The organism is Streptomyces sp. NBRC 109706 (assembly GCF_000974485.1).
Taxonomy (GTDB): domain Bacteria; phylum Actinomycetota; class Actinomycetes; order Streptomycetales; family Streptomycetaceae; genus Streptomyces.
Map to the genome: position 1 here is coordinate 170,957 of NZ_BBOM01000014.1, position 50,980 is coordinate 221,936.

Sequence of the window (50,980 nt, forward strand, 5' to 3'; positions counted from 1 at the left end):
GTCCCGGGGTTGGGCGACCGGGGTCGGTCACGGCGGGTCAGTGGCGGGAACGCGGATGATCCGGTCGTCCCCTTCGGTAGGATCGCCCCGTCCGTCGGTGTTGTTCGTAATGACCCACAGCGCCCCGTCGCGGGCGACCACAACATCACGCAAGCGCCCGTACTCGTGAACCAACTTCTCGGTAGAAACAGCTAGGTCATCCAGCGGCACCTCACGGAGCCGTTCGCCACGCAGGTTCGCGACGGCGATAACGTCGCCCACGACAGCGATGCCGCTGGGACTGGCGTCGGCCGGGGGCCACTGCTGCACCGGGTCCGAGAACCCGTCCTGCCCAGCGATGCCCTCCACTACGGGCCACCCGTAGTTCCCGCCCGGTTCGATGACGTTCAGCTCGTCCCAAGTGTCCTGCCCGAACTCGCTGGCGTACAGGGTGCCCTCCTCATCCCATGCGATGCCCTGCGGATTGCGATGCCCGTAGCTGTACACGAGCGATCCATCGAACGGATTGTCAGCCGGGATGCCGCCGTTGGGGGTCAGGCGCAGGATCTTCCCCGAGAGGGAGTCGAGGTCCTGGGCGCTGGACTGGTCACCGGCGTCGCCAACAGTGGCGTAGAGCATCCCGTCGGGGCCGAACGCGATCCGACCACCGTTGTGATAGCTCGCCGCGGGAAGCCCGTCGAGGACGGTCTCAGACTCGCCGAGGGCCAGCGCTCCCGGCTCGCCGGTCAACTCGTACCGGTCGATCCGGTTCTTCCCCGCCCCCGTGAAGTAGGCATAGAGGTAGGTGTCGTGTACGGCGATGCCGAGGAGTCCTCCTTCACCCGCCGGCACAACGTCGTCGATGACGCCCACCTCGCGGGTGGTGTCGCCCTCGACCTCGAGGATTCGAGCCGTGTCCCGCTCGCTGATTAGAGCCGTGTCGTCGCGGAACGCGACCGACCACGGTGCGTCCAAGCCTTCCACGACGACGCTGTCTTCCAGGGACGAGGGCGGGGTGGAGGGCGGCGTCCGTGTCGTCGCCGGAGACGCAGGAGTGGCGGGCGGCTCGGTCGTGCACGCGGCTATGAAGACCAGCACCGCAGCCACCGCGGCGGTGCCGCCGACGGGTCGCGCCGCCCTCATCCGCCGACGGTGGTGCGGTAGGAGCCGCGCTCGGCGTGAATGCGCCACAGCCGCTCGGCGAGCGCCTCCGGAGCGAAGACCGGGTCGCCACCGCCGATGGCGCCGGGGACGACGAGCTGCCCCACGTGGATGTTCTCCGGCGCCAAGGCGTCATGGAGCATCGCCCCGTACGCCGACTCGCCGGCGAACGCGGTCGAGGTGCCCGCGACAGCACCGTTGGGCGTCACAGCACTGGCACCGTTCACCAGCAGGATGCTCCCGCGCCGGGACTCGCGCAGCCCGGGCAGTACCCGGGCGACCGCCGTGGCGAGGCCGAGGACGGAGAACTCCACCGCCGCGGCCAGATCCTCCACGGTCGTCTCCAACACCGGGCGCAGAAACTCAGAGCTGGGCACCGGACTGTACTGGAGCACCTCAACCGCCCCCAGCCCAGCGGCGGCCGAGTCCAGCGCGTCAGCCAGCGCCGCCCGGTCGCGCACATCCGCCGCGTAGCCACGGGCCCGAACACCGACAGCCTCCAGGCCAGAGACGAGCCGGTCGAGCCGGTCCCGACCGCGCGAGACCAGCGCGACGGAGAAGCCCTCGCGGCCGAACCGCCGGGCAACTGCGGCACCGAGCCCGGGACCGGCCCCAATGATCGCGATCGACGTCATGACGTTCCTTCCTCAGCCGCGCGCGCCGAACCAACCAGGATATCCGGTCACCACAGGCAGCGAACAGGTCAGACCTCGACCCTAGATGAATGAGTCCGATGTCTTCAGTGATCGAAGGCAATCAGCGATCTGGTGATGGGTGCGTCGGTTTGGTGGTTGTGCCAGATTGCGGCGGCCATCGCCAGGACTCGCTACGCGACGCGGACAGCGACTCCTTCGAAGGTCCGGCGCCGTGCTGTTCCAGGCCGAGTTGTCCGTTGAGGGGGTCGTTCACGGGCTCGATGAGCCGGCGGACCGACTCGGCAGGCCTTCGCCCAGCCGGGCCTTCTCCCGGTTGAACGAGGGCCGCAGCAGGGTGACACCCTGCCTGGCCAGGTCCGCCTCGAACTCCTTGGAGGTGAAGACCTTGTCCGCGATCAGCAGTAGCCCGGGCCGGTCGTGGGCCAGGTAATGGGCATGCCGGCCGGGGTGCAGACCAGGAAGAGGTGCGGGCCCCAGCAGAAGCGGCTGTGCGAGCGGCAGAAGCCGTAGCCCGCCCAGCCGGCCAGGTCTGAGCGTTTGACGGGAGGTCCGGACCGACCGCATTCCACCGGGGTGGAGTCGGTGATCCATACGTCGTCGACCCAGAAGGCCGTGTCGGCGGCCAGTTCCCGGATGACGCGTTTGATCAGCGGTAACGCCATACGTAGCCGCTTGCTGTAGCCCGACTGCTGAGGGAGGTAGGGGAACATGCCGGGCAGGTTCTCGCGGGCGAACCGCAGTCAGCGGGCCTCGGAGTGGAAGCCGAGCACAGCCTGCGCGACCGCCAGGCAGACGAGTTCGGAGTCGCTCAGCCTGGGCGGTCTGCCCATTCACCGGGTGCCTCCAATCTGGTCATCGATCTTCACGTACAGTGCGGTCAAGAGGGTGTTCAGATCCTGCGTCACAACATGATCATGAGCACCCTCTCCTCATGCCTGACGACTGGCCCCAGACATCGGACTTACTCGACCAGGCCAACACCCACGTCCCCTACCAGCCGATCTGACCGGAGGGAAAGCGCTCCACTCCGGGGCCTCGTCGACGGCACGCAGCGGCGCGACCAACGTCGTTTTCCGGGACCACTTGGGGACCACACGCCAGTCACGACACACGTCAGGTCGCACGCAACACACGCCATGTCGTTCGCCAGCATTCCTCTGAACCGCACATACACCTCCCGCAATGATCTGGGGGTCAAGGGGTCGTGGGTTCAATTCCCGCCGTCCCGACGGCGCTGAAGGCCGCCCCCGCGTTCCGGCCTTGGGGACCACCTGGGGACCACCTGGGGACCAGCGCGGCCCGGCCTCCGTGATCGCCCGGCGATCGGGGATGCGGATGCCGCTGAGTGGTGGTCAGCGAACCATGTCCGGCGATCAGGCGGAGCACGTGCGCCTTGACCCGAGCGTCGGCCATCCTGGTCGCCCACACCGGCCTCGACGGCACCCCCACCTCACCGCTACCACAACGGCGAAGCACGCCTCGTCCTCCACGAGATCGGCCACCTCCACGGCATCCTCTACCGCGAACGCATGCGCCCCGGCACCAACCCCTTCCCCGTCGAGGAATACCGCGGCACCGGCCGGTCTCGGAATCTCACGGCGAGCCGAAGAGGACGACTGGACAGGTGGAACAGGAGTCGCTGAAGCGGGCTCGTGCCGGAACCGCCGTTGCTCGGGGGCCGCCGCTGGCTTCCCCGCGCGGCGCGCGGGCTTCACAGAGGCGGTAACCGGCCCCTCTCTCCCCCACACAGCGCCGAGCCGATCGGGTCCCTGCGGGCACGGGGACGATCTCCGACGGCCGCCCACCGGTATCTGTCCATCTCGGTGAGACGTCAGGCTGCGCCTGGTCTGGTCGATCATGTCGAGGTGGAGTCGCCGCTTCTCGACATGGCCCACCTCGTCGGGGCGGTGAGCCCCGGAGGCAGTCTCCGCCCTACCGCCGGTGTCCGCCCGCGCGCTGGGTTGCTACTTCCTTGTCGCAGCGCGGGTGCAATGGACGGCGAGGGCCAGGGCGATGGTTGCGGTCAAGGTGATGGCGGCTTCGGGGAGGGGGCCGAGGCGGGTGGCGGTGGTGGTGTCGGTGTTGAGCGGGACGGACGCGGTGAGGACGTCGCGGGTCCAGAGCCCGGTGGCGGCGGTCACCGTCCCGTCCGGGGCGACGATGGCGCTGATGCCGGTGGTGGAGGCGACGAGGGTGGCGCGTCCGTGCTCGACGGCGCGCAGGCGGGACATGGCGAGCTGCTGCTCGGGTTCGGCGACGCTGCCGTTGCGCATGTAGGTGGCGTTGTTGGTGGGCACGGCCAGCAGGTTGGCGCCGGTGCGCACCGCGTCGCGCACCTGGCCGTCGTAGGCGACCTCGTAGCAGATGGAGGTCGCAAGCCGGACCGGGCCGGCGTCCAGGCGGACGGGGCCGTCGCCGGGCACGAAGTCACGGGGGACGAGTTGGAGGTCGCCGAAGCTGCCGAGGAGCCAGCGGGCGGGGATGTACTCGCCGAAGGGCACCAGTTGTTGTTTGGCGGAGTAGGGGCCGGGGCCGTTCTCCGGTGTCCACAGCAGGCTGGTGTTGCGGATGCGATTGTCCGGGGCGTCCAGAATGGCACCGACCACGATGGGTGCGCCGACCTCGGCGGCGGCCCGGTTGATGCCTTCGCGCAGGTCGGGATCGGTGCGGGGGTCGCGGTCGGTGGCGTTCTCCGGCCAGAGCACGAGGTCGGGTTGGGGTGCGTCGCCGGTCCGGATGGCGTCGGCGAGTTCGCGGGTGGCGGCGATGTGGTTGTCGGCGACCTGCCGGACACGGGCCTGCTCCTCGACCGAGCGTCCCCGCGGCACATTGCCCTGGACGACGGCGACCGTGGCCCGCTCCTGTCCGTCTCCCGAGGCGGACGGCACGAACAGCGTGCCGGCGGTGGTCGCCGCCACCGCCGCGAGCAGTGCGACGGCCGGGGCACGCACGGCGCGCGCGCCCGTGGACGGCGGACGGTGCTGTTGGCGCAGACGCAGCAGCAGGGCGGCCAGGCAGGCGGCGGTGAGCGCGACCAGCGCGCTCACGGCGGGGGCGCCGCCGACGGCCGCCCAGCCGAGGGTGGGCGCGTCGGCCTGGCTGAAGGCGAGCCGTCCCCAGGGGAAGCCGCCCAGTGGGACGCGGGAACGGACCGCCTCGACGGCCACCCACCAGGCGGCCGTCCACAGCGGCCATCCCCGCAGCCGGGTCAGCGGCGGCACCGCGCAACTCGACGCGCCCAGCAGCAGGGCCTGGACGAGGACCAGCGCCGCCCAGGGCAGCACGCCCAGGTTGGTCAGCCACAGCAGGAGAGGGCCGAAGAAGGCCAGGCCGAAGACCGTCCCCAGCCCGAAGGCGGCCCGGGGCCGCCGGTCACGCAGCACGAGCAGGAGCATCGCCGGCCCGACGAACGCCAGGGGCCACCAGCCCAGTGGTGGGAACGCGGCGGCCAGGACGAGCCCGCCCCCCGCCGCCAGGGCGGCGGGGCGGGCACGCCCGGCCGAGCGGGAAGCGCCGGGGAGATCGGGCGACGCGGTATCAGTCGGAACGTGGTCAGTCGTGGTCACAGGCGCAGGAGTCTCCACAGCAGCCACCGGCGGACGCGCTTGAGCGACGCTGACCGGACGTAGCAACGGACAGGGGAATCAAGCCTCGCCCGGCACCCGGCGGAGAGCTTGGCACGGGGATCAGCCGGCTGACGGCGGGGGTCGGGGCGCGCAGCGGCGGGTGGTGGGGAAGGCGGGTGCGGCGGCCGGCGCGGATGCCGTTGGCGATGACCAGGACTTCGGCCAACTCGTGGGCGGCGACCACGGCGGTAAGGCCCAACACGCCGGTCGCGGCCAGGGGGACGAGGGCGACGAGGATCGCGCCGGAGAGCAGCAGGTTCTGGGTGAGGATCCGGCGGGCGGCGTGGGTGTGGGCGATGGCGTCGGGCAGGCGGCGCAGGTCCTCGCCGAGCAGCGCGATATCGGCGGCCTCGATGGCGACGTCGCTGCCCATGGCGCCCATCGCCACGCCCGCGTGGGCGGTGGCCAGCGCCGGGGCGTCGTTGATGCCGTCGCCGGCCATGGCCACCGGGCCCTGGGCGGACAGCTCCCCGACGATGCGCGCCTTGTCCTCGGGAAGCAGCTCGGCATGGACGTCGGCGATGCCGGCCTCGGCGGCGACGGCCTCGGCGGTGCGGACGTTGTCCCCGGTGAGCATCACCACCCGAATACCGCGCTGCCGCAGGGAGTTGACCGCCTCGGCGGCCTCCGAGCGGATCTCGTCCCGGACGGCGACGGCGCCGATCAGCGTCGAGTCCCACTCGACGAGGACCACGCTTGAGCCAGCAGCCTGGAGCCGGTCGACCTCGCCGGCCAGCGGTCCCGGGGCGATGAAGCCCGGTTTCCCCAACCGGGCCGGGCGCCCCGCCACCATGCCACGCAGCCCGTGGCCAGGAACGGCCTCGACATCGACCGCCGGTACCCCAGACGGCGCGGCGGTCAGGATCGCGGCGGCCAAGGGATGTTCGCTGCGGGACTCCAACGCGGCGGCCACCTCCAACACGCGCCCCTGCTCCTGCCCGGGAGCCGCCAGAGTATCGATGACGGTCGGCTCGTTGCCGGTGAGGGTGCCCGTCTTGTCCAGGGCGACGACCCTGACCGCACCCAGCGCCTCCACGGCGGCGCCACCCTTGATCAGCACGCCGGCCCTGGAGCCGGCGCCGATCGCGGCGACCACCGCGATGGGCACGGAGAGCGCGAACGCACAGGGCGCCGCGGCCACCAGCACCACCAGCGCCCGTTCGATCCACACCTCCGGATCGCCCAGCAGGCTGCCCAGGCCGGCCACCAGCGCGGCCAGCACCAGCACCCCCGGCACCAGCGGGCGCGCGAACCGCTCGGCCAGCCGCTGGCCGGCGCCCTTGCGCTCCTGCGCCTCGTGCACGATATGGACCAGGCGGGCCAGGGAGTTGTCCTCGGCGGTGGCGGTGACGGACAACTCCAACGCCCCGGCGCCGTTGACCGTGCCGGCGAACACCTCCGCACCCGGACCGACCTCGACCGGCAGCGACTCGCCGGTGACCACGGAGACATCCAGCGCACCGCGCCCGGAGACAACCAGTCCGTCGGTGGCGATCCGCTCCCCCGGACGCACCAACAGCACGTCACCGACGCGAAGTTCGTCGGGGCTGACCTCGGTCTCGACGCCGTCACGCAGCACCCGCGCGGAGGGCGGCACCAGATCGAGCAGCGCGCCCAGCCCGTGCCGGGTGCGGGCCAGGGCGTAGCCCTCCAGGCCCTCGGCTACGGAGAACAGAAAGGCGAGCATCGCGGCCTCGCCGTACTCCCCCAACGCCACGGCCCCGGCGGCGGCGACGGTCATCAACAGCCCGACACCGAGCCGCCCGCGCAACAGGGCCCGCAGCGCTCCGGGTACGAACGTGGCCGCACCGACCAGCAACGCGGCCAGCACCAGCCCGATGGACCAGCCGCCAGGCGCCGGCCAGGAGGCCAGCAACAGCACACCGGAGGCGGTCGCGGCACGCAGCTCGATGACCTGCCAGAGCGCCGCCGGGGCAGCCGAGGACGTTGGGCCGCGTTCGGCGGGCGGCGCGGGGGAATCCGTGCCGCAGCAGGCGTCAGCCATGGCGGGCCGCCCCCTGGCCGGCTATCTCCGTGTCCTCGGCCCCGTTGTCGTCCCCGGAGCAGGCGTAGTCCTCCGGGCCGCATGCCTCGCCGGACGCGTCCTGGCGGTCGACCAGCAGCACCAGATCGGCCAGGGCGGCCAGCGCATGGGCCAGCTTGGGGTCGGCCAGCTCGTACCGCACCCGCCGGCCCACCGGCACGCCCCGCACCAGACCGCAACCCCGCAGACAGGACAGGTGGTTGGAGACGTTGCCCCGCGTCATGCCCAGCCGCTCCGCCAGATCCGACGGGTAGGCCGACTCCTCCAGCAACATCAGCAGCAACCGGCGGCGGCTCTCGTCCGCCAATGCCGTCCCGACCCGGGCCAGCGCCGCCGCGTCCACGGCCACAGCGGGGCCGCCCTTCTGTGTGCTCATCACACCCACAACGATACAGTCAGCAGTGAATTCAGCAATGGGTGTAACGACGTGGGAGGAGTCACGGAGGCGGACTCGACGCCGAAGACGTGACGTGGGGGCGCAGGAGCGTGGACACCAGCGCATACCCACGCGCCGTCAGCGCGTAGATCACCAGGCGGCCCTCTCGACGAGATACGGCCAGGCCGGCGGTGCGAAGCTGCCGCAGGTGGTGGGAGACGAGGTTCTGCGCCTGGCCCACGACCCAAGCGAGGTCGCAGACGCAGAGTTCACCACCCTTGGCGAGCGCCTTGGCGTCCGCGGCTGCTCGTTCCAAGGCGGGCGACGGCGGCATCGTCGCCCGGATCTCCTCGGCGACCGGCAGATCCAGCAGAGCAGGTCGCAGGAATCCCGTCAGGGCCTACAAGCACCCGGGGCGCCGGGTGAGGACATGGCTGAGGTTGTTGACCAGGCCGGCCCGATCGACCGGCGCCACGGAGCGAACGGTGACGCCAAAGGGGTGCGGCGAAGGCCGCCACCAACCTGCTGGCCTCCGCTGAGGACAGCCTCGGAGTCCTCGGGCGCCCAGCAAGTCCTCGACCCGTTACGGGACATTCCACGCCGACCCATGGCCGCAGCTCCGAACCGACCGGGCGCTGTGGTCGACGCGCGGATCACAAAAAACCTCAGTCGTTCGGGAGGTGCGGTTGTTCGTGCGTGCGGAATTCAAGGGAGGACCTTCCTTGACACGGCACGCATCAAGGAACTCTCGCAGCGGAAAATCGGCGCGGGGAATCACGGGAAGGGGCCGAACAGAATGTTGTACGGGTACGGTCGGTGCATTGTCGTCACATCGTCGGGACGTTCACCAAAGGGCGTCGACGAGTGTGGATACGGGGATTTCCGCATTCCTGGAGAATGGTCGGCGGGCGCGTGCTCGCCCGGCCGAAACATCGGGGAATTCCCATGGCTGTGCCCGCACCCGGAGGGATGCGGCCTCCGACTACGAGGTACGCGTCAGCGTCAGACGGGAACGATGTTCTCGGCCATCGGACCCTTCGGGCCTGACGCGATGTCGAAGGTGACCTTCTGCCCTTCGAACAGCTCGCGCAGGCCTTGGGCGGCGATGTTGGAGAAGTGGGCGAACACATCGGCGCCGCCGCCGTCCTGCTCGATGAAACCGAAGCCCCTGGCCGCGTTGAACCACTTCACAGTGCCGGACGCCATGTCATATCTCCTTTGGGGCAGTACGCCGGTATCCGCGGTCCGCGGATACCGGGTCGCCGCGATGATGCCCCGCCCGGAGGGTGACCGGAAACACAGAACGCTCCCGGTGACGGAAAAGACCGAGGGGGCGTCCAATTTTCGGGAACCACAACTGCAACTGACATTGACAGTAGCAGGCGGGAAGGACGCGGGTCCGGTCGATTCCGGCACCCTGCTCAGGAGGGTAGGAACACTTTCCACGCGGCACAGCAAATCCTCGTCCGGCGGCCACAGGTATTGGTATGTCCGGGGCGCCGCGTTTCTGGAGCGGTCGGTCGCCTCCCCCGGAACGCCCGGACGCGCGCGTCACAGCAGACCGCCGCCCCGGGGTGGGCGAAGAGAACCGCCTGCCAGCGTCAGCTGGTTCCCAGGAGGATGGCCGCGTAGTGGGAGGCGAAGGCGGCGATGGTGAGCGCGTGGAAGACCTCGTGGAAGCCGAACCAACTCGGTGAGGGATCGGGGCGCCCGAGCCCGTAGACGACGGCGCCCGCGGTATAGAGCACGCCACCGGCGATCATGAGCACGACCACGGTGGTGCCGCCGGTGCGCGCGAAGTCGGGCAGGTAGAAGACGGCCGCCCAGCCCAGGGCGATATAGCAGAGGGTGTAGAGCCAGCGCGGTGCGCCGATCCACCAGACGCGGAAGGCGATACCGGCCAGGGCCCCGCCCCAGACCACGGAAAGCAGCACCTGCCGCTGTCCGGTGGGCAACAGCATGACGGCGAGCGGCGTGTAGGTGCCGGCGATGATCAGGAAGATGTTCGCGTGGTCCAACCGCCGCATCACGGCCTCCCCCCGCGGGCCCCACGTTCCCCGGTGGTACAGCGCACTGGTTCCGAAGAGCAGGCAGGCCGACAGCGCGTACACCGAGCAGGCCGCCACCGCCGCCGCCGAGCGCGCGAGGGCGATCAGGACAACACCGCCGACCAGCGCGAGGGGGAACACCCCGGCGTGCAGCCAGCCCCGCATCCTCGGTTTCAACGCGGCCGTCGTGCGCTCCAGCCCGCTTTCCGGGGCGGCGCCTGTCAATCGGGGTGTCGGGTCGGCGGCGGGCGTGCGCTCATCCGTGGAATCGGCGGGAACGGCTGGAACGGGGGCAGGGGAGACGGCGGACGGCCGCGAACCGCGGGTCATGTGCCGGTCGTGGGCTGGGACTGGGACGCTTTGCGGTGGTGTTCGGCGTTGATGCGCCGGGCTTCCTCAAGTTGGTCCTCAAGGATGATGATGCGGCAGGCGGCCTCGATGGGGGTGCCCTGGTCGACCAGTTCCCGGGCTCGGGCGGCGATGCGCAGTTGGTAGCGGGAGTAGCGGCGATGGCCGCCCTGCGACCGCAGCGGGGTGATCAGGCGGGCTTCGCCGATGGCCCGCAGGAAGCCCTGGGTGGTTCCGAGTATCTCGGCTGCCCGGCCCATCGTGTAGGCGGGGTAGTCGTCGTCATCGAGACGGTCGAACGAGTCGTTCGCTGTCATCGCACCTCTCTGTGAACGCGTCGAGGGGTCCTGGTGCCGGACGGCACCAGGACCCCGAAGGAACTGCTTTACCATCTGCCGGCCTTACCGCTGTGCCGGCCTTCTGTATCCGCAAACCCGACCGTGACGCTGCCGGGGATGCGGGGATCGCGGTTGCTTGACCGGAGACCACCTCACTATCGATGTCCTGCGGTACCCAGGCCCTGAACCTCAGCCCGGGCGATCCTGATGGTGCCTGGCTCCTCCGTTACTCCCTCTTGGATCAATCACTTACCTACGGGCGGTACCGCTCGGCGGCCTGCCGTAGCGCCACCTTCGGCAGCGGGCCCGTCGCCCGTCCTGCGTCTACCCTGGCGTGGGGTCCCGCTGTCCAACCTCCCGGTGCGCGCGTCCGCAGCCGACGCCTTCACCGAGGTTCCACTCACTTCACTGCTGTGCACTGTGATCCACGCCTGCCACTGCCGCGTGGGCCACGGCGGTGCGCACGGTGGCCCCTGAACACCACGGGCCACCCGATGCGGGAGCCAGCCCCGTCGCCCTCCTGCGACAACCTGGCTTCGGAACTCCACTCCCGCGCCGTCCTACGAACTGCGACCGCGGTACTGCTGCTCGGCAGTTCATCATCTGCCGCGCCCTGCTCGGTCTCGACTACGAGAGAACCATAACCACGAGCACAACCCAATGTCTACTGCGGCCGGCATAGTTTTTCGCGTGTTCGGCAGCGAGGTTATCGACCTCGAACAGCGAATGCCCGAACGGTGACGGAAGGAGGCAAACCGGGTTGGCGGGCCACATGACGGGCACAGGCCACGCACAGACGACAGCGGGCACTGACGGTCCGGAGGCCGGGGGCGCCTGATGGACACGGCGCGCGTCAACGTCGCGAGTCCCGCTCCGCGGCACCCGTCGCCCGCGCGCGCGAGGGTGCCCGGGACCTCCCGGAGCTCGTCACCGACGCCCTTCGCCATGGCGGCGGCGCACGCGCACCCCCGACCTCCACGCGATCGTCGGCGCGGATGCGTTCGTCGAGTTCCCGCACCGCTCGGATGGTGTCGGCGGTGTCGTCCGGGTCGATCAGCCGGGCCTGGTAGGGCATCTTGTCGACCAGGATGGCGCCGCCCGACCTGGCCCGGGGTACGACTACCTCCCAATAGGCCGTGTAGTTCAGGTAGTCAGCGTCGATGAACGCCAAGTCGTAGGCGGGCTCGGCGGGCATGGATCGCAGCGTGTCCAGTGCCGGGCCCAGCCGCAGGTCGATCCGGTCCCCGACGGCCTCGTTCACCGAGCCAACCGGCGCTGCTGCGACCCGACTCCGCCCCGCGGTACAAGGACGGCGTCGACACGGTCGTTCGCCGACGTTGATGGTTGACACGCGTTCTCGACGCTGCCGACCTATCCCCGTGGACAGTTCAGGGGCTCCTCGGCCCTCGTCGTTGCACCGCGTCGGCGATGACCGCCGTCACGAGCTTGTTGACGACCGCCGTGGCCGGCGGGTCGGAGTCGCGGTCCGCGAAGAGGAGATGCCCGCCACCGACCAGGGAGAGGGTGAGCGAATCGATGTCGGCGTCGGCCGCGATGCGGCCCAGTTCACGCTCGTCGGCCAGGTAGGCGGAGACCGCCGTCGTGGCCTGGGCCAGGATCGCGATGCCGCCTCCGGGCCTCGCCTTCCGGAGTCGTGCGCGCAGCTCGTCCCGGAAGGTGATGAGCGGGATGATCGCCACCGGGATCGGTCCGAAGAGGATGGTCAGCACGCTGGTGAGGTTGTCGGCCACCGTGCCGGTGCCGGCGGACTCGCGCAGTACACCCGCCTGCCTCTCAAGCCGCGCGGCCCGGTCGAGCACGAGGTCGGCGAGGAAGGCGTCGAAGTCGCTGAAGTGCCGGTGCAGAACGCCTTTGGCGCAGCCCGCCTCGTCGGTGACGGCCCTGCTGGTCAGCCCGTTCGGCCCGTCCCGCAGCAGCACGCGTTCGGCGGCGTCGAACAGCTGCCGCCGCGCATCGCGAAGGTGTGTCCCGGTCGGCACTCACAGGTCCTCTCGTGCGGTCCGCCCTCTGGCGCCCGTTGCCTAGTGGGCATGCGCCCACTAAGGTGGGCGCATGCCCACCCTATCGCGAGAGCAACCAGAACCGTCCCCGGCACAGCCGCACGAGGCCCGGCGGATGGCCGAGTCGTTCGGCGTGGACGCGCAACGCTACGACCAGGCCCGGCCCGGCTACCCCGACGCGTTGGTGGCACGGATCGTCACCGGCAGCCCCGGGCCTGACGTGCTCGACATCGGCTGCGGCACCGGCATCGCGGCCCGACAGTTCCAGGCCGCGGGCTGCACCGTGCTCGGCGTCGAACCCGATGCGCGGATGGCCGACTTCGCACGAGCCCATGGCCTGCGGGTCGAGGTGGCGGCCTTCGAAGCCTGGCAGCCGGCCGGCCGGACGTTCGACACGGTCATCGCCGCCCAGTCGTGGCACTGGGTGGATCCGGCCGCCGGCGCCGTGAAAGCGGCACGTGTGCTGCGTCCGGACGGACGGCTGGCGATCTTCGGGCACGTATACGAGCCGCCCGCCGAGGTGGCCGAACCCTTCGCCGCCGCCTACCGTCGGGCGGCGCCCGACTCCCCGCTCAGCGGCCAACCGGCCCGACGCCCGCTCGACTTCTATCAGGCGGCATACGCGAAGTCCGCCGACAGGATCCGCGAGACCGAACAGTTCAACGATCCCGAACAGTGGCGATTCGACTGGGAACAGTCCTACACACGCGACCAATGGCTGGACCTGCTCCCCACCACCGGCGGCCTCACCCAACTCCGCCCGGAACAGCTGGCCGAGATACTGGACGCAGTCGGCAACGCCATCGACTCCCTGGGCGGGCGCTTCACCATGCGGTACACCACCCTGGCCACAACCGCCGTACGCGCCGGCACCCCCTGAAGCCCAGCCACCAAGACGCCGCCGACGCGGGAATCCGCCCAGCGGTTGCTCACGCCGGATACTTCTCCTACTCGCCCCCTCGTTCTGGTCGCGACGTTCTCCGTGAGTCGCTGTATCCCCGGTGGTTTCCCTCGGGTGATGGTCCGGCAGCCCGCTCTTTGACCTGAACGATGCCCGGCTCCCGGGGACCACACACCGGCCACGCCACGAGTCAGGGCACGCGCACCACACGCCATGAACCGCACATACGCCTCCCGCAATGATCTGGGGGGAAGGGTCGACGGTTCAAATCCCGCCGTCCCGCACGGTGTTACGGCCCCGTCGGTGATGTACCACCGCACCGTGCCCCTGTCTCCTTTCAAGGTCATGAAGGGAGTGAAGGGCGATAGCGTTGGGGACCGCGGAGCACCGGGCAGGGGGAGAGTGGGCCTGGCCCGGGTCCATGAGGGAAGGGGCGTGTGGGGTACATGCAGGGAACACTGCTCGGCGATCGCTACCTTCTGGTGGAACGCATCGGCCGGGGCGGCATGGGCGTGGTGTGGCGGGCCCGGGACCAGCGGCTGCGCAGGGAGGTCGCGGTCAAGACACTCAGCGGCCTTGCCATCGGGGAGGAGGTCTCCGTCGAGGAGGCGCGGCGGTTCGTGCGTGAGGCCGCGGCGGCGGCCGGGCTCAACAGCCCGCATATCGTCACGGTGCACGACTCCGGTCAGGCCCGGGTGAACGGGCACACCGTGCTCTACCTCGTGATGGAACTTCTCCGGGGCCAGCCGTTGAACCGCCGGCTGGAGACAGGGTTACCTCGGCTGAGCGAGCTGGGAACGTGGACCGTGCAGATCTGTGCCGCGCTCCGGGTCGCCCACGAAGGCGGGGTCGTGCACCGTGATCTGAAGCCCGAGAACCTCTGGTTGTGCGAGGACGGGCGGATCAAGGTGCTGGACTTCGGGATCGCGCGGTTTCTTGAGGGCACCTCGGATTTCACCACCGTCACGGCGACCGGCCATCTGATCGGCACGTTCGCCTATATGTCGCCCGAACAGATAGATGGCCGACCTCCCAACGGAAGCAGCGACCTCTACTCTCTCGGCTGCGTGCTGTACACGTTGGCCACCGGAGGCCCACCGTTCGGTACCGGGCCCAAGGCCGCCCTCCTGCACGCCACGGAACGGCCGGTCCGGCCACGACAGGTTCGGCCCGATCTGCCGCCCCACTGGGACGCGCTGATCATGGACCTGCTGGAGAAGCAGCCCGACCGACGGCCACGGAGTGCCCAGGACGTGAGCCGCCGGATCGAACGCTGGGCCACGTCGGACGGTACTCCCCGCGATGTCCGGCACACGCCGTCGGAGGTGGCCCCGGGGGTCGACGCCGCGCGGCGACATGTGATGCCGACGATTCCCGAGGCGCCGGCCGAGACCCCGCCACTTCGCGCGCCGGGCCCCGAGGAGGACGCCGAGTCGGACTGGCTGCCGAGCCGACCCGAGGACCGGCAGACGCGTGCCCGCTACCGCGAGTTGGCGCAGAAACGCGTGTTGGTCCGAGGGGACCTCCCGTCCGGTGCGCTCACCGCCAGGGAGCAACGGGCCATGCGCTTCATGGGGAGCATCGGACTCGGCATCGGAGTCCTCGCCTCCCTGCTGTGGTTCGGCGGATACGACTTCGCCCTGTCGGCCACGGTCACCCTCGCAACCGTTGTGATCGCCTGGTGGTGGTTCGGCCGCTATGTGCGATATCGACCGACGGGGACCGGGGATGACATCGACTGGCAGGTCGGGCTGGTTCTTCTCTCGGTCCCCGCCGCGTTGATCGTCGGTTGGATCGGAGCATGGCCCGCACCGTGGTGGGCCCTGGTACTGCACACCCTCTGGGTGCCCTTGTTCAGTCTGGCCGTCGGTGTCCTCTCCATGGTCGTCACGGAACTCGGGCTCGATGACATGGACCATGTGCCCAACGGCAGTGGCGTCATCTTCGTTTCCCTGCCGCAGGCGGCACGGGTCGCCAACGCCGCCGGATGGGCGATCGGCGGGACCGGGGCCGGACTCCTGCTGGCCACGGGTGAGGCATGGTGGGTGGCGCTCCTCAAGGGTGGCGGTATGTGGTTCGCGGCCACGGTCGCGATGACGATCGTCGTCGGTATCAGCCGGAAGGCTGCCGCGCCCTGACGGTGCGGGGGCAAGGGCCAAAGGGCTCGGTGGACGTGCCCGGGCCGGCCTCCCTTCACGGGTGGCCGGGGTAGGGGGGCAGGAGGCGGGCGAGGGAGGGGTTGGCAGGGCCTATGGCGTGGTCGATCTGCCGCACGAGCGCGACCAGGTCGTGCGCGGGGACGATCAGAACGCCGGGGAGAGTGATCTGACCGCCGGTTATGCGGGCGCGGTGCACCGCGATGACGGTGGCGACCGGTCGGCCCAGCGCCAGCGCGGCCTGGTTCGACTCGTACCGGGCCGCCTCCACGCTCCCGGTGCGGTCCACCACGCCGTGGAAGACTCGTCCGTTCCGCTCATGGACGTTGCCGCTTTTCGCCGACCACATCTTGCTGTCCACATTGATGACGGCGGCGGCCGGGGTGATCAGGAGGTGGTCGATGTTCGCCCGCCCGCGGGGCAGAGCCCGGTCGTGCAGCACGCTCCACTCGGTGCCCAACTCGCCCAGCAGCAGCGCGGTGCGTCGCTCGCCGACGTCTCCGGCCCGGTGGCGCGCCTCCTGGCCGGCCGACTCCTCCGCCGTGAGCGGAGGGCGGGGCCCGGCGACCGGGGGCCGGCGGCGTGGGCCACGGGGGGAGGCGGGGCGCCGACGTTTGCGGGACCCTCCGGCTGTCCAGGAGGCCAGGCCGGCCACCAGCAGGAACAGGAGGGCCACCAGTAGGAACTCACCCATCCGCTCAGCGTAACTCCCCTGTGTAGCAGGCCACTTGCCGCCGGAGGGGAGGACCGGGCCAGCGGGTCGCAGGAGCACCGGAATCCGGTCTTCCGTCCCGAGTTGGTGGTCCGCGAGTCCAGCCCTCACGGGCCCGCCGGGCCGAGGGTTCCCGTTCCTTCGGCGGGCGCCGCCCGGTGGGGCCGACGTGGGACCAGCGGGCTCCCGGCCGAGCCGTGGCCACAGCCTCGGGCTCCGGGGAGTTGACCGTCCGCGAACGCCGTGGTGGTTTGCCGTCGGGCCGGCCCTGGGCACTTTCCTGGAGGAGAGGAGGCCGCTGCCTTGCGATCACTGCGCCCGGGGCAACCGTCGCAGGTCGGCCCCTACCGGCTGCTCGGGCAGCTCGGGGAGGGCGGCATGGGTCAGGTGTTCCTCGGGCGTGCGCCCGGCGGGCGGCTGGCGGCGATCAAGCTGGTCCGTCAGGAGTTGGCCTCCGACCCGGAGTTCCGTCTGCGTTTCCGGCGCGAGATCGACGCCGCCCGGCGCGTCAGCGGCGAGTGGACGGCGCCGGTGCTCGACAGCGACACCGAGTCCGCCGTGCCCTGGGTCGCCACCGGTTATGTCCCGGGCCCCTCCCTCGCGACCGTGACCGGCGAGTACGGCCCGCTGCCGCGTCCCACCCTCTGGGCCCTGCTCCACGGGCTCACCCTGGCGTTGACCGACATCCACGCCAAGGGGCTGATCCACCGGGACCTCAAGCCGTCCAACATCCTGATCACCCTGAACGGCCCCAGGGTGATCGACTTCGGCATCGTGCGGGCGGCGGACGCGAGCAGGGCCACCCGCACGGGCGCCATGGTCGGGTCCCCCGGCTATATGGCGCCCGAACAGGTCCGGGGCGAACACATCACCGTCGCGGCCGACGTCTTCGCCCTCGGCGCCGTCCTGGCCCATGCCGCCACCGGCTTCCCGCCCTTCGCCCGTGACCAGCCCTCCCTGCACACCGTCCTGTACCGGGTGCTCCACGAGCCTCCCGAACTCGGCCCCGAATCCGGCCCGTTGACCGGTCCGTTGCGCGAGCTGACCGAACGCTGTCTCAGCAAGGACCCGGCCGGGCGCCCGTCGCTGCCGGAGATCAGCCGGCTCGCGGCCGAGCGCGCCGGCGACAGCCGGGTCTGGCTGCCGGCTCCCCTCACCTCCCAACTGGGCAGGGACGCCGCCGATCTGCTCTCCCTCGACGGGCCGCACCCCACCGAGGTCGGCGGCTCCGGCCCGCCGCCGGGCGAGGAGACCGCCACCGCGCGGCCGTCGGATTCCCCGGACGCCGACCGTTCCCCCGCCGCTGGTTCACGCGGGGCGCTGCTGGTCGGCGCCGCCCTGGGGGCCCTGTTGCTCGTCGTGGGCCTGGTGACGGTCGTCAACCGCCCCTGGGAGGACGGCACATCCGCCGCCGGGGGTGGCGACACCTCGGATACCGGGGAGACCGGGGAGACCGGGGAGACCGGGACGGCCGACGACCCGCCGCCGCCCTCGTCGCTGCCCGAGGAGGTGCGGGAGGCCGGCACCCTCAGGGTCGGTCTCGGCACCTGGTCCTCCCCGCTGTCCTTCGCCGGAGCCGACGGTGAGGTGATCGGCGTGGAGCGGGACATGGTGGAGGCGCTGGGCGAACTGCTGGGCGTGGAGCTGGAGATGACGACGGTCACCGACTACAACCGGCTGGTGCGGGAGGTCTCGGCCAGCGGGGCGGGCGAGCCGCCGGTGATCGGTCTCGGGGCGTTCCGGGACACGGCCGCCAAGCGGGCGGAACTGGACGTGGACTATGTCGACCACTTCCAGGAGGGTCTGGTCCTCGTCGTCCCCGAGGGCCAGGAGGACATCACCCTGGCCGACCTGTGCGGCCGGTCGGTCACCACCTGGGAGACCGACGACATCCTGGGGGTGCTGGAGGAGGTCAACGACGACTGCGACGAGCGTTTCGCCGTCGAAACCCTGGACACCCTGGACGAGATGGTCCATCTGATCAACCTCGGCGAACACCCGGCGGCGCTGCTGCCCTACTCCAACGCGCAGCACTTCCTGGGCGGGCATCCGAACAGCGGGATGGCGGTCTCGGAGCGGCAGTTCGCCGTCGAACCGCACGGCATCATGCTCCCCGCGGGGGAGGAGGAGCTGCGTGACGCGCTGCGCCTGGCGGTCCAGCAGCTGATCGACGACGGTACCCACGCGGACATCCTGAACGAGTGGGGCGTGCCGGGGCTGGCCCTGGAGACGGCCACGGTCAACGCCGGCGACTGACCGGGCCACGGCGCCACCGGGGGAACGAACGGTCTCCCCACCTCGCGTGCCGGCGCATCGCGGCGGCGAACGGTCAACGAGGCCCACGTTCCCTCCGAGCGACCGAGCGACCGGGCGTATGGCGGCATGGGCCGGCGACGGTGAACTCGAACCCGCAGCCGGTGGGTTGGTGGCCGACATCGCCGACCCCGGCACGATGGACCCGGCCGGCGCGCTACCGCCGCTATCGTCGCTGGCCGCTTCGGGCGCCCGAAGCGGTGGCGTTTCCCGCCTCGTCCGACGGCTCCTCTGCCAACGGTCGGGATCTCATCATCGACGGCGGGCCGGTCGTCGACGTGCCCGGCTGAGGCATGTGGTCAGGCCGACGCGCCGCCGACGGGCGCGCGGCGGGGGGCACGCGTCGGAGCCGTGCGGACGCGGGTGACGGCGAGTCGGGTCAGGCGGGCCACCACGGCAGCGCCCGCCGCGACCGCGAGCGGCAGCAGCGCCGGCGCGGCCAGACTCACCGCCGCGACCGCTGCCGTCGTCACGCAGGTGGCGAGCGCGCACAGCGGATGGGCGCAGGCGAGCAGCGCGGCGTTCCGCAGCAGGGGGATGGCGGGGTCGTCCGTCAGGGCCAGCAGCGGGAACGCGAAGACGCCCGCGAGCAGTACCGCCACCGCCAGAGCCACCCCGGCGGTCAGTACCGCCAGCCGCAGCGGGGCCCCGTCGGCGTGCAGCCCGAACGCCAGGTCCGTCACCGCCAGGGCCGCCCCCGAGGCGAGTACCCCGCCCACCGTCGCCCCTCGGACGAACCGGTGGCGGAAGGCGTCGACAAAGGTCCGCCAGACCGGCGGGGACTGGCCCCTGGCCCAGCCGTCCGCCACCGCGCACAGGCCCGTGGTGGCGGCGGGCAGCGTCAGCAGCGGCAGGGCCGCGAGCGTCCACAGCAGTCCCGCGGCGACCAGGTCGGCGAGTCGGGTCAGCCCTCGGACCAAGGGGTTGTCCTGGTGCATGGCACTCCTCCCACCCGGTCGGACGCGCGCACGCGGTCCGACCACGATGTCTCGATGCGGCTCCGTTCCGTTCAACCGTCCACGGCGGTCGGGGGGCCGGCGGCGGTGGACTCGCGGACCACCAGCCGGCTGGGCACGGACTCCACGCCCCGCCCCGGGCGTCCCTCGATGGCCTCCATCAGTCGGAGCGCGGCGGTGCGCCCGACCTCGGCCAGGTTCATGTCGACGGTGGTCAACGGCGGACGGGTGGCGGCCGCCATGACCTCCCAGTTGTCGTAGCCGGCCAGCGCGATGTCCTCGGGCACGCGGCGGCCGGCCTCCCGCAGCGCGTCCGCCACGCCGCGGGCGATCTGGTCGCTGCCGCAGAAGACGGCGTCAAGGCCGGGGTCGGCCCGCAGCGCCGCGTGCACCCCCTGGCGGCCCCAGGCCTCGGACCACTCGCCGAACAGCGCCCGTCCGCCGGCGAACTCCAGGCCGGCGTCGGCGAGGGCGCGCGCCGCGTGGTCGGCCCTGGCGCCGGCCGCCGCGTGGTGAACGGGCCCGGTGAGGTGGGCGATCCGCCGGCGTCCGGTGTCGATCAGATGCTCCACCACCAGGCGGGCGCCGCCCGCGTCGTCGGGCACCACCGAGGCGTCGCTCGGATCGATCGAGGGGCCGAAGGCGTAGACCACGGGCACCGGGGAGGGCAGTGGCAGCGGTGGACGGGCGTCGGTGCGCCGTCCGGTGACGATCAGCCCGTCGATCCGGCGCGCCAACAGCGTGTTCACATAGTGCTGTTCACGGATGGCGTCGCCCCTGGTGTCGCAGAGGAAGACGGAGATCCGGCCGGCGCCCAGCGCGTCCTCGGCGCCGAGCAGCACCGGCAGGCTGAACCGGCCGACGCTGTCGGTGGTGATCAGCCCGACGGTGTAGGTGCGGCCGGAGAGCAGGCTGCGGGCGGCCTCGTTGGGCTGGAAGCCCAGCTTCCTGGCCGCCTCGGCCACCCGGTCCCTGGTCTCGGGACGCAGGTTGCCCCTGCCGTTGAGCGCCTTGGAGGCGGTGCTCGAAGAGACCCCCGCCAGGGACGCCACATCGCTGAGCGTGGCGGCGCGCCGCTCCTCCGCCCGCCGCGAGCTTCCTGCCATGCGAAACCCTTTTCCTCCTTGGTGAGCCCGGTGCGAACCGGGTCGCGCCGGGGCCATGATGCCATGGCACCCGCCCAATGACCATGGACCTGCGAGCCTTTGAGCGTTCCTGTGCACAACCGTTGACTCGGCAGGGCGGCACTCCTAGAGTCCCGGCTCAGGAAATGGGTTTCCCCATGTTTCCCAGGCTGTTCTCCGGGCCGTGGTACCAAGCCCCCGCGGCCCTCCCACACCGTCCACGCCGTCTCGTCCGGAGCCGCAGATGTCCTCCTCCAGCCATCCCCCGAGCCCCGTGCCCGTGCGCCCCACCGCCGGGGCCCACACCACGCTGACGCCCGCCGCCCGCACCACCGTCACGGCGGGGTTCTGGGCCGAACGGCGCGACGTCAACGCCCGGGTGAGCATCGCCCAGGGCCCCGAGCGGCTGGCCGAGGCCGGCAATCTCCGCAATCTGCGGCGCGCCGCCGCCGGCGAAACCACCGGCTACGAGGGCGACGTGCCGTTCATGGACACCGATGTCCACAAGTGGCTGGAGGCCGCCGGCTGGCAGCTGGGCGACCCGACCACCGATCCCGAACTGGCCGCCGAACTGACCGACCGGATACGGGAGATCGCCCGCCTGCTGGCCGACGCACAGCAGCCCTCCGGCTACCTCAACTCCTACTACCAGGTCGCCAGGCCGGAGACCGAGCACTTCAGCGAGCTGCGCTGGGGGCATGAGCTGTACACCGCCGGCCATCTGATCCAGGCCGCCGTCGCCCACCACCGGACCACCGGCGAACGCGAACTCCTCGATGTGGCCGTGCGGTTCGCCGACCATCTTGTCGACGCCTTCGGGCCCGGCGGTCCCGGCGGGCTGGCCGACCGCGTCGACGGGCACCCCGAGATCGAGACCGCGCTGGTCGAACTCGCCCGCGAGACCGGCGATCCCCGCTACACCGCGCTGGCCGGCTCCTTCGTCGGCCGCTACGGCGGCGCCTTCCCGCCCGGGGGCACCAAGGGGCCGGGTCGCCCCGGCTACTGCCAGGACCATCTGCCCGTCCGCGAGGCCCCCGCCGTCACCGGCCACGCGGTGCGGCAGCTCTATCTCCTGGCCGGCGTCGCCGATCTGGCCGCCGAGACCGGCGAGACCGAACTCCGCGCCGCCGCCGAGCGGTTGTGGGCGGACATGGCCGCGCGGCAGAGCTATCTGACCGGCGGCATCGGCGCCCACCACAGCGACGAGGGCTTCGGCCACCCCTACGAACTGCCCCACGAACGCGCCTACGCCGAGACCTGCGCCGCCATCGCGGCCTTCCAGTTCGAATGGCGGATGGCGCTGCTCACCGGCGAGGCCCGCTACGCCGACCTGGCCGAACGCACCCTCTACAACGCGGTGCTCTGCGGCGTCTCCCTCCAGGGCGACACCTATCTCTACGACAACCCGCTCCACGTCAGGGACGGACACGCCGACCAGGAGGGGACGTCCCCGCACCGCACCCCGTGGTTCTCCTGCGCCTGCTGCCCGCCCAACATCATGCGGCTGCTCGCCTCCCTGCCCGGCTACCTCGCCACCACCTCGGCCGACGGCACCGCTCTCCAGATCCACCAGTACGCCGCCGGCACCGTCAGCGCGCCGGTCGCCGGCGCCCGGGTCGCGCTGCGGGTGGCCACCGACTATCCCCGCGACGGGCGGATCGCGTTCACCTTCGAGGAGACCGGCACCGCGCCCTGGACCCTCGCGCTGCGCGTCCCCCACTGGTCCGCCACCGGCTGGCGGCTGACCGTCAACGGGGCGGCGGCGCCGGCGGGTTCGTGGCGGCTCCTGGACGGCTGGCTGCGGCTGACCCGCACCTGGACGGCCGGGGACACCGTCGAGCTGACCCTCGACCTCACGCCCCGCTTCACGGCGGCCGACCCCCGGATCGACGCGGCGCGCGGCTGTGTGGCCGTCGAACGGGGGCCGCTCGTCTACTGCGTGGAGGCGATCGACCAGCCGCCGCCGGCCGAAGGACTGGGGCTGGACGATCTCGTGGTGGACCAGGGGGCCGGCCTCGGCCTCGCCGAACGGGACGATCTGCCCGGCGGCGTCACCGGCCTCACCCTCACCGCCCGCCCACGGCCCCGCCCCGTGGACGACGCGGCACCGTGGTGGCCCTACCACGACGCCGCCGGCACCGCCCCCGCGCCCGAGGACCCGCCGCTGACGCTCACCGCGATCCCCTACTACGCCTGGGCCAACCGAGCACCGTCCGCGATGCGGATCTGGCTGCCGACGGCCCCCTGAACGACCCGCCCGCCGCGCCACGGGACGGGGCGGCGGACCCTCCCCAGGTGGGGCCATCACACATCAACGGAGGCCTACCATGACAACCCCCTCCCCTCGCCGTCCGCCACCCCGCCCGCACGCGTCGAGCCGCCGTGCCCTCCTGCGTGGGATGGGCGCCGCCGCGCTCGCCGCGCCGCTGGCCTCCTGCGGTTTCGTGCCCGCCAGCCGCGACGACCGGCTGCGCTTCATGTTCTGGGGCAGCATCCAGGAGGAGGCCAGCGTCAACGAGGTGAGCCGCCGCTTCGCCGGCGCACCCGGGCGCCTGCCCATCGACACCGAACTGGTCAGCATGGCCGGCTACCCCACCAAGATGCACACCCTGGTGGCCGCCCGCCAGGAGCCCGACATCGCCTACGGCATCCAGGACATGTCGATGCGCCTGGGCGAGGGTGGCTATCTGGTCAACTTCCTCGACTACCGCGACCGTTTCGAGGATCTCGACGACTTCCTGCCCCAGACCATCCACTACTGGGACGAGCGGCAGGCCGTCTTCCAGACCGCCATCGAGACCATGGCGACCTGGTACAACGCCGATCTGCTGGAGGCGGCGGGCGTGCCCACGCCGCCCACCCGCACCGAGGACGCCTGGACCTGGGACGAACTGGTGAGCGCCGCCGAACGTCTCACCTTCGACGCCCAGGGCCGCCGTCCCACTGAGAGCGGCTTCGACGCGGACCGCGTCGAGCAGTACGGCCTGCTGGCACCCTCCTGGTGGTTCTCGCCCGCGCTCTACGCGCTGCTGCGGTCCAACGACGCCGACGCGTTCAACGAGGACGGCACCCGCTGCGTCATCGACTCCGACGCCGCCGTCGAGGTGATCAGCGCGGTCGCCGATCTCATCCATGAGCACCGGGTGGCGCCCAGCCCCACCCAACTGGCCACGTTCAACAACGGCATGGCCCTGATGATGCGCTCCGGCAGGGTCGCGATGAGCCTGGACGGGTACTGGAACCTGCTCGACCTGGCCGCCGCCGACTTCCCCTACGGCGTGGGCGTGATGCCCCGTTTCCAGGACGAGGCCCTCACCTGCGTCACCTCCGGCGCCACCTGCGTCTTCCAGCGAAGCCAGCATCCGGAACAGGCCGTCGAGTTCTATCTGGAGATGGCCGATCCCGCCCGGTGCGACCTCTACGCCCGAGGGCTGTGGATGCCGTTGCGCCGCTCCTACTACACCGACCCGGAGCTGCTGGCGAGTTGGTGCGACACGGCCATCCACCCGCCGGGCTTCGTCGACAGCTTTGTCGAGCCGCTGCTCAACCACGCGGTGCAGGAACCGGTCTACCGCGTGCGGGAAGGGGGGCTGGTCAACACCCGGCTGACCCCGGGGCTCGACCCGATCTGGCTCGGCGAGGTGCGCGGCCGGGACGCCGTCGCCCGCCATCTGCGGGGCGTGGCCGCGCGGGTCGACTCCTATCTCACCGGCGTCTACCCCGATGTGAGGGAGGTCTGATGGCCGCCTCGACGACGACGGCGCGCGCCGGCCGGCCGGTCGGCGGGCTGGCCCGGATGGAACAACGGTGGGGCGTGCTGCTCGCGCTGCCCGTGGTGCTGGGCTTCCTGGTGTTCACCATCGGGCCCATGCTGGCCTCGTTCGTGATCAGTCTCACCGACTGGACGATCGGCGGCGAGGTCAACTGGATCGGCCTGGACAACTACCGGCAGATGTTCGGCGACGACGATCTCTTCGGCACGTCGCTGCGGGTCACCCTCTTCTACACGCTGATGGCCGTGCCGCTCACCCTCACGGTCGGGTTCGGCGTGGCGATGCTCCTCAACCGCGACATCCGCGGGCGCGGCCTGTTCCGGGTGCTCTACTACCTGCCGGTCCTGGTGCCCAGCGTGGCCAGCGCGGTGTTGTGGACCTGGGTCTACAACCCGGAGTTCGGCCTGCTCAACCAGCTGCTGCGGAGCGCCGGGCTGCCCACCTCGCAGTGGATCTACGACGCGGACACCGCCCTGCCCTCGTTGGCGATCATGTCCGCCTGGGGTTTCGGGAACGCGGCCGTGATCTTTCTGGCCGGCCTCCAGGGCGTGCCGCGCCATCTCTACGAGGCGATCGAGATGGACGGCGGGGGCCCCTGGGCGCAGTTCCGCTATGTGACGCTGCCGATGATGACGCCGACCATCTTCTACAACCTGGTGATGGGCCTGATAGCGACGTTCCAGGTGTTCAACGAGGCGTATGTGATGACGTCGGGCGGCCCGGACAACGCGACCCTCTTCTACAACTACTACCTCTACCGCACCGCGTTCTCCGAGGGCCGCCTCGGCTATGCCTCCGCGCTGGCGTGGGTGCTGTTCGTGGTGATGATCGTCGTCACCGCCCTGGTGTTCCGCTCGGCCCGACGCTGGGTCTACTACGAAACGGGGGACGGCCGATGACCACGACCACGACACGGCTGCGCTCCGGGAGGGCCGGCGGATCCCGCCTCCGTCCCGCGCGGGTGCTGCTCTATCTGGTGCTCTGCGCCGGCGCGTTGGTGACGCTTGTCCCCTTTCTGTGGCTGGTGCGCAGTGCGCTGATGGAGGACGCGCAGATCTTCACGGCGCCTCCGGAGTGGCTGCCGGCGCCGTTCGCCTGGCACAACTTCTCGGACGCGTTGACGGCCCGTCCGTTCGGCCGGTACTTCCTCAACACGCTCGCCATCGAGGCGGTCGTCGTCCCCGGGGTGCTGCTGGTCGGCGCGCTCTCGGCGTTCACGTTCGCCCGGCTGCGGTGGCGTGGCCGGAACCTGGTGTTCGCGATCCTGCTCAGCTCGCTGATGCTGCCCTACGCGGTGACCCTGGTGCCCACCTTCATCGGTTGGCAGCATCTGGGCCTGGTCGGCACCTGGGTGCCGCTGACCCTGCCGGCCTGGTTCGGCGCCGGCCAGATGGGCGCGATCTTCCTGATGCGGCAGTTCTTCCTCAGCATCCCCAGGGAGCTGGACGACGCCGCCTATGTGGACGGCGCCAGCCCGTTCACCGTCTTCTGGCGGATCGTGCTGCCGCTGTCGAAACCGGTGTTGATCGTGGTCGGTATCTTCACCTTCATCGCGGTGTGGAACGACTTCCTCAACCCGCTGATCTATCTGGCCGACACCGACCGCTTCACCCTGGCGCTCGGACTGGCCGGCTTCCAGGGCGCCTACACCGCGCAGTGGGGCTATCTGATGGCCGCCTCCACCGTCGTCATCGCGCCGATCATCCTGCTGTTCTTCTTCGCGCAACGGCACATCCTGGAGGGCATCACCCTCACCGGCCTCAAGGGGTGACCCCGGGCCCCCGCCGCCGGGTCGAGCCGCCCCGGCGGCGGAGCACGAGCAGGCCGCCGACCACCAGCAGCGCAGCGCCGCCGGCCGAGAGGGCCACGGCCGGGAGAGGGGATCCGGTGCTCGCGAGGTCGGCGTCCCCCGCCGTGCCGTCGTCCGTCGGGGCGGCGGAGGACCCGCCGTGCGTCGTGGCGCCGTCGGCGCCCTCCCGCACATCGTCGCCGCCCCCGGGCTCCGCCAGCGTCTCGTCCGAGCCGGCGGGCTCGTCCGGGGCGGCGCCGGGGGCGGGTTCCCCGTTCAGTCCGTCCTGGATCATGGCGGCCACGATGTGCACATGCCGGTCCACCGCGGTTTCCGAGAACTCGTCGTCGTAGTTGAGACCGTAGGGCCAGAAGTGGTCGCCGCCGGTGGACAGGGTGGCGGAGGCGCCGTCGTAGGACTCGACAAGTGCCGTGGCCCCGGGCCCGGTCCAGCTGCCGCCGCCGGCCAGCGGCTCCCAGCCGGAGCCCAGCCCCACGCCCAGCGTGTGGGATATCTCGTGCAGGGCGGTCCGCTCGTTCATCAGGCCGAGGTTGCCGAACCGGATCGTCCCGTTGGTGTTGCCGTCCGCGGTCGGCACTCCGGGCTCGTAGTGGACGGTGAGCGTCTGCTCCAGGTCCGTCAGCTCGTTGTAGCGCATCACGGCCGCGTCCATGGCGACCGTGATGCGGTCGTACGCCTCCTGCTGCTCGTCCGTCGGGTGCTCGACCGTGACCAGCGACCAGGTGATGCCCGCCGGGTCCTCGTCCCGGGGCGAGTGGCCGAGGGACGAGGGGGTGGCGGCCTGGGCGGCCACGGGAGCCAGCAGCGCTCCCAGGGCGATCCCGGTCGCCCCCAGGCGTCGGACGTGGAATACGGTCATCGGTTCTCCTCGGTGTCGGGACGGGGGTCCGGCCTTCCCGGCGTGGGCCGGTCCGGCGGTGGGCGGTGGCTCAGCGCCCGGCGCGGGGGCCGGGAGGGGGTGCCACACAGAAGAAGGCGTCCGCGCCGGCCGCCCCATAACGGAAATCCCGAGATCCCGTCCGCGTCGGATCAACACCACACCTGTGCGGTTCTGTTGGGAGTCCTCTCGGCGTCGACCACGGCCGGTTCGCCGAACCCGTCCCGGTGGCCGAGCGGGCTTCGCCGGGCCCCCGACGCGCCATACGGAGCATTTCCGACACGTTTGCGTAAACAGCCATCAGTTTCACCTCTCGCACCGGAAAATCGGGCGGCCGTTCGCGATTTCGAGCAACCTGGCCCTGGCCGCGAACGAATCCTCCCGGAGCCGTGCGGGACGGGTTGACAGGCTCCCCTGACGGGTTTTGGGTAAGACCCGCGCAGAGTCGAACATCCGGTTGCCCGCCTCCCCCACACCCGGGCTGGTTGAGATTCGACCGGCTCCCGCTGCTCGGGGAAGGCCGGCAATCGCCGTGGCGCGACGGCAGTTGGAAACCCGCACCATCCACATCCGACGCCCCGACAGCGCACGACCCGCGATCGGGTCCGCGCGGGGCGCATCCCCCACAGGAGGAACGCGGTCCATGAAACTCTCCCGCCGCAGGCATCTCGCCATCGCCGCCGTCACCGTCGGCGCGCTGGCGTTCCCCGGCACGGCCGTGGCCACCCAGCCGGCCACGTCCGCCCCGGTCGCGCAGGAGTCAGGGCAGGTGGCGCCGGCCGCCACCGTCACCTGGCACCTCGTCCGGGCGGAGAACCCCACCCAGGACCAGTTGGAGGCCTATGAGCTGATCACCACGGCGATGAACGCCGCGGTCACCCGCTACAACGATCTCAGCGACCTCGGCAAGTCCATCACCGTCCACTACGACCCGAGCGTCCCCACCGCCGACGGCCACATCAACGGCACCATACGGTTCGGCAACCGGGCCTATATGAACGAGCGCACCGCCCTGCACGAGATCTCCCACACCATCGGCGTCGGGCAGAGCGGCGGCTGGTACGAGCTGTCCGCCGGCGGCACCTGGAGCGGCGCCCAGGCGACCGCGCTGGTCCGTCAGTACGACGGCGAAGGCGCCTCGATCTCCACCGGCGGCGGCCACTTCTGGCCCTACGGCCTCAACTACGACAACGAGTTCAGCCAGACCAACGCAGACCGCCATGTCCGTGTCGTGGCGGCGATGGTCGCCGACGGCATGTGATCACACACCCGGTGGGGCGCCGCAATCGCCCCACCGGGCGCTGCGGACCATGATGCCAAGCGTCGTCGGGCTGCCGACGGTCGACCGGGGCGGACGGCCGGACGGCCGGGCGGGGCGCCGGGTTCGCCGCCGGGGGACGGGGCCGGACGTCCCCCGGCGGGTGCGGGCTCAGCCCAGGCGGCCGGTGAGGGTGAGGAAGGAGTGCGGGGGGAGGGTGAGGGCGAACCCGTGGGGGTGGGGGGTGAGGGCGGTGAACGGTTGGACGGTGACGGGGGTTTCGGCGGCGGTGTTGTGGGCCTGGAGATGGTCGGCGGTCAGGATGCGGGCGGTGGGATCGGCGAGGGTGCCGCCGCGCAGGTCGAGGGTGACCTCGGCGGGCTGGTCCGCGTCGAGGTTGGTCAGGGAGATCAGGACCGTGCCGTCCTTGACGCTGGCGGAGGCCGAGAGGGTGGTCAACTCCGCGTCGCCGACGGTGCGTTGCAGGCCGGTGCCGCGCAGGTGGACATCCAGGAGGGTGGCGTCCTGGTGGCCCTTGTTCATCTCGAAGACGTGGTAGGTCGGGGTGCGCACCAGCTGGTCGCCGTCGGTGAGCAGCACGGCCTGGAGGACGTTGACGGTCTGTGCGAGGTTGGCCATGGCCAGGCGTTCGGCGTGCCGGTGGAAGATGTCGAAGTGCAGGCTGGCGACCAACGCGTCGCGCAGGGTGTTCTGTTGGAAGAGGAAGCCGGGGTTGGTGCCGGGTTCGACGTCGAACCAGGTGCCCCATTCGTCGACGATCAGGCCGACGCGGCGGCCGGGGTCGTAGGCGTCCATCACCGTCGAGTGGCCCTGGATGATCCGGTCCATCCGGGCGGCGGCGGCCATGGTGCGGTAGTAGGACTCGGTGTCGAAGTCGGTGGCGCTGCCCTTGGCCTCCCAGGGCCCGGCCAGGGTGTAGTAGTGCACGGACAGGCCCTGGAAGAAATTCTTCGGGGTGGCCTCGCAGCCGAAGCAGCTGATCTGCCGCATCAGCGTCTCGGTCCAGGCGTAGTCGTCGTCGGAGGCGCCGGCGGCGATCCGGTAGAGGGTGTTGTCGCCGTGGTCACGGCAGTAGGTGGCGTACTGGCGCGCCAGATCGGCGTAGTGCTCGACGCGCATGTTGCCGCCGCAGCCCCACGCCTCGTTGCCGAGCCCCCAGAACCGCACCCGCCACGGCTCGTCGCGGCCGTGGGACTTACGCAACCGCACCATGGGACTGTCGCCGTCGCGGGTGAGGTACTCCACCCACTCGCTCATCTCCTGCACGGTCCCCGAGCCGACGTTGCCGTTGATATAGGGCTCGGCGCCCAGCAGTTCGCACAGCGCCAGGAACTCATGGGTGCCGAAGTGGTTGTTCTCCTCGACATCACCCCAGTGGGTGTTGACCATCCGCGGACGCCCCTCGCGCGGACCGATACCGTCCTTCCAGTGGTACTCGTCGGCGAAACACCCCCCGGGCCAGCGGAGGTTGGGAATGTTCAACGCCCGCAACGCCTCCACCACATCCAGCCGGATGCCGCCCTCGTTGGGGATCGGCGAGTCCTCACCCACCCAGAACCCGCCGTAGACACAGCGCCCCAGATGCTCGGCGAAGTGGCCGTAGAGATGACGGCTGATCACCGGCCCCTCGATGTCCAGATTGATGATCGCCGTACCACTGTTGCCGGACATGCGGCTCCTTCGGTTGCTCAGGCGCAGGTCAACGCCCCACCCAAAAGCTTTTTATATCGATAAAACATTTCATGGTGCCCCCTGGGTGTCAAGGGTGTACCGCCGGCGTGCGCGGACGGCCGCACCGGAGGTGATCTTCTGCAGCAACAGGCGTAGTTCGTTCGTTCGCACAGGTACGATCAGTCCGGCGTGGACCACAACGTGGTGGTGGCCGGACGGCCCCGGGGAAGGTCCTGCGATGGGTGCCCTCTCGGGGAGCGATATGACCACTCGGCGGACGAACCGGGACGACGGCTTGCACTGTGCTGTCGATGCGTGAGAAAGGTGCGCCCGGATGAACGGCGACTGGGAGCGGGGCGAGGTGTCTCCCGCGACACGGCGGACCCGCCTGCTGGAAGTCCTTCAGGACGCGGGGTCGGCCCGGGTCTCCGATCTCGCGGCCACCTTCGGGGTCACCCCGGTGACCGTCCGCCGTGATATCGCGCATCTGGTGGACCAGGGCCTGGCACGGCGCGTGCACGGCGGGGCCACCCTCGCGGAGGCCGCCCCCGGCACACCGTCCGAGGCCGAGCGGGCGCCGCTCCGCCGCTCCAACACCGCGCGCACCTTGGGCCTGTTGGTGCCCTCGCTGGACCACTACTGGCCCGAGGTGGTCAGGTCGGCCGAGGAGGCGGCGCGGGCCCACGGGCTGAGGGTGATACTGCGCGGCGCCTCGTTCGGAGGCTTCGACGAACGCCCCCTGCTGCAACGGTTTGTGGAGGTCGGCAACGTCAACGCCCTGCTTGTGGCGCCCGATCCCACGGGCCCGCACGCCGATGAGGTGGTCGAGTGGCTGCTCGACGCGCCGGTGCCGGTGGTCCTGGTCGAGCGCGATCTCGTCGGGGTCTCCGGGAGTCTGGACTCCGCCGCCTCCCACCACGGCTTCGGCGCCGCGCTCGCGGTCCGGCATCTGGTCGAGCTGGGGCACCGTCGCGTCGGGATCGTGCTCGACGAGCAGAGCCTCGCCCGCGCCGAGCTTCACGGCGGCTGGTCGGAGGCGTGCCGCGCGGCCGGCCTCCCGACCGAGGGTGTCGTGGATCTGACGGTCACCCGCCGCGAGTCCGGCGGGTTCGACGCGGCGGTGACCGCGGCGGTCGACGAGATCGTGCGGACGAGGACCACGGCGCTGCTGGTCCACCGGGACCGGGAGGCCATGGCCCTGGTCCAACGCTGCGAGGACCGGGGGCTGTCCGTGCCCGGGGATCTCTCGGTGGTCGCCTACGACGACGAGGTGGCCGGGCTGTTCACTCCCCCGCTCACCGCGGTCCGCCCACCCCGGCGGGCGGTCGGCCGGGCCGCCGTGGGGCTGGTCGCCGGGCGGCTGGCCGAGCCCGACCGGCCGGCGCACCGCGTCGTCATCGAACCGGCCCTTGTCGTCAGGGACTCCACGGGAGCGCCGGCCGCCGGCGCCTGACGGGCAGGGTTGCCCGGGCGACCGCCGGCGCTCCGCGTGACGGTATGACATCACTTCACGCCGGCGCTGCCACCGACGAGGTTCATCTCGTAGATATAGCGCTGCCCCAGGTAGTAGAGGACGACCATCGGGACCGTCATCACCAGCGAACCCGCCATCACGGTGTTCCACGGCGGTGACTGGAGGGACTCCCCCGTGCTGACGAGGTACTGCACGCCCAGGGCCATGGGGTAGTCGGACTGGTCGCTGAGGTAGATCAACGGGTGCATGAAGTCACCCCAGTTCCAGGTGAACGTGAAGATGAAGACCGCGACCATGATGGGGAAGAGCATCGGGACCATGATGCGGCGGAATATTCCGAAGAAGCCGAGACCGTCGATCTGCGCGGCCTCGTCCAACTCGCCGGGCAGCCGTGAGACGAACTGCCTGACCAGAAAGACGTTGTAGGCGCTGGCGAAGAAGTTCGGCACGATCAGTGGCAGATAGGTGTTGACCCAGCCGATCTCCCGGAACATCAGGAACTGGGGGATCATCGTGATCTGGGTGGGCAGCATCATCGTCGCCAGGATCACGAAGAAGAGAAAGTTCTTCCCCGGTGCGCGCATTCTGGCGAAGGCATAGCCGACCAGGGTGCTGGAGAGAACCATGCCGATCGAGCTCAGGGTGGCGATGATCAACGAGTTGACCATGAACCGCCCCACCGGCAAGCGGGTGGTGAAGAGGTCGGAGAGGTTCGACCAGTTCCACTCGGTGGGAAAGAGGGTGAAGGCCGCCTTGTCCACGGTCGCTCCGCTGGCCAGCGAGATCGACACCATATAGACGAACGGGGCCAGGGCGATGGCGGAGACGATGATCAGGGTGGCATAGGTGAAGGGCGTGGGACGTTCGAACTTGAGGGTACGCATGGTCACTTCACCTCGTTCTCGTAGAAGACCCAGCGTCGGGAGAGGCGGAAGACCGCGAGGGTGAGCCCCAGGATGACGAGGAAGAGCAGCCAGGAGATCGCCGACGCGTACCCCATGTGGTAATAGCTGAACGCCTGGTTGAAGAGGTAGGGGACCATCGTCTGGCTTGAGTTGTTGGGCCCGCCCTCGGTGAGGATGTAGACCTGCGAGAAGACCTGGAAAGCGGCGATCATTCCGGTCACCAGGTTGAAGAAGATCACCGGTGTCACCTGGGGGACGGTGATCGACCAGAACTGCCGTACCCGGCTTGCCCCGTCGATCTCGGCGGCTTCGTAGAACTCGCGGGGAATTCCCTTCATCGCCGCCATCAGCAGCACGGTAGCCGCGCCCGACTGCCATACGGCGAGCATGATGAGAGCGGGCTTCGACCAGATCGAGTCGAGCAGCCAGGAGGGGCCGTCGATGCCCAGGATCCCCAGTCCGTCGTTGACCAGTCCCTCCGGCGCCAACAGCATTTTGAAGATCATCGCGGTGGCGACCAGGGGCACCAGGGTCGGCAGATAGATCAGCGTCCGGAAGACCTTCCGCATCCGCACCCGCTTGGTGAGCAGGTTCGCCAGCCACAGGCCGATCAACAGGCCGAGGGGTACGGCGACTCCGGCGTAGTAGAAGGTGTTGCGCAGCACCTGCCAGAACAGCGGGTCGTCGGTGAGCAGCCGGACATAGTTGTCCAGGCCCACGAAAACCGGTTCCGTGAAGGAGTCCCAGTCGGTCAGGGAGAAGTAGACCGAGGCGGCCATGGGGCCCAGGGTGAAGGCGAGGAACCCGAGGATCCAGGGCGAGATGAAGAGGTAGAAGAGCGCGGCCTCCTTCTTCCGCCGGGCGCTCATTCCCTTCTTCGCCCGGGGTGTTCGCCTCCGCCCTGGTCCGCTGGCGGCTTCGGTGGCCGGCCCCTGTGGGTGTGTGAGTGGGGCCGGTCATGACCTAGCCGTTCGCGGGAGTGATGATCGATTCGAGCTGCCCCTGGATGTTGTCGAGCGCTTCCCTGGCGTCGATCCGGCCCAGCCAGAAGTCGGCCAGACCGTTGGTCATGGCGTCCTGCATCTGGTTCCACTCGGGTATGTAGGGCATGTCGATGATGAACTCGGACGACTCGGCGAAGGCGCCGATGTTGACGGGCCGGTCGGCCCACGCGGGTTGGAGGAACGTCTCGCCGTTCTGCACCTCCAGGTTCGCGGGCACGTCCCCACCGGTGACGGCGTAGTACTCCTGGCCGGCGGGGCTGGAGAGCACCTGGAGCGCGGAGAAGGCCGCCCGCTGGTTCTTCGAGTTGCGGGGGATGGCAAACGCGCTGCCATAGGGGGCGACGGCCTGAATGCCCGTCGGGCCACGCCAGATCGGAGCGACATCGAAATCGATCTCGCCGCCCTCCAGGAGACCGGGGACGTTCCAGAAGCCGCTCAGGTTCATGGAGGCGTTTCCGGCGGCGAACAGGGTGGTGCCCGATGCCTCACCGCCGGCGAAGTTGGCCAACTGCTCGGCGGTGGGCGCGATCCCCAGCCGCAGTGCGAGGTCGCCGCAGAACTGAAGCGCCTCGACGGCGGCGTCGGAGTTGACGGTGGGGCGCCCCTCCTCGTCCAGGATGCGTCCGCCGTTCTGATAGACGAAGCTCCACCACTGGTGGTAGGAGGTGACACCGCCGAAGCCCCACCGACCGGCGCCGGGATCGGTCAGCTCGGTGGCGGCGGCGACCAGATCGTCCCAGGTCCAGTCGGCCGTGGGGTGGTCGACGCCCGCCGCGTCGAAATGGGCCCTGTTGTAGAAGAGGATGATCGAGCCCGACCGGTCCGGAATGGCGTATGTCTGGCCTTCGTAGCGGTAGATGTCCGCCCGTGTCCGTCCCACCAGGGCGTCGAGGTCGATCCCGGCCTCGTCCAGCAGCTCGTCCAGCGGGAGGAGCTGGTTCTTGGACGAGTAGACGTGGACCTCCTCGGCCACCTGCATCAGGTCGAGCCCGCTGCCACCGGAGATGATGGTCTGAACCTTCTGGGCGTAGGCGTCGTTGGGGTAGACCTCAAGCTTTGTCGTGATGTCCGAGTACTGCTCGGTGACGACGCCCAGGCGTGCGCCATATGCCTCCTCCTCGCCCTCGCCGCCCCAGACGCTCACGCGCAGATGGCCGGAGTCACCGCTGCCCGAGGCTCCGCCGGACGAGGTGCCGCCCCCGCAGGCGGTGAGTGCCCCCAGGCCGGCCAGTCCGCCGAACCCTCTGAGCAGCGTGCGCCGGGACATGCCGACGTTGAATGGCTCCATCGCTCTACCTCTTCTTCGGTGGCGCCGCTTCAGGGACGAAGCAGCATTTGTCTTGAGAATTCGCCCTCTTCGGGGCAGAAGGCGGCCCCGGTGTACCGCTGGGGGCCGACCGAAAGGTGTCCGGCTCGGGTCAGTCGTCGACGCCGGGGTCGGACGGTGTTCGAGGGAGCGGGGTGACCGTGGACACGTCGTCCGGCCAGCCGATCAGGACCTCGTGCGGGTCCGCCCCGCCCCACTCGACCCGCGGCGGCGAGGCGCCGTCCACGGGGGCGGGCGTTCCCCACAGGCCGAGCGCCGTGACATACCAACGCCCGGGCGTCGGGCGGCCCATGACATACGGGGTGACGGTCACCTCGCCCAGCGGCGAGACATGGTGGGACGTCACGTGCCCGGGCGAGAGCGTCCCGTCGAGGGAGACGACGGTGGACACGAGCCGCTTGTCCCGCACCACGAGACGCGCCCCTTCGACGGTGGTGAGGGGCGGCCGGTCGGCGGCAGCGGTGACCGGCCATCCGCTGATCCGCAGCGCGACGACGCGTTCGGCGATCTCCGCGACCCGGACGAGACGTACTTCCCAGGGCCCCCGCACCAGGGACACGCCGACCACGATGCCGGCGTCGCCGTCCGGCTCGTTCTCGGTCCTCATCCAGTGCGCGCGCACCTCGGAAGCGGCGATCCCCACGGTGGCCGCACCGCTTCCCGACGTGCCCACGGCGAGAGGGCGCAGACCGGAACGGTGGCTCGTCCGCCCGTCGGCATCCACCAGTGCGACGGTCTGGTCGGACGGGGAGAGCGGCGCCTGGTCGTCGTGGATCGGGAAGGTGGCCGTCGAGTAGCCGATGCGGGCATAGAGCGGCGAGTCGGCCCGGCGCTCCCCCGGCAGCGCGTGGTCGGTGCCGTGATTGGCGATCCGGACGATCCCGTCCGCGCGGGTGGTCGCCACCACCCAGCCGGGCGCGCGGATCGCGCGCACCCGGTCGGCCAGTTCGTTGGGCAGCGGCTCCTCTGGGGCCTGCCAGACCGGGTGCTCCGGCGGAAGCGACAGCCCGAGCAAGCCGAGGCTGGCCCAGTAGGGGGAGCCGGTGCCCGAGTAGTGCTGGGCCATGGGGCGCCATTCACGGTGCCAACCGAGCGTCAGCAGCCCCCGTTCGTCGGGCGCTCCACGGCTGACGAAGTGTCGGACGACCTTCCCGGCCGCACGGCGCAACTGCCCCGGCGGAACACGGGAGGTGCCGGCGACGGCACCGACCCAGAACGGCGCGGCCGCGGCGAACCGGTAGACCAGGCTGCGCCCCTGCATCAGCGGGGAACCGTCACCACCGACGAGGTCGACCAGGTCCACCAGGTAGCGGTCGAGGCGATCGACGTCGCCCGCAGCCCGGTCGGGCGCGAGGTCGTGGGCTCCGCGCATCCGGGCCCAGAGAACCGGATAGAGATGGAGGGCCCAGCCGGTGTAGTGGTCGAAGGCCCGCTCGGGACCGTCCGAGAGCCAGCCGTCGGCGCGGACGAACGAGTCGTGTGTCCGCAGGTCCTCGGCCATCTCGTGCAGGGCGTGCGGCCCGCCGACCGACCGTAGGAAGGTCTGCACGACCAGCCGGAACCATATCCAGTTGATCTGCGGATAGGTCGTGTCGCCCACGGCCGGGGAGAGATAGGCGACGATGCGCGCCCGCGTCGTGTCGTCGAGCCGGTCCCAGATCCAGGGCCTGGTGAGATCCAGGATCAGTGCCAGGGAAGCCGCCTCGACCTTGGCCTGCCCGTGTTCGGTCAGCAGGGGCCAGCGCTCGGGGTGACCGGGGTCGGTCCCTGCGGCAAGCCCCTGGGCGTACCACTCGGCGAGGCCGAGCGGGTCCCGCCCGTTCTCGCCCGCGAGAAGGAAACCCGCCAACAGGAAGGTGCGCGCGAACCCTTCCAGCCCGTCGATATCGCTGCCGTACCCACCGGGCCGGCCCGGCAGCAGTACCCGGGCGTGGTGCGCGGAGGCATGGGGGCGCACGCTGACCAGCATCCGTCGGGCCAGTTCCGTCCAGTCCTCCCGCGACCACGCCTCCGGCGTCGACCCGCTCATCTCGCCACCCCGACTTCCCCGGTGACGGCGCATCGCACGTCGGGACCATGTCGGGGGCAACGCCACCGGCCCGTCTTCGGGTTGCGCATGGCGGAAAGTCCTCTCCATTGAGCAGCGCGTCACAGACGCTTCTACCGATCACGATCGATTCCCACGAACATTTATCGATCAAATGCGACGGCGGGACCGATGAAAGCAACGGTTCTCGGACCGTGTCAAGGGTCGTGTCATCATTCGTTTTCGCCTCTGCCACCGGCTCGGGCCCAGGGCCTGTCTCACGCCGCACGCGGGCTCCACAGCGAGAAGCCGAGGGCGGCACGGACACCGCCTGAGATCCCCGGCATCCTGCGCTTCCCGAGCCCCGAGCGGCGCACCCCCGACGGGAGGGCGGTTGACCGCTCCTTGCCGCCCGATGAGCGAAGTTGACTGCCCGACCATCTTTGATCGGCTCCCGCATGCCCATTGACGTGCGACGGAGGCCGCTCCTACGGTCAGGCCCATCGTGTTCGACCAAACATGACGCTGATCGTTTGTATCGATCAATGTCCCCTCGATGCTCTCCTTCGCATGTGAGTCGCACTCAAGGATGTGGGTCCCCTTGGCAAGGAAGTCACCCCCGGGACGGGATGCCGTGACGCCCTCCCCCACCCCGACCGACCATCGCGGCCCGACGCGGAAGCGTCGGCGAACCGCCCGACTCCTCATGGCCGTTGCCCTCGGCCTCGGCCTGGCCGCGCCCGCCGCTGTGGTGGCCTCCGCCGGCACCCCGGACACCGCCTCGCAGCGGGCCACCGCCGAGGCCGCGCCCGCGCCCTCCGACGCCTACTCGGCCTTCCCGGTCGGCGACACCTGGTACGACACCGACGGCAACGCGATCCAGGCCCACGGTGGCGGCTTTCTGGAACAGGACGGCTGGTACTACTGGGTCGGCGAGGACAAGAGCCACAACCGGGCCGCCTTCAAGGGCGTCAACCTCTACCGATCCCAGGACCTGCTCAACTGGGAGTTCGTCCGGGCGATCCTGACTCCGGACGACGTGCCCGACTGCGCCGACGTGGACGGTGTCCCCTGGGGCGCGATCCGCGACGGTGTGGCCAACTGCATCATCGAACGGCCGAAGATCGTCTACAACCAGGCCACCGACACCTTCGTCCTGTGGGCGCACTTCGAGTACGGGGCCGACTGGGGTTACGGCGCCTCCCATATGCTGGTTGCCTCCAGTGACACCGGCATCGACGGCGACTACACGTTCCACCGCCACTTCCGGCCCGGTGCCGGCGAGATCGAGGGCGGAAACGACCCCTCCTATGGCGGCGACGACGGCCTCTTCGGCTATGGCTCGCGGGACTTCAACCTCTTCGAGGACCCCGTGACCGGCAGCGCGTATCTCGTCTCCACCCAGGACTCCCAGCGGATGCGGGTCTACCGCCTGTCCGAGGACTACACGGACGTCAACTGGCGCGACTCGTATCTGCTCTTCGACGGCGCACGTCGAGAGGCCCCCGCCCTGGTGCGCGCCGGCGATCATGTCTACATCGTCACCTCGCTCCAGTCCGGTTGGTACCCGAACCAGGCGATGTACGCGTACACCAGCGATCTCGACGATCCGAACGGCTGGTCCGAGCTGCGTCCGCTGGCCAACAACTCGACGTTCGACAGCCAGCCGACCAACATCCTCCCCCTGACCACCCACGACGGCCGCGCCCAGTACGTCTACCGGGGCGACCGTTGGAACCCGAACGCGCTGGCCGACTCCACCTATGTCTGGCTGCCGCTGGACCTCGATTCCGCCGATCCCACCGCCCTGTCGCTTGAGTACCGGTCGTCCTGGTGGATCGACGACGCCACGGGCGAGATCCGGGTCCCCGACCAGCGGCTGGTCTCCCAGGACCGGCCGGTGTCGGCCTCCCCCGCGCAGCCCGACCGCCCCGCGGGCAACGCCAACGACGGTGACCACCGTTCCAGCTCCTACAAGCCGGCGGCGGCCCCCTTCCACTGGCAGGTGGACCTGGGAGCGCCCACCGAGCTGGCCCGGGTGGACCTGAGCTTCCTGGTCTCCAACGGCTCCGAGGCCTACAGCGGTTACACCGTGGAGGCGAGCACGGACGGAACGGAGTGGACGACGCTGGTGGAGAACACCGACAACCACGCCGTCGGCTTCCTCAGCCACGACCTGGCGGGCGAGTACCGACAGGTTCGGGTCTCGGTCTCGAAGGTGACCATGGTCAACGGCGATCCGGCGCCCGACTGGGCCATGGGTATCGTGGAGGCCCAGGTGTACGCACACCCGTAACGCCGGGGAGCACCGCTGCTCACAGGTGTTGCCGGACACGTGACCGCACGGTCGTCGGGTACCGCCCCCGAGGGGGACGGTGCCCGACGGCTGTTTCGCCCTGGGCGGCAGGGTTCTGCTCGACCGGCCGCCACTGTTGAGGAGATGATCCCGCCATGGTGACGATGAGCGATGTGGCGAAGGCGGCCGGCGTGTCGTCGATGACGGTGTCCAACGTTCTCAACAACCACCCCCATGTCAGCGAGGCGACCAGGCGCCGGGTGACGGAGGCCGTCGACCGGCTCGGCTACCGGATGAACCTGGCCGCGCGGAACCTGCGGTCCGGCACCACCGGGGTGATCGGCCTGGCGGTTCCCGATATCGACAAGCCCTACTGCGGCCAGCTGGCGGCGCTGGTGATCGCCGAGGCCGGCCGGCGCGGCTACCGGGTGGCCGTCGAGCAGACCGGGGCCTCCCGGGAGGGTGAGGCCCAGGCGCTGGCCAACTCCCGGCTGCGGATGTACGACGGGCTGATCCTCGCCACGGTCGAGCTCGGCGACGAGGACGCCGACGCGCTCTCCGCCGATTTTCCCGTGGTCACCCTCGGCGAGCGGTTCAGTGAGGCGGACGTGGACCATGTCGGGATGGCCAACTTCGACGGGGCCAGGGAGGCCACGCTCCACCTGCTGGAGCGTGGCTGCCGGCGGGTCGCGGCGATCGGCGGCAGGACCGAGGGCGAGACCGGCGCGGCGACCCTGCGCACTGGGGGTTATCTGGCGGCGCTGGACGAGGCCGGCGTCCCCCGGGAGGACGCGCTGCTGGTCGGCTGCGCCTTCACCACGGCTGCCGGTGCCGAGGCGGTGCGTCAACTCCACGCGGACGGGGTCGCGTTCGACGGGGCCATGTGTCTGACCGACTCCGTCGCCCTCGGGGTGCTGCGCGGGCTGGCCGATGTGGGGCTGGCCGTCCCCGGCGATGTGCTGGTCACCGGCTTCGACGATATTCCGCAGGCCGCCTATACGGTGCCCTCGCTCACCACCGTCGCCCCGGGGCACACGGAGATGGTGACCGCGGCCCTGGAGATGCTCACCGAACGGATGGGCGACAAGCGGGGGGAGCGGGAGGCGAGGAACTTCACCGGCCCGCACCGCCTGGTGGTGCGCGAGTCCACCACGCGCTGACCGACGCGGTGTGGGACCGGCCGGAGCGGTGTTCCGGCCGGTCCCACGCGCTGTCGAACGTTCAGGAGAGGGGCTGGCCGAAGACCGTCACCTCGTTGAGCCCCCGGGCCCAACCCGCTCCGTTCCCGTTGTGGATATTGGTCACCGACTCCACCGTGACCCGCACGAACCTGGCCTCGGGCCGCCCTTCCAGGGCGTGCGTGGTGAAGCCGACCAGCTTGTTGTCGGAGGCGTCCACCAGGGTGGTCCAGCTCTCGCCGTCCTGGCTGCCCTCGATCCGGTAGGAGGCGTGGGTCTCGGAGCCGTTGACCATCTTCCAGGTGAGGGAGATCCGGTCGAGTCTGCTGGCCTCCTCCAGATCGACCTGCCAACTGAAGGGCACCGCACCGGACTTGTAGTAGTTGCCGGCGATCTCGTCGGTGCCGTCGTTGGCGCGCTCCGGGGCGTGGACGATGTCCTCGCCCGGGGCGTCCTCGCTGAGCGAGCTGGCCTCGGCGGGCTTGCCGACGGAGAGGGAGCGACCGTTCTGCACGCCGACGAGCAGGCCGGTCTCCCGGTCGTAGTCGACGCGGGGGAAGTACTCGTAGGAGGCCCAGCCCTCGTTGAAGGCGATGGGGAGCAGGCGGGTGGAGTGCTGGGGTTCGGGGAACGCCCAGTTGGCGCCCCAGCGGTGGGCCATCATGGCCCGGTGCTCGCCGAAGGCGAGCACTCCGCCGGACTGGGCGCCGAAGGTGGCGGTGTTGCCGATGTCCCGCGGCTCGCTCCAGGGCCCGTCGATGGAGGCGGCCGAGGCGTACTTGGGTTGGCTGGGGTACCAGCCGGCCGCGGCCGAGGTGAACAGGTAGTAGTGGCCGTCGTGCTTGACCAGGGCGGGGGCCTCCCGGCGCTGCCCGGCGAAGAGGGTGGTGACATGTTCCGCCGGGGCCGACCAGTCGGGGGTCAGGCGGTAGACCGCGAGATCCTGGTTGCCCCGGGTCGCGGAGAGCACATAGCCGCTGCCGTCGGCGTCCGCGAAGAACCCGATGTCCCGTGAGTCGTTGCCGAACGGGCGGTCGTTGAAGGTGACGCCGAAGGCGCCCCCGGGGGTGCCGCCCGCCAGGAAGAGATGCGCGGTGGTGTAGGTCGGTCCCGCCTCCTCCAGATGGGCCACGATCACGATCCGTTCCGTGGCCGGGTTCCTGACGACGGCTATGCCCTCCAACTTGACGTCGCGCAGCGCGGGTTCGTTCTCCCCGGTGAGCACGATCCGGTCGCCGCCGAAGGCGAAGCCGTCCGTCGAGGTCTGTTCGGTGACCCGGATCGCCCCGTCGACGGTGGCGAACTGGTAGCGGTAGTAGAGACCGCCGTGCGCGATACCCGAGGGGTGGGGCGCCAGGCTGGAGGGCCGGGTGTTGTCCCAGACGTCCAGTCCTGTCGGCGGGGTGAAGGTGACGGCCTCGGCCGGCACGGACTCCCCCAGCGCCGCGCCGTCGGCCGCGAGGGCGCGCACGGTGTAGCGGAGGGTCAGATCGGGGCCGAGGTCGTAGTCGTCGTAGCTGGTGCCGGGGACAAGGCCGACCGTGGTCGGCGCCCCGCCGCCCTCCGCGCGGCGGATCTCGTAGGAGTCCGCCTCGGCGACGGGCGACCAGGTGAGTCTGACGTTGTCCGCCTCGGCCTCGCCGTCCACCCGGAACGGCAGCGCGGCGGCCCCGAACGTGACGGCGGCCGACGAGGGCGACGCCGTCAACGGGACCAGCAGGGCGGCGATCAGCGCGGCGACGGACACCAACAGGGGAGTCCGGCCGTGCCACGGGGGGCGGCGGATGGAGTGGAGGGGACCGGGTGGCCCACCGGGGGGTCTCTTCCCGGTCCTGGATGACGCTGACATGGGGGCATCCCAACGTGGGGGGGTGACGTCATGCCTCGTGCGCGGGACAGTAAGCGGCTCAGCCGGACGAGACATGACCCATCGCCCCAAGGATGTCCTTATTAGCGATAAAACAAACAGATCTGACCGGAAGTGAACATTCGTTATTGTTCGATCACGGGAGGTCAGCCGCACGGTCCGGGTGCAGGGGTTGGTTGTTTGTCTATCGGTGGGTGGGTTGTCGGGTGTAGGTGGTGCCCAGGGCGGTCAGGGAGCCGTCGTCGGCGACCAGGTGGTTGTGGGGGTTCCAGGGGTACCAGGCGTATCGGGTGATCCAGGGGCGTTCGGCGAAGACTTCGAGGGAAGCGGTGTAGAAATCGATCACGGTGGCCTCGTCCGGATTGCTCTGGTGCATGCATCCGTACTCGGTCACCCATACCGGACGCCCACCGGCCTTACTCCCCACCCAGTCCAGATACCGCTCGAACTCCGCCGCCCGCGCGTCACAGGAATCCGCATTCCAGCCGTACCAGTGGACATTGACGAAGTCCACCCGCAGATTCCCGGCCTCCACCTCGGCCATGAAATCACTGAACCACTGCCGGCCACCGGAATCAGCCGATGTCGCAGGACTCCCCACCAGAACGTTCTCGTTCGACGTCAACGCCGGCCACAACGCCACCGCCTCAGCGACCGAGAGATCCGCCTGATCCGCCTTGTTCGGCTCGTTGAAACCCAACACCGTGTCATACCCGGCCGCCACCACCTGATCAACCGCCCCCCGCACCGCCTCAGGAGACCGATGACTCTTACCACTGATCATCGGAACAAACCCCCGATCCCCACAACCCCCGGGATCCAACCCCCAGTTGTAGAACCACGACACCCCCATCCGCTCCATATCCCCACACTCCGAATTCGCCACCCCACGAAACGGCACCACCCCCGACTCAACCGGAGGCACCGGATCAGGCTCGACCGTTCCCGAGGGAGGCGCGTCCACCGAGGTGCCGGCCGAGCCACTGCCGGGAACCACCTCGGAAGGCACCGGAGTCGGCGGGGGCGGCGACGCCTCGTCGGAGGACCGCGTGGACACGGGCTGCCAGGGGACGAGCGTCACCACGGCGACGGCGGCGACCACCGTGGCGCTGAATCCGGCCAGGGACTTGGCGGCGACTCCCGGCAGCAGATGCCCCGGTCCGGTGGCACCTCCGCCGGCGAGCGCCGAGCCGCCCGCGGCGGCGGTCGCCGGCGCGAGCCCGTCGAGCGCGAGCGAGGCGATCAGGGAGGCGGGGACCGGTACCAGGGCGATGCCGGCGAGCAGGCGGGCGGCCGGCACAAGCCCCCGCGTACCGGCCGAACACGCGTCGCAGGTGCGCACATGGCGGCCGAGGCGCTTGCGCCACACTGACCCCGGGACGCCGTCCCAGGTGGCGAGCGACGCGTCGAGCGCGGCGCAGCGGGGCGCACGGTCAAGGGCGGCCACCAGGGCGCGGGCCTGCTCCAACTGCTCGCGCATCCGCTGTACGCGAACCGCCGCGTGCGCGACCGACACCCCCAGCGCCTCGGCCAGTTCGGCACGGGTCAGTTCGCCGGCGGTCTCCAGCCACCAGAGCGCCAGGAGGTCACGGTGCTCCGGATCCAGCCACCGGGTCGCCTCCACGGTCTGTCGGCGCTGGCCGGACAGTTCCAGCCGCAGCAGCGTCACGCCGGTGAAGTCCCCATCCGGGTCGGGCAGCTCGTCCGTGGTCTCGTCGAGCGGCATGGTCCGCTCCGTGGCCCTGCGCCAGATCCGCCGTCGGTCGTTGACCTGGTGCATGGCGATCGTGGCCAGCCAGGCCCGGAAACGCCCGGGTTCGCGCAGCCCGGGCAGATCCCGCACCACACGCAGCATGGTCTCCTGCACCACGTCGTCAACGTCCGCCGATCGTCCCAGACTTCGTCCGACTATCGCGTAGGTCAGCGGCAGATGCGCGCCGAGAAGTTCCCTCAACGCATCGGGTGCGCCGCGCTGGGCCGCGACGACCAGCTTCTCGGTCGTCGGCTCCACACGTCTCATGACTCTCATTCTCCGAGCAATTCCGCCGTGGGCTGGCAGGTGACGCTACAGACGAGCGCCGTTCGCGGCAAGTGACGAAGAAGACCACGGATTTCCGTTATGAACCGCCGTCGGAAAACGCCTCACCACCGTCTTCCGGTTTTCTCGTGGGAACCGTTATGAGGCCGTCGACCCCGTCGCCTCAATGACCACGAGGCCCGAACACGGGTCCTGGGTCCGAGAGGAGAGTCAATGTCCGCGTCACACCGACGTTCACGACGCATGCGGAACGTCTCGTTCGTGGCGGTGCCCGTAGCGGTGCTGGCCGCCGTGAGCGCCTATGTCCTCAGCCCCGCGACGGCCGAGCAGCCGACGGAACGATTCGACGGTGCCGAACCCGCCCCCGCGTCCGCCTTCCCCGGATATGTGCAACTGGCCGCGAAACACAGCGAGAAGTGCCTGACCGTGACCGAGGGAACCCGAGATGATCCGGGTGCCGTGGTGCAGTCGGCCTGTTCCGGATCGGCCGAGCAGCAATTCGTCGTGGAACCCACCGGGAACGGCTCCGGTGCTCGGCTGATCTCCCGCGCGAGTGGCCTCTGTCTGGATGTCTCCGAGGGATCGCGGAAGAACAGGGCGGCGCTGGTCCACGCGTCGTGCGACGACGATCCCGACACCTTCGCGTTCCGCACGCTGGACGCCTTCGCCTGGCTCATCGACGAACGCAGCGATAAATGCGTCGACGTGGCCGCCCATCGCCGCGAGGACCATGCCCGCGTCATCCAGTTCGACTGCCACGACGGTGCCAATCAACGGTTCGCGATCACCCGCGTGGAGGAGATCCCGGAGAACGAGGAGACCCCCGACGAGCCGGCGGACGAGCCCGCTCCCCCGGTGGAGGAGACCACTCCCACCGAGGAACCGGCCGAGCCGGGCGAACCTCCGGCAGAGCCTGATCCGGTGCCTCCGGTTGAGTCGGGGGTGGTGCCGTTTCGTGGGGTGGCGAATTCGGAGTGTGGGGATATGGAGCGGATGGGGGTGTCGTGGTTCTACAACTGGGGGTTGGATCCTGGGGGTTGTGGGGATCGGGGGTTTGTTCCGATGATCAGTGGTAAGAGTCATCGGTCTCCTGAGGCGGTGCGGGGGGCGGTCGATCAGGTGGCGGCGGCCGGGTATGACACGGTGTTGGGTTTCAACGAGCCGAACAAGGCGGATCAGGCGGATCTTTCGGTCGCTGAGGCGGTGGCGTTGTGGCCGGCGTTGACGTCGAACGAGAACGTTCTGGTGGGGAGTCCTGCGACATCGGCTGATTCCGGTGGCCGGCAGTGGTTCAGTGATTTCATGGCCGAGGTGGAGGCCGGGAATCTGCGGGTGGACTTCATCAATGTCCACTGGTACGGCTGGAACGCGGATTCCTGTGACGCGCGAGCGGCGGAGTTCGAGCGGTATCTGAACTGGGTGGAGAGCAAGGCCCGTGGGCGTCCGGTATGGGTGACCGAGTACGGATGCATGCACCAGAGCAATCCGGACGAGGCCACCGTGATCGATTTCTACACCGCTTCCCTCGAAGTCCTCGCCGAACGCCCCTGGATCACCCGATACGCCTGGTACCCCTGGAACCCCCACAACCACCTGGTCGCCGACGACGGCTCCCTGACCGCCCTGGGCACCACCTACACCCGACAACCCACCCACCGATAGAACAAGAAACCAACCCCGGTGCCGGCGGTGGGGAGACCGCCGGCACCGGGGGTTCAGCCGGGGGTCAGGGGCGCAGATCCACGTGGAAGAGCGAGGGCGTGTACCAGTTGCCCGGGTTGTTGTGCAGCACGGCGTCGACGAGTTCGATGCGCACATGGCGGGCGGTGAAATCCACCGCGTCATGAGTGAACCCGTACTGCGTGTTGCCGGTGCGGTCGATGGTGGTCCAGTCGCTCGCGTTGTCGCCGTGCAGGATGCGGTACCGGTAGTAGCCCTCGGAACCCTTGACCATGGGCCAGGAGATGTTGACCTCCGAGACATGACGGGAGCTGCCGAGATCGGTCCCCCACCAGGCGGGCCAGCTCGAACTGCCCGCGATCCAGCGGGTGGTGTAGGAGCCGTCGTTGGCCAGGCCGGCCGGGTTGGCCGAGGTCGCGCTGGAGGCGGTGGCGGGGCGGCCCTGGGCGATGTTGGTGACGGGCGGGGCGTCGACACGGGCGGCACCGGCGTCGACGCCGAAGCTGTTGCGCCAGTCGAGCCGCAGTCCCCCGTCGGCCCCCACGTCCAGCGGGAGCCAGAGGTTGCGGGACTGGCCGAGGGCGTCGGGGCGCCAGCGGTCGGCGACGAGAACATGGCGCGCCCATGTGTCCAGCCCCACGGTGAGGACGAAGGCGCTCTGCGAGGCGAAGGTGGCCGCGTCCCCGAGCGGGACCAGGTCGCTCCAGGGTCCGGTGATCGCGGGGGCCGTCGCGTACATGGCCTGGTTCGGCATCCAGCCGGAGGCGCCCGAGGTAATGAGGTAGTAGGTGTCGCCGTGCCGGAAGAACGCCGGAGCCTCGCGGTAGGCGCCCGGCCACAGTTCGATGACCTCCTCGGCGACCCCCAGGTAGTCGTCGGTGAGGCGGAAGAGCACCAGCGTGTCGTTGGCACCGCCGGTACGTCGGGACGCGCTCAGCAGGTAGCCCGTGCCGTCGCGGTCGACGTACACCGTCATGTCACGCGACTCCTGCTCCAGCGGCCGGAAGCTGCCCCGGTAGGCGAACGGCCCGGTCGGGGTTGACGAGGTGGCGACGGCGACCCGGCCGAGCGCGTAGTCCGCGCCCCGTTCATAGTGGCCCCACAACACGAAGGTGCCGCTGGCCGCGTGGCGGATCACCTTGGGCCGCTCGATCTTGGCATCCGCCAACTCCGCGTGGGAGGAGGTGTCCAGGACGTTCCGCACAAAGGTCCAGTTGACCAGGTCGGTCGACGAGTAGCAGCTCACCGCGCGGAAGCGCGCGGAGTCGTGGGCCTTGTCCTCTCCGTACCAGTAGTAGACGCCGTCGTGTCTGACGATGTGCCCGGCGTGGGCCTGGATGACCCGGCCCGCCGTGTCATGCCACAGCGGGCCGTTGCGAACGGTCGCGTAGGCCAGGGGACTTGGCGTGTTGTCAGGTGTGCTCGCCAGAGCCGGCCCGGCCGCCGTCAGTCCCCATCCGGCACCCCCCAGGGCCACCGCGATACCGCGAAGGGCGCCGCGTCGGGACAATCCCGATGCGCTGTACGGCGTTTGCGAAAAATCGTTCACTGAGAACTCCTCGAAAGTCCCGCTGGGAATGGGGGCGACCGGGGGCGCATCGCACGGCCTTACCCGGTCGCCCTCGTCGTTCGATTCATGGTTGATCGATAAAATCAGGGGGTCAATCAGCCTGACATCGAACGATCAGAACTCTTCTCTTTCGATCAACACGCCGCGAAGGGCGGGAGGTCTACCCCGCCGGTGCCACGGTGCCGGCGGCTGTGTCGATGGTCAGCTCGGAAGTCCAGCTGAGCGACATGGTCCGGCTGTCGGGGAACTCGACGGGGAGCCACACGTACTCCGAGTCGTTGACCAGACCGCCGGAGGCGTTGCCCCAACGGTCGCCCATATAGAGGTAGGAGGTGGTCTCGGTGCCCTGGACGGGCAGGACGAAGGTGGTCTGGGAGTCGAACCCGGTGGCGTCGCCGACGTCGCGCATCTCGCTCCACTCGCCGTCCAGGCTGGTGGCGGTGGCGTACCGCTGCTGGTTGGGGTTCCAGCCGGTCGCGCCCGAGGTGAGCATGAAGTAGACGCCGTCGCGTTGGAAGAGCGCGGGCGCCTCGCGATGGCCGCCGGGCCAGGGGTTGGCGACCAGTTCGGCGACGTCCGTGTAGTCGTCGGTGAGCCGGTAGATGTGCAGGTCGTAGTTCTCCCGGGCGGAGGAGACCATGTAGCCGGTGCCGTCGTCGTCGACGAAGGCGGTGATGTCGCGGGACATGTGGTCCAGCGGGCGGAAGCTGCCCCGCCAGCTGTAGTCGCCGTCGACGGTGTCGGAGACGGCCACGGCGGCACGGGCCTCGCCGTAGTCCCGGCCGTTCTCCTTGTGCATCCACATGACGAACTGTCCGGTGGACTCGTTGTAGACGACCTTGGGGCGTTCGATGTTGGCCTGCGCCAGTTCGGGGTCGGACTGCTGGGTCAGGACGTGGTTGCGGAACTCCCAGTTCCTCAGGTCGGTGGAGCGGTAGGCGGAGACATAGCGGAAGCCGTTGTTGTCGTCGTGCCGGTTCTCGCCGAACCAGTAGTAGTAGCCGTCGACTTCGAGGATCCCGCCGCCGTGGGCGTGCAGTGGGTTACCGGCGGTGTCCGTGAACTGGGTTCCGTTGGGGACGGTCACGGGCTCCGCCTGTGCCGACCGGCTCACCAGGAAGGGGAGCAGCAGGGCCAGGGCGAGAAGCACGGCGAAGCGCCCGCGGCGCGGGGCCGTTGTGCCGCGACGGGTGACCCGGCGGCTCCTGTGCTGAGGGGGTTTCATGAGGCGACTCCAGGGGTGGGGCGCACCGGTTCCGTCGTCTGCGGACATCCGGTGCGTGGGGGGGCCGGCCACCGCCCGGCCGAGCGACGGCCGGGGGGTAACCTCCCGTTCACGGTCGGATGGCGGGCCCAAAGCGTCAACCGCCCCCCACTGAATCGATCAGAACCAATCAGCTGCGCTCATGGAGCGGGGCGGAGTACGCGGCGGCGCACCACCGCCGCAGGAGGCGCCCACGGCGGCCGGGTGGGGCGTGCCGGTGGTGGGGCCGCTCGTTTCGTGTCCTCCGTGCCACCCGTACGAGCCCCCGGCGGGTCTGTCTCCTCTGGCGGACGCTCAATAACCTTGTGGAGCAGGTCGCTTACCGATCCGAGGAGCGTGCCATGTCTCCCACGCGGGTACCCGACATCCTCTCGCCCGAGTTCGCGGCGAACCCCTATCCGGCCTACCGGATGATGCGCGATACCGCGCCCCTCATCTGGCACGAGGCCACCCGGAGCTACCTCGTCTCGCGCTACGAGGACGTCCAGCGGGTTTTCAGGGACCGGAACGGCGAGTTCACGACCGACAACTACGCGTGGCAGATCGAGCCGGTGCACGGCAGGACCATCCTCCAGCTCAGTGGCCGCGAGCACGCGGTGCGTCGAGCCCTGGTCGCCCCCGCCTTCCGCGGTAGCGACCTGCGGGAGAGGTTCCTGCCCGTCATCGAGCGCATCTCACGCGAGCTGATCGACGTCTTCCGGCACACCGGGTCCGCCGATCTGGTGGCCGACTACGGCGCCCGCCTCCCGGTCAGTGTGATCGCCGAGATGCTGGGCCTGGACGCCGCCGACCACCCGCGGTTCCACCGCTGGTACACATCCGTCATCGCCTTCCTCGGCAACCTCTCGGGCGACCCCGGGGTGACCGCGGCGGGCGAACGGACCCGCGTCGAGTTCGCCGCGTACATGCTGCCGATCATCCGCGAACGCCGCGAGCACCCGGGCGACGACCTGCTGTCCACGCTGTGCGCCGCCGAGGTCGACGGCGTCCGGATGAGCAACGAGGACATCAAGGCGTTCTGCAGCCTGCTGCTCGCCGCCGGCGGCGAGACCACGGACAAGGCGATCGGCGGCATCTTCGCGAACCTGCTGCGCCACCCCGACCAGCTCGCCGCCGTCCGCGCGGATCGCGGCCTGATCCCACGGGCGTTCGCCGAGACCCTGCGCTACACCCCACCGGTCCATATGATCATGCGGCAGTCCGCGACCGAGGTGACGCTCAGCGGTGGCACCGTGCCTCCGGGAGCCACCGTCACCTGCCTGATCGGCGCCGCGAACCGGGACGGGAGCCGCTACCGCGACGCGGACCGCTTCGACATCTTCCGCGACGACCTCACCACCGCGACCGCCTTCTCCGCCGCCGCCGACCACCTGTCCTTCGCCCTGGGCCGGCACTTCTGCGTCGGCGCGCTGCTCGCCAAGGCCGAGATCGAGATCGGCGTCGACCAACTGCTCGACGCCATGCCCGACCTCCGCCTCGCCGACGGCTTCGCCCCCACCGAACAGGGCGTCTTCACCCGCGGCCCCCACTCCCTCCCGGTCCACTTCACCCCCACCGACACCTGACAGTGAGGATGTACGTGAGCGTTCCCCGGCGGGGTCTGACCCAGCACCTGACTGACTCAGGGTCCTCAACGGGATCTGTCGGCTCTGTCCGGGGGACGCTCGCCCGCATCCGTCGGGCCGGGGGACGTGACTTCATAAGAGCCTGGCCAGAGGCCCCATCACTGTCTTGTCCGTCCTCCCGGCCGACGGGTGCCAACCCACCCGGTCGAATGGACAGGACGGCACACCCCACGATGTCACAGCACGAGGTCGAGGTCACCGGCGGCGTCGACACCCACAAGGACACCCACACCGCGGCCGCGATCGACTCGGCGGGCCGGGTCCTGGGCTCGGCCCAGTTTCCCGCCTCCGCGCTCGGCTACCGCAAGCTCCTGGCCTGGCTCCGGTCCTTCGGGGCCCTGCTGGTGGTCGGGGTCGAGGGCACCGGCGCCTACGGCGCCGGACTCGCCCGCCACCTGCGTGAAAGTGACGTGAGGGTGGTCGAGATCGACCGCCCGGACCGCAAGGCACGTCGGTGGCAGGGCAAGTCCGACCCGGTCGACGCCGAGGCAGCGGCCCGGGCCGCGCTCGCCGAACGCCGCACGGGAACACCGAAGTTCCGCGACGGGCGGGTCGAG

The 50,980-nt window shown here is 70.2% G+C and carries 37 protein-coding genes and 2 pseudogenes; 14 read left to right on the plus strand and 25 right to left on the minus strand.

Translation table 11 applies throughout. The features are described from left to right. Positions 1 to 27 precede the first annotated feature (27 nt). The 12 genes and pseudogenes from AOM46_RS30420 to AOM46_RS30475 all read right to left on the minus strand — a co-directional run bounded on the left by AOM46_RS30420 (position 28) and on the right by AOM46_RS30475 (position 12,576). Positions 28 to 1,077, minus strand: coding sequence for a sorbosone dehydrogenase family protein (locus AOM46_RS30420; RefSeq protein WP_234314128.1), 1,050 nt, complete (start codon positions 1,075 to 1,077; stop codon positions 28 to 30). Between the two features lie 41 nt (positions 1,078 to 1,118). After that, positions 1,119 to 1,775, minus strand: coding sequence for an SDR family oxidoreductase (locus tag AOM46_RS30425; RefSeq protein ID WP_062217836.1), 657 nt, complete (start codon positions 1,773 to 1,775; stop codon positions 1,119 to 1,121). Between the two features lie 104 nt (positions 1,776 to 1,879). Then, positions 1,880 to 2,626: pseudogene (locus tag AOM46_RS34855) on the minus strand (IS982 family transposase). Between the two features lie 1,134 nt (positions 2,627 to 3,760). Then, positions 3,761 to 5,362 (minus strand): apolipoprotein N-acyltransferase, encoded by a 1,602-nt coding sequence (gene lnt / locus AOM46_RS30435; RefSeq protein ID WP_234314129.1) that lies wholly within the window; start codon positions 5,360 to 5,362, stop codon positions 3,761 to 3,763. After that, positions 5,349 to 7,427 carry a cation-translocating P-type ATPase gene (locus tag AOM46_RS30440; RefSeq protein WP_062217838.1) on the minus strand — a complete coding sequence of 693 codons (2,079 nt, stop codon included), beginning with the start codon at positions 7,425 to 7,427 and terminating at the stop codon, positions 5,349 to 5,351. Before AOM46_RS30440 ends, lnt begins: the two co-directional genes overlap by 14 nt. Beyond that, positions 7,420 to 7,842, minus strand: a complete 423-nt coding sequence (locus AOM46_RS30445) for a metalloregulator ArsR/SmtB family transcription factor (RefSeq protein ID WP_062217841.1) — start codon at positions 7,840 to 7,842, stop codon at positions 7,420 to 7,422. Before AOM46_RS30445 ends, AOM46_RS30440 begins: the two co-directional genes overlap by 8 nt. Positions 7,843 to 7,903: 61 nt before the next feature. Then, positions 7,904 to 8,176 (minus strand): metalloregulator ArsR/SmtB family transcription factor, encoded by a 273-nt coding sequence (locus AOM46_RS30450; protein ID WP_107080220.1) that lies wholly within the window; start codon positions 8,174 to 8,176, stop codon positions 7,904 to 7,906. 668 nt (positions 8,177 to 8,844) lie between these two features. Then, entirely contained in the window at positions 8,845 to 9,048 is a 204-nt protein-coding gene (locus AOM46_RS30455) for a cold-shock protein (RefSeq protein WP_062217844.1), read from the minus strand. 395 nt (positions 9,049 to 9,443) lie between these two features. After that, positions 9,444 to 10,220, minus strand: a complete 777-nt coding sequence (locus AOM46_RS30460) for a hemolysin III family protein (protein ID WP_199824093.1) — start codon at positions 10,218 to 10,220, stop codon at positions 9,444 to 9,446. Next, on the minus strand, positions 10,217 to 10,555 hold the full coding sequence (locus tag AOM46_RS30465) for a MerR family transcriptional regulator (protein WP_062217850.1): 339 nt from the start codon (positions 10,553 to 10,555) through the stop codon (positions 10,217 to 10,219). Before AOM46_RS30465 ends, AOM46_RS30460 begins: the two co-directional genes overlap by 4 nt. An 874-nt stretch (positions 10,556 to 11,429) precedes the next feature. Beyond that, positions 11,430 to 11,837 (minus strand): O-methyltransferase, encoded by a 408-nt coding sequence (locus tag AOM46_RS30470; RefSeq protein WP_062217853.1) that lies wholly within the window; start codon positions 11,835 to 11,837, stop codon positions 11,430 to 11,432. A gap of 127 nt (positions 11,838 to 11,964) precedes the next feature. After that, positions 11,965 to 12,576 carry a TetR/AcrR family transcriptional regulator gene (locus tag AOM46_RS30475; protein ID WP_062217856.1) on the minus strand — a complete coding sequence of 204 codons (612 nt, stop codon included), beginning with the start codon at positions 12,574 to 12,576 and terminating at the stop codon, positions 11,965 to 11,967. Between the two features lie 73 nt (positions 12,577 to 12,649). Here AOM46_RS30475 and AOM46_RS30480 point away from each other — a divergent pair, with 73 nt between their 5' ends. After that, complete coding sequence (locus tag AOM46_RS30480) at positions 12,650 to 13,477, plus strand: class I SAM-dependent methyltransferase (protein ID WP_062217859.1); 828 nt, start codon at positions 12,650 to 12,652, stop codon at positions 13,475 to 13,477. Positions 13,478 to 13,944: 467 nt separating this feature from the next. Continuing rightward, positions 13,945 to 15,636 carry a serine/threonine-protein kinase gene (locus AOM46_RS30485; RefSeq protein WP_158920799.1) on the plus strand — a complete coding sequence of 564 codons (1,692 nt, stop codon included), beginning with the start codon at positions 13,945 to 13,947 and terminating at the stop codon, positions 15,634 to 15,636. 55 nt (positions 15,637 to 15,691) lie between these two features. Here AOM46_RS30485 and AOM46_RS30490 read toward each other — a convergent pair whose 3' ends face one another. Beyond that, the gene (locus AOM46_RS30490) at positions 15,692 to 16,348 is read right to left on the minus strand and encodes a nuclease-related domain-containing protein (protein WP_062217865.1); all 657 of its coding nucleotides are present in this window, start codon (positions 16,346 to 16,348) and stop codon (positions 15,692 to 15,694) included. Positions 16,349 to 16,669: 321 nt separating this feature from the next. Between AOM46_RS30490 and AOM46_RS30495 the strand changes: the two genes are divergently transcribed. After that, the gene (locus AOM46_RS30495) at positions 16,670 to 18,622 is read left to right on the plus strand and encodes a serine/threonine-protein kinase (RefSeq protein ID WP_062217868.1); all 1,953 of its coding nucleotides are present in this window, start codon (positions 16,670 to 16,672) and stop codon (positions 18,620 to 18,622) included. A 356-nt stretch (positions 18,623 to 18,978) separates the two neighbouring features. Here AOM46_RS30495 and AOM46_RS30500 read toward each other — a convergent pair whose 3' ends face one another. Continuing rightward, positions 18,979 to 19,617, minus strand: a complete 639-nt coding sequence (locus AOM46_RS30500; RefSeq protein ID WP_062217871.1) for a DUF624 domain-containing protein — start codon at positions 19,615 to 19,617, stop codon at positions 18,979 to 18,981. A gap of 71 nt (positions 19,618 to 19,688) precedes the next feature. After that, on the minus strand, positions 19,689 to 20,741 hold the full coding sequence (locus tag AOM46_RS30505; RefSeq protein WP_062217874.1) for a LacI family DNA-binding transcriptional regulator: 1,053 nt from the start codon (positions 20,739 to 20,741) through the stop codon (positions 19,689 to 19,691). 262 nt (positions 20,742 to 21,003) lie between these two features. Between AOM46_RS30505 and AOM46_RS30510 the strand changes: the two genes are divergently transcribed. The 4 genes from AOM46_RS30510 (at position 21,004) to AOM46_RS30525 (ending at position 26,303) form a co-directional block, all read left to right on the plus strand. Then, positions 21,004 to 23,007, plus strand: coding sequence for a glycoside hydrolase family 127 protein (locus tag AOM46_RS30510; protein WP_062217877.1), 2,004 nt, complete (start codon positions 21,004 to 21,006; stop codon positions 23,005 to 23,007). Between the two features lie 79 nt (positions 23,008 to 23,086). Further along, a complete protein-coding gene (locus AOM46_RS30515; protein WP_078857346.1) occupies positions 23,087 to 24,499 on the plus strand; it encodes an extracellular solute-binding protein in 1,413 nt (470 codons plus the stop codon). After that, the gene (locus AOM46_RS30520) at positions 24,499 to 25,431 is read left to right on the plus strand and encodes a carbohydrate ABC transporter permease (RefSeq protein ID WP_078857347.1); all 933 of its coding nucleotides are present in this window, start codon (positions 24,499 to 24,501) and stop codon (positions 25,429 to 25,431) included. Before AOM46_RS30515 ends, AOM46_RS30520 begins: the two co-directional genes overlap by 1 nt. Beyond that, the gene (locus tag AOM46_RS30525; RefSeq protein WP_062217883.1) at positions 25,428 to 26,303 is read left to right on the plus strand and encodes a carbohydrate ABC transporter permease; all 876 of its coding nucleotides are present in this window, start codon (positions 25,428 to 25,430) and stop codon (positions 26,301 to 26,303) included. The genes AOM46_RS30520 and AOM46_RS30525 overlap by 4 nt, the downstream gene beginning before the upstream one ends. On the opposite strand, the gene AOM46_RS30530 is transcribed toward AOM46_RS30525, so the two are convergent. Further along, positions 26,293 to 27,201: a hypothetical protein gene (locus tag AOM46_RS30530; RefSeq protein WP_370592779.1), complete on the minus strand. Its 909-nt coding sequence runs from the start codon at positions 27,199 to 27,201 to the stop codon at positions 26,293 to 26,295. The genes AOM46_RS30525 and AOM46_RS30530 overlap by 11 nt on opposite strands. Positions 27,202 to 27,862: 661 nt before the next feature. On the opposite strand from AOM46_RS30530, the gene AOM46_RS30535 reads away from it, so the two are divergent. Beyond that, positions 27,863 to 28,480, plus strand: coding sequence for a hypothetical protein (locus AOM46_RS30535; RefSeq protein WP_062217886.1), 618 nt, complete (start codon positions 27,863 to 27,865; stop codon positions 28,478 to 28,480). 168 nt (positions 28,481 to 28,648) lie between these two features. Here AOM46_RS30535 and AOM46_RS30540 read toward each other — a convergent pair whose 3' ends face one another. Next, the gene (locus AOM46_RS30540) at positions 28,649 to 30,169 is read right to left on the minus strand and encodes an alpha-N-arabinofuranosidase (RefSeq protein WP_062217889.1); all 1,521 of its coding nucleotides are present in this window, start codon (positions 30,167 to 30,169) and stop codon (positions 28,649 to 28,651) included. Between the two features lie 334 nt (positions 30,170 to 30,503). On the opposite strand from AOM46_RS30540, the gene AOM46_RS30545 reads away from it, so the two are divergent. Next, positions 30,504 to 31,622, plus strand: a complete 1,119-nt coding sequence (locus AOM46_RS30545) for a substrate-binding domain-containing protein (RefSeq protein WP_062217892.1) — start codon at positions 30,504 to 30,506, stop codon at positions 31,620 to 31,622. Positions 31,623 to 31,672: 50 nt separating this feature from the next. Here AOM46_RS30545 and AOM46_RS30550 read toward each other — a convergent pair whose 3' ends face one another. The 4 genes from AOM46_RS30550 to AOM46_RS30565 form a co-directional block, all read right to left on the minus strand. Next, positions 31,673 to 32,527, minus strand: coding sequence for a carbohydrate ABC transporter permease (locus AOM46_RS30550; protein ID WP_062217895.1), 855 nt, complete (start codon positions 32,525 to 32,527; stop codon positions 31,673 to 31,675). 2 nt (positions 32,528 to 32,529) lie between these two features. After that, entirely contained in the window at positions 32,530 to 33,417 is an 888-nt protein-coding gene (locus AOM46_RS30555) for a carbohydrate ABC transporter permease (RefSeq protein WP_062217898.1), read from the minus strand. A 94-nt stretch (positions 33,418 to 33,511) separates the two neighbouring features. Continuing rightward, entirely contained in the window at positions 33,512 to 34,840 is a 1,329-nt protein-coding gene (locus AOM46_RS30560) for a sugar ABC transporter substrate-binding protein (RefSeq protein ID WP_062217901.1), read from the minus strand. Between the two features lie 130 nt (positions 34,841 to 34,970). Beyond that, complete coding sequence (locus AOM46_RS30565) at positions 34,971 to 36,908, minus strand: DUF2264 domain-containing protein (protein WP_062217903.1); 1,938 nt, start codon at positions 36,906 to 36,908, stop codon at positions 34,971 to 34,973. Between the two features lie 703 nt (positions 36,909 to 37,611). Between AOM46_RS30565 and AOM46_RS30570 the strand changes: the two genes are divergently transcribed. Both AOM46_RS30570 and AOM46_RS30575 read left to right on the plus strand, forming a co-directional pair. Continuing rightward, a complete protein-coding gene (locus tag AOM46_RS30570; protein ID WP_062217906.1) occupies positions 37,612 to 39,201 on the plus strand; it encodes a discoidin domain-containing protein in 1,590 nt (529 codons plus the stop codon). 155 nt (positions 39,202 to 39,356) lie between these two features. Then, positions 39,357 to 40,361 (plus strand): LacI family DNA-binding transcriptional regulator, encoded by a 1,005-nt coding sequence (locus AOM46_RS30575; protein ID WP_107080222.1) that lies wholly within the window; start codon positions 39,357 to 39,359, stop codon positions 40,359 to 40,361. 61 nt (positions 40,362 to 40,422) lie between these two features. Here the strand turns inward: AOM46_RS30575 and AOM46_RS30580 are convergent, their stop codons facing one another. Together AOM46_RS30580 and AOM46_RS30585 are read right to left on the minus strand one after the other, a co-directional pair. Further along, the gene (locus AOM46_RS30580; RefSeq protein ID WP_062217909.1) at positions 40,423 to 42,126 is read right to left on the minus strand and encodes a discoidin domain-containing protein; all 1,704 of its coding nucleotides are present in this window, start codon (positions 42,124 to 42,126) and stop codon (positions 40,423 to 40,425) included. Positions 42,127 to 42,430: 304 nt separating this feature from the next. Then, positions 42,431 to 44,266 carry a sigma-70 family RNA polymerase sigma factor gene (locus AOM46_RS30585; RefSeq protein ID WP_062217913.1) on the minus strand — a complete coding sequence of 612 codons (1,836 nt, stop codon included), beginning with the start codon at positions 44,264 to 44,266 and terminating at the stop codon, positions 42,431 to 42,433. A gap of 279 nt (positions 44,267 to 44,545) precedes the next feature. Here AOM46_RS30585 and AOM46_RS30590 point away from each other — a divergent pair, with 279 nt between their 5' ends. Beyond that, on the plus strand, positions 44,546 to 45,946 hold the full coding sequence (locus tag AOM46_RS30590; RefSeq protein WP_158920802.1) for a glycosyl hydrolase: 1,401 nt from the start codon (positions 44,546 to 44,548) through the stop codon (positions 45,944 to 45,946). Between the two features lie 64 nt (positions 45,947 to 46,010). Here AOM46_RS30590 and AOM46_RS30595 read toward each other — a convergent pair whose 3' ends face one another. Continuing rightward, a complete protein-coding gene (locus tag AOM46_RS30595; protein WP_062217921.1) occupies positions 46,011 to 47,441 on the minus strand; it encodes a family 43 glycosylhydrolase in 1,431 nt (476 codons plus the stop codon). A gap of 265 nt (positions 47,442 to 47,706) precedes the next feature. Beyond that, positions 47,707 to 48,759 (minus strand): annotated as a pseudogene (locus AOM46_RS30600) (family 43 glycosylhydrolase); the annotation flags it as partial. Positions 48,760 to 49,139: 380 nt separating this feature from the next. On the opposite strand from AOM46_RS30600, the gene AOM46_RS30605 reads away from it, so the two are divergent. Beyond that, a complete protein-coding gene (locus tag AOM46_RS30605; RefSeq protein WP_062217924.1) occupies positions 49,140 to 50,363 on the plus strand; it encodes a cytochrome P450 in 1,224 nt (407 codons plus the stop codon). A gap of 233 nt (positions 50,364 to 50,596) precedes the next feature. Continuing rightward, on the plus strand, positions 50,597 to 50,980 hold a 384-nt coding region (locus tag AOM46_RS30610; RefSeq protein WP_158920804.1), incomplete at its 3' end, for a transposase.

Coding starts and splice junctions, on each gene's coding strand:
- AOM46_RS30425 (WP_062217836.1), bottom strand. CDS start 1,775: ATGACGTCGATCGCGATCATTGGGGCCGGTCCCGGGCTCGGTGCCGCA.
- AOM46_RS30440 (WP_062217838.1), bottom strand. CDS start 7,427: ATGGCTGACGCCTGCTGCGGCACGGATTCCCCCGCGCCGCCCGCCGAA.
- AOM46_RS30445 (WP_062217841.1), bottom strand. CDS start 7,842: ATGAGCACACAGAAGGGCGGCCCCGCTGTGGCCGTGGACGCGGCGGCG.
- AOM46_RS30450 (WP_107080220.1), bottom strand. CDS start 8,176: ATGCCGCCGTCGCCCGCCTTGGAACGAGCAGCCGCGGACGCCAAGGCG.
- AOM46_RS30455 (WP_062217844.1), bottom strand. CDS start 9,048: ATGGCGTCCGGCACTGTGAAGTGGTTCAACGCGGCCAGGGGCTTCGGT.
- AOM46_RS30460 (WP_199824093.1), bottom strand. CDS start 10,220: ATGACCCGCGGTTCGCGGCCGTCCGCCGTCTCCCCTGCCCCCGTTCCA.
- AOM46_RS30465 (WP_062217850.1), bottom strand. CDS start 10,555: ATGACAGCGAACGACTCGTTCGACCGTCTCGATGACGACGACTACCCC.
- AOM46_RS30480 (WP_062217859.1), top strand. CDS start 12,650: ATGCCCACCCTATCGCGAGAGCAACCAGAACCGTCCCCGGCACAGCCG.
- AOM46_RS30485 (WP_158920799.1), top strand. CDS start 13,945: ATGCAGGGAACACTGCTCGGCGATCGCTACCTTCTGGTGGAACGCATC.
- AOM46_RS30490 (WP_062217865.1), bottom strand. CDS start 16,348: ATGGGTGAGTTCCTACTGGTGGCCCTCCTGTTCCTGCTGGTGGCCGGC.
- AOM46_RS30500 (WP_062217871.1), bottom strand. CDS start 19,617: ATGCACCAGGACAACCCCTTGGTCCGAGGGCTGACCCGACTCGCCGAC.
- AOM46_RS30505 (WP_062217874.1), bottom strand. CDS start 20,741: ATGGCAGGAAGCTCGCGGCGGGCGGAGGAGCGGCGCGCCGCCACGCTC.
- AOM46_RS30510 (WP_062217877.1), top strand. CDS start 21,004: ATGTCCTCCTCCAGCCATCCCCCGAGCCCCGTGCCCGTGCGCCCCACC.
- AOM46_RS30515 (WP_078857346.1), top strand. CDS start 23,087: ATGACAACCCCCTCCCCTCGCCGTCCGCCACCCCGCCCGCACGCGTCG.
- AOM46_RS30520 (WP_078857347.1), top strand. CDS start 24,499: ATGGCCGCCTCGACGACGACGGCGCGCGCCGGCCGGCCGGTCGGCGGG.
- AOM46_RS30525 (WP_062217883.1), top strand. CDS start 25,428: ATGACCACGACCACGACACGGCTGCGCTCCGGGAGGGCCGGCGGATCC.
- AOM46_RS30530 (WP_370592779.1), bottom strand. CDS start 27,201: ATGACCGTATTCCACGTCCGACGCCTGGGGGCGACCGGGATCGCCCTG.
- AOM46_RS30535 (WP_062217886.1), top strand. CDS start 27,863: ATGAAACTCTCCCGCCGCAGGCATCTCGCCATCGCCGCCGTCACCGTC.
- AOM46_RS30540 (WP_062217889.1), bottom strand. CDS start 30,169: ATGTCCGGCAACAGTGGTACGGCGATCATCAATCTGGACATCGAGGGG.
- AOM46_RS30545 (WP_062217892.1), top strand. CDS start 30,504: ATGAACGGCGACTGGGAGCGGGGCGAGGTGTCTCCCGCGACACGGCGG.
- AOM46_RS30550 (WP_062217895.1), bottom strand. CDS start 32,527: ATGCGTACCCTCAAGTTCGAACGTCCCACGCCCTTCACCTATGCCACC.
- AOM46_RS30555 (WP_062217898.1), bottom strand. CDS start 33,417: ATGAGCGCCCGGCGGAAGAAGGAGGCCGCGCTCTTCTACCTCTTCATC.
- AOM46_RS30560 (WP_062217901.1), bottom strand. CDS start 34,840: ATGGAGCCATTCAACGTCGGCATGTCCCGGCGCACGCTGCTCAGAGGG.
- AOM46_RS30565 (WP_062217903.1), bottom strand. CDS start 36,908: ATGAGCGGGTCGACGCCGGAGGCGTGGTCGCGGGAGGACTGGACGGAA.
- AOM46_RS30570 (WP_062217906.1), top strand. CDS start 37,612: ATGGCCGTTGCCCTCGGCCTCGGCCTGGCCGCGCCCGCCGCTGTGGTG.
- AOM46_RS30575 (WP_107080222.1), top strand. CDS start 39,357: ATGGTGACGATGAGCGATGTGGCGAAGGCGGCCGGCGTGTCGTCGATG.
- AOM46_RS30585 (WP_062217913.1), bottom strand. CDS start 44,266: ATGAGACGTGTGGAGCCGACGACCGAGAAGCTGGTCGTCGCGGCCCAG.
- AOM46_RS30605 (WP_062217924.1), top strand. CDS start 49,140: ATGTCTCCCACGCGGGTACCCGACATCCTCTCGCCCGAGTTCGCGGCG.